This is a genomic window from Micromonospora sp. CNZ303, assembly GCF_004345505.1.
Window position 1 is genome coordinate 114,408 of record NZ_SLVT01000004.1, and the last position, 57,671, is coordinate 172,078.

The window sequence follows — 57,671 nt, forward strand, 5'->3', positions numbered from 1 at the left end:
TAGCCGTCGTGGCACAGGGTCCCGGCGTCGGCCCGGAACACGGCGCCGGTCTCGGTGGCCAGGTCGACCACCGTGCCGCCGGCGTCGAGCACCGCCGCCGCCTGGGCGCGGGCCACCCGCCGCCCCGACCAGCCGACCACGTTGCGCAGCGGCGGCGCGATGGCGCGTACGGCGCCCAGGTCGGGGCACGTGCCGACGACCACCTCCACCCGGGCCTCGCGGAGCCGGTGCACAGCCGCCCCGAGGTAGGCGGCGGCCTCCACCGGGCGACGCAGGGTGGTGGCGTCGTTCGCCCCGATCAGGATCACCGCCACGTCGGGACGCTCGCCGAGCAGCGCCCGGGCCACCTGGGTGGCCAGGTCGGTCGAGCGTGAGCCGGAGACGCCGACGCTGGACAGGTGCACCCGGCGACCGCTCGGGCCCTCGGCGAGCAGGTTGGCCAGCTGTCCGCCGATGGTCTCGTCGAGACGGCCGACGCCGACGCCGAGGGCGGACGAGTCGCCGAGCAGCACCAGGCGCAGCGGCGGCGCGTCGGCCCGCCCGACCGTGGCGCGCAGGGCGAGCGCCAGCTCCGGCTGGGCGTACCGGCGGTGCCGGGCGGCGAAGGCCTGACCGGCGAGGACGGCGGCGCCGCCGACCGTGCCGGCGATGAGGCTGAGCGTCGCCGCCCGGCCCAGTCGATTGGCGAGCCCCGAGGGGATGAAGCGCTCGCTCATGCCAGTCCCTCCAGTGTGGGTGAGTCGGCGGCGGGGCTGGGCTGCGGCGCCGCGCCGACACCGAAGAAGGCCCGTCGACGCAGTTGCGCCCACCGGCCGGCGGGGCCGCGCTCGCGCCCCCTGACCCGGGTGCCGCTGACCTCGGTGCCCGCGTGGCGGGCCGCCTCCTGGGCGGCCTGCGGCAGCGAGCGCACGCCCTCGTCCCGGACGAGGGTCGGGCGGCGTTCCTGCCCCGCACCGAGCGCGGACAGTACGGTCGGCAGCAGGGCGGCGGCGGCCATCGCGTAGCCCTCCGCCGAGGGGTGGAAACGGTCCCAGGCGAACATCCGGGTCGGCTCCGCCGTGAACCGGGGACCGAGCAGGTCGCCGAGGGAGACCGTCCAGCCACCGGCCTCGACCACGGCCACCGTCTGGGCGGCGGCGAGCTGCCGGCTCCAGTGCCGGGCCAGCCACCGCAGCGGCGGCCGGATCGGCCGGATCGCGCCCAGGTCGGGGCAGGTGCCGACGACCACCTCGCAGCCGGCCGCGCGCAGCGTGCGGACCGCGTCGACCAGGTAGCGCACCGCCAGGGCGAACGGTGCGCGGTTGGTCACGTCGTTGCCGCCGATCAGGATCACCGCGACGTCGGGCTGGCACTCCAGCGCCGCCTCCACCTGGTGTCGCAGCACCGCCGAGATGGCGCCCACCACGGCGAAGCGGTGCAGCCGGACGGGGCGTTGCAGGCGGCGGGACAGCCCGGTGGCGAGCAGGGCGCCGGGCGTCTCCCGGCGGCGGTGCACGCCGTAGCCGGCGGCCGACGAGTCGCCGAGCACGACGACGGTGACCGGCGGGCCGGGCAGCTTCGCGCCGTAGACGCCGTCGCAGCGCGGCGGGGGCGCCTCGGCCATCGGGATCGTGCGGCGGGCCTGCCGGGCCTGCCCGAGGAGCACGCCGCCGGTCGCCACCACGGCCGCGGCGGTGGCGCCCGTGCCGATCGCCGCGAGGCGGGCGACCTGCCGGGCGCGCTGCCAGCGCGGACCAACCGGGACGACGGAACCAGCGACCCCCATACAGCGACATTATCGCGCCGGCACGACACACCGCTGTCGTCGTGTCGGCTCGCGGGTGCCTGGAAGGCGACGCTCCTGGGTACCTGTACGGGTGACCGGGGGACGGTTGCGCGGGCACGCCACCCTGGCACGTGGAGAGGGGCCGAACATGGGGAAGACATTGAAGCGCACCGCGGCGTTCAGCGCGCTGGCCCGGGCACTCGCGGCCGGGTCGCGGGGCGGGCCGTCGCTCGGGGCGCGGCTGGGCGCGCTGCCGCGGATGATCCGGGCCACCACCCGGGGGGAGTACGACGGCGGCCTGCGGCTGGCCCTGATGACCGCGGCGACGGCGTACATCGTCTCGCCGGTCGACCTGATTCCCGAGATCCCGCTGGCGATCTTCGGATTGGCCGACGACGCGGTCATGGTGACCTGGCTGGCCGGCAGCGTGCTGGCCGAGACCGAGCGGTTCCTGGAGTGGGAGGCCCGGCGCAGCTCGGTGATCCCCGGGCACGTGGCGTCCTGAACCCACGTACCCTGGGACGTCGAGAAGACGTCTGCCCGGCCGCCGCCGGCGGCGCCGGAGGAGAAGGGCACAACGAGGTGCGGTACTACGACAACGTCGTCGAGCTGATCGGCAACACCCCGCTGGTACGGCTGCGCAACGTCACGGCCGGGATCCAGGCCACCGTGCTGGCGAAGGTGGAGTACCTCAACCCGGGCGGCTCGGTGAAGGACCGGATCGCGCTGCGGATGGTGGAGGACGCGGAGAAGGCGGGCATCCTCCAGCCGGGCGGCACGATCGTCGAGCCGACCAGCGGAAACACCGGAGTCGGGCTGGCGCTGGTGGCGCAACTGCGGGGCTACAGGTGCGTCTTCGTCTGCCCCGACAAGGTCAGTCAGGACAAGCAGGACGTGCTGCGCGCGTACGGCGCGGAGGTGGTTGTCTGCCCGACCGCCGTGGCCCCGGAGGACCCGCGCTCCTACTACAACGTCTCCGACCGGCTGGCCCGGGAGATCCCCGGCGCGTGGAAGCCCAACCAGTACAGCAACCCGGCCAACCCGCGCTCGCACTACGAGACCACCGGCCCGGAGCTGTGGGAGCAGACCGGGGGCGAGCTCACCCACTTCGTGGCGGGCGTCGGCACCGGCGGCACGATCTCCGGCATCGGGCGCTACCTGAAGGAGGCGTCGGAGGGGCGGGTCAAGGTCGTCGGCGCCGACCCGGAGGGTTCCGTCTACTCCGGCGGCACGGGCCGGCCGTACCTGGTCGAGGGCGTCGGTGAGGACTTCTGGCCGGAGACGTACGACCGGGGCGTCGCCGACGAGATCATCGAGGTCTCCGACAAGGCGTCCTTCGAGATGACCCGGCGGTTGGCGCGCGAGGAGGGGCTGCTGGTCGGCGGCTCCTGCGGGATGGCCGTCGTGGCCGCCCTCGAGGTGGCCCGCAAGGCCGGCCCGGACGACGTTGTCGTGGTGCTGCTGCCGGACAGCGGCAAGGGCTACCTGTCCAAGATCTTCAACGACACCTGGATGGCCCGGTACGGCTTCCTGGACAACTCGGGCACCGAGCCGACGGTCGCCGACGCGCTCGCCGGCAAGCCGGGCGGCCTGCCCGAGCTGGTGCACGTGCACCCGACCGAGACGGTCCGCGACGCGATCGACTACATGCGCGAGTACGGCGTCTCGCAGCTCCCGGTGCTCAAGGCCGAGCCTCCGGTGGTGACCGGCGAGGTGGCCGGCTCGATCGCCGAGAAGGACCTGCTGGACGCGCTCTTCACCGGCCAGGCGCACCTGCACGACACCATCGAGCGGCACATGGCCGAGCCGCTGCCGATGATCGGCGGCGGGCAGCCGGTGAGCGAGGCGGTCGGCCTGCTGGAGAAGTCCGACGCCGCCCTGGTGCTGGTCGACGGCAAGCCGAAGGGCGTCCTCACCCGCCAGGACCTGCTGGCCCACCTCGGCGCGCGCTGACGTGTGAGGAAGGGCCCCTTGTAAACGCATAGCGTTAACAAGGGGCCCTTCCTCACACCTGGCGGGCGTAGCGGAGCTGGGGGGTGAGCAGGCCGCCGATGTGCTCGTCGCGTTCGGTGCCGGTGGGGGTCCAGCCGCCGCGCTCGTAGAAGCGCCGGGCGTGTGCGTTGTCCCGCAGCACCCAGAGCACCGCGCGGGACCAGCCGCGGGCGCGCATGGCGTCCAGGGCATCGACCATCAGGGTGCGCCCGGTGCCCCGGCCGCGTTCGGCGGGTTCGAGGTGGATGGCGTTGAGCAGGCCGGTCGCCGGGTCGCCCTCGTCGTCCGGGCCGAGATAGCTGAAGCCGACCAGCCGGCCGGCGCGCTCGGCCACCGTCATCCGGTGCTCGTCCCGCTCCCACGTCCACCGCTCGGTCCAGTACGCGCCCATCGCCTCGGGCGTCGGGTCGGCCAGCGCGCGCGCCGGCAGGAAGGCCGCGTAGGCGGCGACCCGGGAACGCTGGTGCAGCGCGCCCACCGCCATCAGGTCGTCGACGGTGGCGGGGCGCAGGGTGACCGTCACCCGGCCGAGGCTACCCGCCGGGGCGGGACCTGCACGGTCGTCAGGTCCTCGGCGATCACCAGGTCGCCGTCGAAGTGCGCGCGGGCCTCGTCGGCGAAGCGGGCCGGGTCGGCGTACCGCTGGGAGAAGTGGGTGAGCACGAGCCGGCGTACGCCCGACTCGGCCGCCACCCGCGCGGCCTGGCCCGCCGTGAGGTGGCCGACCTCGGCGGCGAGGGCGGCCTCCGAGTCGAGGAACGTCGACTCGATGACCAGCAGGTCGGCGTGCTCGGCGAGGGCGTACACCCCGTCGCAGAGGCCGGTGTCCATGACGAAGGCGAACCGCTGCCCGGGCCGGGGCACGCTCACCTCCTCGCGGGTGACGCGGCGCCCGTCGAGGTCGAGGTGGCCGACGCGGATCAGCTCCCCGACCGCCGGCCCGGCGATGCCGTACGCGGCCAGCCGCTCCGGCAGCATCCGGCAGCCGTCGGGCTCGACGAGCCGGTAGCCGTACGTCTCGATCGGGTGCCGCAACCGGCGGGCCTCCAGTGTGCCGACGTCCAGCGTGATGCGCTGCCCGTCGGCCTCGACGGGCTCGACGCGCAGCTCGGCGGTCTCGTGGAAGCTGGCGGCGTGCCGCAGCCGGGCGAAGTAGTCGGCGCCGCCGGCCGGGAAGTGCACCGCCACCGGGTGCGGCACCCGGTCGAGGGAGAGCCGCTGGATGGTGCCGGGCAGGCCGAGGCAGTGGTCGCCGTGGAAGTGGGTGACGCAGATCCGGGTCAGGTCGGTGGCGGTGACCGTGGTGTGCAGGAGCTGCCGCTGGCTGCCCTCGCCCGGGTCGAAGAGGATCACCTCGCCGTCCCAGCGCAGCACGTAGCCGTTGTGGTTGCGCTGCCGGGTGGGGGCCTGGCTGGCCGTGCCGAGCACCACCAGCTCGCGCATCGACACGGTGACCTCCGGCTGCGTCGGCCACCCGGCCTGCGGAAAAGGGTCGACCCCCGGGGCTTCCGTGCTCGCGCACGGGCCGGCTGGACTGGGCCGGCACCCCGGGGGTCGGGTGGCTGTCGTGGTTTCGCCGCACCGCTGCCACACGGTCTCGACGATGGTGCTGTGCCCGCCTCGCGGCGGACGAGTTTACTGTCGAGGACAGCGGCTAGCGGACAGCCACCTCACGAGTCCGATTGCTATACAAGTCTGGACCACCTCCTTTCCCGTGTACCGCCACGCTATCCAGCCCGCGCGCCGCCGGCAACGGATTTCGATCACACGGCGTCGGGGAATGGCGGGCCGGCGCTCAGGTGTTCTCGGCGATGCCGATCGGGCCCTCGCGCGGGCCCTCCTCGCTGGCCGGCTGCACGGCCAGCGACGGGAAGTCGGCCAGGTCGCCCTCCGGCTCGGCGTCCCACTCGGGGAAGACCAGGTCGCTCTGGAGGTAGAGGCAGAGCAGCTGGGTGAGCTGGCGCAGGCCCTCCAGGTGGGTGCGCTCGTGCCCGTGGGTGGCGTCCACGCCGAAGCCGAGCAGCGCCACCCGGGCGTGCGCGCCGGCCTCCACCGCCGCCGCCACGTCGGAGCGGTAGTACTCGAAGACGTCCCGGACCAGGTCCACCCCGTGCTCGGCGGCGATCGAGGCCAGGTTGCGGGTCAGGTGGTAGTCGAACGGGCCGACGCCGTCGCCCATGGCCAGCGTGGCCGCGTCCTCGCGGGACTGCTGGCCGGGCGCCACCACCGCCGCGTCCACGGAGACGATCTCCGCCACGTCGGGATCGAGCCCGTGCGACGCCCCGTGCCCGATCTCCTCGGTCACGGTGACCAGCAGGTGCGCGGTGACCGCCGGGCGTACGCCGGCGTCGACCATTGCCTTGAGGGCGGTGAGGACCGCCGCCACGCCGGCCTTGTCGTCCAGGTGCCGGGACTTGACGTACCCGCTGGGCGTGATCGTCGGGTTCGGCAGGAACGCCACGAAGTCGCCCGCGTCGATGCCGAGGGCGCGCAGCCCGGCCACGTCCTCGACCGGCTCGTCGACCCGGACCTCCACGTGCTGCCAGCCGACGCCCTGGAGGTCCACGTCGTCGTTGTAGCGGTGGCCGCTGGCCTTGAGCGGCAGCACCTGGCCGGTGATCACCCGCTCCAGGTCGTCGGTGAAGATCCGTACGTGGGCGCCCTCGGCGAACCGGGCGCTGTGCGTACCGATCGTCTTCAGCTCCAGCCGGCCGTTCTCCTTCAGCCGCTTCACCATGCCGCCGATGGTGTCGGTGTGCACCACGATCGCGCGGTCGGCGCCCGTCGAGCGGGGGCCGGGCAGGCAGGCGCTGAGCGCGCCGCGCCGGGTCAGCGTGGAGGGGATGCCGAGCGCGGAGAGCCGCTCGCCGACGTACTGCTGCACGTGGTCCGTACGCCCCGACGGGCTCGGGATCTCCAGCAGCTCCACCAGCACCTGGCGCAGGTAGTCCAGGTCGATCTCCAGGGGCCTCGGGCTCACGCGGCACCTCCCGGGCCGGCCGGGGTCCAGAGCCGCTGCGGCGCCCGGGTGCCGGGGAAGAGCAGGTCCACGAAGCGCTCGGCGGTCGGCTGCGGCTCGTGGTTGGCCAGGCCGGGCCGCTCGTTGGCCTCGATGAACACGTGCTCCGGCCGGTCCGGGGCGCCGACCAGCAGGTCCAGCCCGGTGACCGGGATGTCCAGCGCCCGGCTGGCCGCCACGCACGCCTCGGCGATCGCCGGGTGCAGCTCGGCGGTGACGTCGTGGATGGTGCCGCCGGTGTGCAGGTTCGCGGTCCGGCGTACGGCCAGCACCTGCCCCTCGGGCAGCACGTCGTGCAAGTCGTGGCCAGCCTCGGCGAGCACGTCGTGGGTCATGTCGTCGAGCGGGATCCGGGACTCGCCACCGGTGGCGGCGGCCCGGCGACGGCTCTGCCGCTCGATCAGCTCGGCGATGTCGTGCACCCCGTCGCCGGTGATCGAGGCGGGTCGCCGGACCGCGGCGGCCACCACCTCGTGGTCGATGACGACGACGCGCAGGTCCTCGCCGGCGCGCATCTCCTCGATCAGCACGTCGGGACAGAACCGGGCGGCCAGCTCGACGGCGGCGGCCAGCGCCTCGGGGGTCCGTACGCCCACCGTGATGCCGTTGCCCTGCTCGCCGCGCGCCGGCTTCACCACCACCCGGCCGACCTCGGCGAGGAAGGCGGTGTCGTCCTCGTCGCCGGTGGCGGTCCGGCCGCGTGGCACGGAGAGCCCCGCCTCGGTGAGGATCCGGCGGGTGACCCGCTTGTCGTCGCAGCGGCTCATCGCCACCGCCGAGGTCAGCTCCGACAGCGACTCGCGGGTCAGCACGGTCCGCCCGCCGCTGCTCAACCGCAGCTCACCCCAGGCAGGGTCGGTGACCTCCACCCGGATGCCGCGCCGCATCGCCTCGTCGGCGACGATCCTGGCGTACGGGTTGAGCTGGTCGTACCCCTCGGGCATGGCGGGCAGGAAGAGCCGCTCGTTGATCGGGTTCTTCCGCTTCACGCAGAGCGTCGACGTGCGGTAGAAGCCGAGCCGCTCGTAGAGCCGGATCGCCCCGCCGTTCTCGGCGAGCACGGACAGGTCCACGTACGCCCGGCCCCGCTCGACCAGCCGGGCGGCCAGCGCGGTGATCAGCGCCTGGCCGGTGCCCGGCGGCGCGGTGTTGAAGTCGACGGTGAGGCACCACAGGCTGGCGCCGTTCTCCGGGTCGTCGAAGACCGCGACGTGGTCGACGCCGGTGATGGTGCCGACGATCTCGCCGGTGGCGTCCTCGGCGACCAGGTGCAGGAACCGGTCGGTGCGCGCGTTGGCGACGAGCACGTCGACCCCGGCGGTGACCATGCCGTTGCGGGCGTAGATCCGGTTGACCGCGTCCGCGTCGGCGGCGTCGGCCAGCGGGCGGATGGTCAGCCCCGGCACGTCGCCGTCGCCGGTCGGGCGGTCACCGTCGAGCGGCAGCCGGTAGGTCAGCGACGGGTCGATGAACAGCTCGTCGGGCAGCCGGGACACCAGCACGTGCGGGTCGCGCAGGTAGATGCAGATGTCCCGGGAACCGGCGGCCTCGGAGCGCAGCACGGCGGCGACGGCGGCCTGGTCGGCGAAGGTCTGCCCGAAGACGAGCCGCCCCCAGCCGCAGTCCAGCACCACGTCGGTGTGGCCCTCCCGGGTCGGCGGCTCCGCCGGCTCCGGCGCCATCGGATCGCCGCCGGGGCCCACCCGTTCCCGCCGCCGGCTGTTGCGCGACCGGTCGGTGCGGGCCGCGCCGGTCGCCAGGGTGTCGGTCACGGTGAGTCGATTCCGTGGCTCTGGAGCCACATTTCCAGGAGTCCGAGTTGCCACAGCTTGTTTCCGTTCAACGGGGTCAGTTCGGCGTTCGGGTCGGCGAGCAGGGCGTCGACGTAGTCGGCGCGGAACAGGTCGCGGCGACGGGCCTCGGGCGCGGAGAGCGCGTCGCGTACCCGGTCGAGGAGCTTGCCCTCCAGGTGGGTGAGGCCGGGTACGGGGAAGTAGCCCTTCGGCCGGTCGATGACCTCGTGCGGCAGCACCCGGCGGCCGATCTCCTTGAGCACGCCCTTGCCGCCCTGCGCCAGCTTCAGCTCCGGCGGGCAGCTCGCGGCGAGCTCGACGAACTCGTGGTCGAGGAACGGCACGCGGGCCTCCAGCCCGTGCGCCATCGTCATGTTGTCCACCCGCTTGACCGGGTCGTCGGTCAGCATGACCTGGGTGTCGATCCGCAGGCCGGCGTCGACTGCGGTCTCCGCCCCGGCCCGGCCGAGGTGCGCGGCCACGAACTCCCGCGCCGGGTCGCCGTCGGTCAGCCAGGCCGGGTTCAGCACCCGGGCCAGCCCGGCCGCGTCCCGGTCGAAGAAGGCCCCGGCGTACGTGTCGAGCGCCCGGTCCCGGCCGACCCGGGCGAGCGGCGGGTACCAGTGGTAGCCGCCGAGGATCTCGTCCGCGCCCTGGCCGGACTGGACGACCTTGACGTGCTGCGACACCACCTCGCTGAGCAGGTAGAACGCCACGCAGTCGTGGCTGACCATCGGCTCGGACATTGCGGCAACGGCCGCCTCCAGCGGCGGCACCAGGTCGGCGGCGGCCACCCGGATCTGGTGGTGGTCGGTGTCGAACGTCTTCGCGACGAGGTCGGAGTAGCGGAACTCGTCGCCCTCCCGGCCGCCGACCGCGTCGAAGCCGATGGAGAAGGTGGACAGCCCGCGCTGGCCCTCGCCCGCGAGCAGGGCGACCACCAGGCTGGAGTCCAACCCGCCGGAGAGCAGCACGCCGACCGGCACGTCCGCGACCATCCGCCGCCGTACGGCCGTGGTCAGCGACTCCAGCAGGGCGTCCTGCCAGTCCTTCTCGGACCAGCCGGCCCGCTCGGCGGAGCGGGTGAAGGCCGGGTCCCAGTAGACCCGCTCGGAGGTGCGGCCGTCCGCCTCGTAGACCCGTACGGTCGCCGGGGGCAGCTTGCTGACGCCGCGCAGGATGGTGCGCGGCGGCGGCACGATGCTGTGGAAGCTCAGGTAGTGCGCGAGCGCGACCGGGTCGATGCCGGTGTCGACGCCGCCCCCGGCCAGCAGCGCGGGCAGGGTGCTGGCGAAGCGCACCGCGCCGGGCGTCTCGGCCAGGTAGAGCGGCTTGATGCCGAGCCGGTCCCGGGCCAGCACCAGCCGGCCGGTGTCCCGCTCGCTGATCGCCACTGCGAACATGCCGATCAGGTGGTCGACGAAGTCGAGCCCCCACTCGGCGTACGCCTTGAGCACGACCTCGCTGTCGCCGGAGGAGAAGAACCGGTGGCCCTTGGCCTGGAGTTCCTCGCGCAGCTCGCGGTAGTTGTAGATGCATCCGTTGAAGACGCCGGTCAACCCCGCACCCGGGTCGACCAGCGGCTGCCCGCTCGCGGCGGAGAGGTCGATGATCTTCAGACGTCGGTGCCCGAGGGCGGTCGGGCCCTGGGCCCAGACGCCGCTGTCGTCGGGCCCCCGGTCGCTCATCGTGGCCGCCATGCGTTCCACCGCCGCCACGTCGGCGCGTGAACCGTCACGGCGGAACTCTCCCGCAAGTCCGCACATGCCAGGCAATGCTGCCAGAGGGCAGCGAGGATTGCCCGTTGAGATGATAACAGTTTCTTGAAGTTTTGCTACACTGCGCGATTCCGTCACGGCACGTGTCGGTTCCGGTGGCGGACCGCGTCAGGAGCGGCGGATGGGGTGGTATCCGCCCGGCGGCTGATGTGATCGATTGCTCAGTTCCGCAAGCGCGGAGGCCGGCGCGAGCGATGCCGCGCCGGCCTCCGTGCCGGTGCCGGTGGTTCAGCCCCGAGCGGGGTTCAGCCCGAGGTGCGGGCGACGCCGACCGGGCAGCTCAGCCCGTTCGGGCCGTGGTCGCCGTACCGACTCCCCACTCACTCGTCACCGGGTTGCGGGACGCGGCCGAACCGTCGGACCTCCTGGGGCCAGCCGCACGCCTCCGCGAGCCTGCCGGCCCACATCCGGGCCGTCTCCACGTCGGCCACGTCCACCACGGTCAGCCCGCCCAGCCACTCCTTGGTCTCGGCGTACGGCCCGTCGGTGAATACCAACGTGCCGCTCGTGGCGTCGGCACTGAAGACGGGGGTGTCCCCTTCCTCCAGGCCCCCGGCGAACACGTACGCCCCGGCCGCCTTCATCTCGTCCACGACCGCCATGGCGAGCGGCCCGCGCGCGCGGAACCACTCCTCAGTGTGGTCACCCACCCACTGCTGGTTGAAGTAGATGAGGTACTCGGCCATGTCTGCTCCCTCGTCTCGGGCGGACCTTTGTCTGCCTCCATCTCCGCGACGAACGGCGCCGGGCGGATACGACACCCGGGCAGGGGATTTCCACGTCGATGTCGGCGGGGGAGCGGTGGCGGCCGGCTCTGTCCAGGAAGCTAGTGGAGGTCGGACGGCACCCGGGCGACGCCGACCGGGCAGCTCAGCCCGTTCGGGCCGTGGTTGCAGTACCCGTTCGGGTTCTTCGTGGGCGCCAAATACTGCTGGTGCATGTCCTCGGCGAAGTAGTACTGGCCGAGCCGGTCGATCTCGGTGGTGATCTCGCCCTTGCCGGCCCGCGCCACGATCGGTGCGAACGCGTCCCGGGACGCCTGGGCGGTGGCGAGCTGCTCCTCCGTGGTCACGTAGATCGTCGACCGGTACTGGGTGCCCACGTCGTTGCCCTGGCGCATGCCCTGGGTCGGGTCGTGGTTCTCCCAGAAGACCTTCAGCAGGTCCTCGTAGCTGATCGTGGCGGGGTCGTAGACCACCTGGACCACCTCGGCGTGCCCCGTCATCCCCGAGCACACCTCCTCGTACGTCGGGTTCGGCGTGATGCCGCCCGCGTAGCCGGCGGACGTGGTGATCACACCCGGCAGCGTCCAGAACAGCCGCTCGGCGCCCCAGAAGCAGCCCATGCCGAACACGGCCACCTGTGCGCCCTCCGGGAAGGGACCCTTGAGCGGGGTGCCCAGCACCTCGTGCCGGTCCGCGATCGGCATCGCGATCAGGCGACCCGGCAGGGCCTGGTCGGAGGTGGGCAGTTCGGCCTTCATGCGGCGCAGGAACACGGTGGGACTCCTCTCGTAACTCTCCCAGCGTGCAACACCGCCGGATCCGCCTTCCTTACCCGCTCCACCCACACTCAGGCGACCGCAGCCCGGGAGAAGGTCACAGTCGTCCGCCGGGCAGCGGCGGCCAGCTCGGGCCGGTCACGTCCGCCACTCGCTTCATCACTCTCAGTGGCAAATCTCGCCGGCTGCGCCTCCCTCGTCTCACCCGCTTTGCTCTGCATCCCTATATGCAACAGTCACCCTAAGTGGTGACTAATTCTATTCTGGCGGCGCTGGCGTTTCATGTCGTGGCAGGTCAGCGACCTGGTGCGGATATGGCTGCAGAGCAAAGGGCGCGAGACGGCACCCGGAGCGCCTCGTGTGCCCGTCGCGGAGCGTGACGTTAGTTCGTTGCTACGTTGTGTGACGAAGGGTGCCGAGAGGCGCGTGGCGAAGGGGCCCTGCCGCCGCGCCGCACTCCCTGCCGTCCGCCGCGTCTGCCCCGCTCCGCGTCGGCTGTCGCGTTCGCCCCGGCCTCCGCCCGCTCCGCCGGCCTCCGGCCGCCCCGGCCGCCCCGGCCGCTCCGGCCGCCCCGGTCGCTCCGTGCGGCTGGGGCGCGTCAGAGGGCTGCGGTGATGCGGGCGGCGTAGGTCTCGGCCTCGGCGTCGTCGGCGTAGCGGGTGCGCGGCCAGAAGAAGCCGCGCAGGCCGTCGCCCTTCGTGCGCGGCACCACGTGGGTGTGCAGGTGCGGGACGGACTGGGACACCTTGTTGTTCATCGCCACGAACGTCCCACCGGCCTCCGTGCCGGTCTCCACGGCGACCGCGAGCCGCCGCACCAGGCCGAAGTACCCGGCCAGCGCCTCGGCGGGCAGGTCGGCCAGGGCGACCAGGTGCGTGCGCGGTACCACCAGCACGTGGCCCTTGAAGACCGGCCGGGTGTCCAGGAACGCCACCCCGTCGGGCTCGTCGGCGACCCGGAAGGCGGGAGTCTCGCCGCTCACGATCCCGCAGAACACGCACCCGCTCATCCGTCCAGGCTATGCCGGCCGCCCGGATGGGAGACGTCCCCGCGCCGGCCCGCCGCCGTGGGCGCGGACCCGACAGCACCGTTCCGTTCCAGCCTTCGGGACGGGGGATTAGCCTCACGGGATGAGTCACGGCTTCGACACGCTCGCCATCCACGCCGGTCAGGACCCCGAGGCCCGCACCGGCGCGGTGATCCCACCGATCTACCAGACCAGCACCTACGCCCAGGACGCCGTCGGCGCGCCCCGGCTGGGCTACGAGTACAGCCGCTCCGGCAACCCGACCCGCGACGCCCTCCAGGAGTGCCTCGCCGCGCTGGAGGGCGGCCCCGTCGGGCTCGCCTTCGCCAGCGGTCTGGCCGCCGAGGACACCCTGCTGCGTACCGTCTGCAAGCCGGGCGACCACGTGGTGATCCCCGACGACGCGTACGGCGGCACGTACCGGCTCTTCGCCCGGGTGGCCGAGCGCTGGGGGCTGGACTTCACCCCGGCGAAGGTCTCCGACCCCGACGCGATCCGGGCCGCCGTCGAGCCGGGCCGGACCCGGATCGTCTGGGTGGAGACGCCCACCAACCCGCTGCTCGGCATCGCCGACATCGCCGCGCTGGCCGGCGTCGCGCACGACGCGGGCGCCCTGCTGGTCGTCGACAACACGTTCGCCTCCCCGTACCTCCAGCAGCCGATCGCGCACGGCGCGGACGTGGTGGTGCACTCGACCACCAAGTACATCGGCGGCCACTCCGACGTGGTCGGTGGCGCGCTGGTCGCGGCCGACGCCGGGCTCGGCGAGGAACTGCGCTACCACCAGAACGCGATGGGCGCGATCAACGGGCCCTTCGACGCGTGGCTGACCCTGCGCGGCATCAAGACCCTGGGCGTACGCATGGACCGGCACTGCGACAACGCCGAGCGGATCGCGGCCTACCTGGACGGGCACGCCAAGGTCGGTCAGGTCATCTACCCGGGGCTGCCCGCGCACCCGGGCCACGAGGTGGCCGCGAAGCAGATGCGCCGCTTCGGCGGCATGATCTCGTTCCGGGCCGCCGGCGGCGAGGAGCACGCCGTCGAGATCTGCAACCGGACGAAGCTCTTCATCCTCGCCGAGTCGCTCGGCGGCGTGGAATCCCTGATCGAGCACCCGGGCCGGATGACACACGCAAGTGCTGCCGGCTCGCCGCTTGAAGTTCCCGGCGATCTCGTGCGACTGTCTGTCGGCATCGAGACGGTCGACGACCTGCTCGCCGATCTGGAGCAGGCGCTGGGCTGACCGCTGGCTGGGAGGGTGGCCGTGCAGGACATCATGCCGACCTGGGTGGGGGCGACCGCCAAGCAGATCGCCCGGGGCGTACGCCGGGGCGACGTCACGGCCACCCAGGTCGTCGCCGACCACCTGGACCACATCGCCCGGGTCGACGCCGACCTCGCCGCGTTCCGCACGGTACGCGGCGGGGAGGCGATCACCGAGGCGGAGAAGGTCGACGAGCAGGAGGACCTGGCCAACCTTCCGCTGGCCGGGGTGCCGGTGGCGGTGAAGGAGAACACCCCCGTCGCCGGGCTGCCCACCTGGAACGGGTCGGCGGCGGTGCGTACGCCGGTGGCCGAGGCCGACCACGAGGTGGTCCGGCGGCTGCGCGGTGCCGGCGCGGTGATCCTCGGGGTGACCCGGATGCCGGAGCTCGGCCTCTGGGGCCTCACCGACGACGAGACGGCCGTGACCCGCAACCCCTGGGACACCCGGCGTACCCCCGGCGGCTCGTCCGGCGGCGCGGCCGCGGCCGTGGCCGCCGGCCTGGTGCCGATCGCCCACGGCAACGACGGCCTCGGCTCGATCCGCATCCCGGCGGCCTGCTGCGGCCTGGTCGGGCTCAAGCCGGGCCGGGGCGTGGTTCCGTGCCAGCTCGGCGCGGACGACTGGTTCGGGCTGACCGAGCACGGCATGCTGACCAGCACGGTCGCCGACGCGGCCGTCGGCTTCTCGGTGCTGGCCGGCCGCCGCCCGGACAAGCTGGTGCCGCCGCAGCGGCTGCGGGTGGGCGTCTCGCTCCGGTCGCCCGTGCGGGGTGTGCACGCCGACGCGCCCAACCGGGACGCGGTCGCCGCCGCCGGGCGGCTGCTCGCGGCGGCGGGCCACGACACCGTGCCGGCCGACCCGGTCTACCCGACGGCCCTGGGCCTGCAGGGCATCGCCACCTGGTTCGCCGCGGCGGCGGCCGACGTCCGCGCCGCCGGGTTGGACCGGCGCGGCCTCCAGCGGCGCAGCCGCCGGCACGTCGCCCTCGGCGAGTGGGCGCAGCGGCGGGGGTACGTCCGGGAGGCCGACCGGGCCGCCTGGCGCGAGCGCTCGATCGGCTTCTTCGCCGACCACTCGGTCGACCTGCTGCTCACGCCCGCCCTGGCCACCGCGCCGCCGGAGGCCGGCGGCTGGTCCGGCCGGTCCTGGCGGGCCAACATGCTGGCCAACGTCAGGTACGCGCCGTTCGCCGCGCCGTGGAACATCGCCGGCCTGCCCGCGCTGGTGGTGCCGGTCGGCCGCCGCCCGGACGGGCTGCCGGTCGCGGTGCAGCTGATCGGCCCGCCCGGCAGCGAGCTGCTGCTCCTCGGCGTCGCCGGCCAGTTCGAGATGCAGGCCCCCTGGTCCCGCCACGCCCCCGGCTACCCGCGGATCCCCGCCCCCGTCTGAGAGGTGGCGTGCCGCGCGTCGGCGCGGGAGGCGGGTGGCACGATCAGGGGCATGACGGAACTGGTCGGTCTCGCCGACGTACGGGCCGCGCGGGAGCTTCTCGCCAACGTCGTCCGCACCACCCCGCTGGAGCCCTCCCGGCCGCTCAGCGCGGCGCTGGGCGGGCCGACGTGGCTCAAGTGCGAGAACCTGCAACGCGCCGGCTCGTACAAGGTGCGCGGCGCGTACGTGCGGATTTCCCGGCTGTCGGCGGCGGAGCGGGCCGACGGGGTGGTCGCGGCGAGTGCCGGCAACCACGCCCAGGGCGTCGCGCTCGCCGCCGGCCTGGTCGGTACGCACGCCACGGTCTTCATGCCGGTGAACGCGCCCCTGCCGAAGGTCGCCGCCACCAAGGGGTACGGCGCCCAGGTCGAGCTGGTCGGCAACACCGTCGACGAGTCCCTGGTCGCGGCGCAGACCTACGCCGAGCGGACGGGCGCGACGCTGATCCACCCGTTCGACCACCGGGACGTGATCGCCGGCCAGGGCACGGTGGCCCTGGAGATCCTCGAACAGTGCCCCGAGGTCAGGACGATCATCACGGGGGTGGGCGGCGGCGGGCTGGTCTCCGGCATGGCGGTGGCGGCCAAGGCGCTGCGGCCCGACGTGCGGATCATCGGGGTGCAGGCCGCCGGCGCCGCTGCCTTCCCGCCCTCCCTGGTGGCCGGCGAGCCGGTACGCCTTCCGGCGTTCGGCACCATCGCGGACGGCATCGCCGTCGGCCGGCCGGGGGAGCTCACCTTCACCCACGTCCGCAAGCTGGTGGACGAGATCGTCACGGTCTCCGAGGAGGACATCTCCAGGGCGCTGCTGATGCTGCTGGAGCGGGGCAAGCAGGTGGTCGAGCCGGCCGGCGCGGTGGGCGTGGCCGCGCTGCTGGCGGGCGTCGTCGAGGTGCAGGCGCCGGTGGTGGCGGTGCTCTCCGGCGGCAACATCGACCCGCTGCTGATGCTGCGGGTGATCGAGCACGGCCTCGCCGCCGCCGGGCGCTACCTGCGGGTGACGGTGCGCTGCTCGGACCGCCCCGGCCAGCTCGCGTCGCTGCTCGGTGAGATCGCCGAGCACCGGGCGAACGTGGTGGACGTGGAGCACCAGCGGGCCAATCCGCACCTGCGCCTGGGTGAGGTGGAGGTGGCCCTGTCGGTGGAGACCCGGGGGGTCGAGCACTCCGACACGCTGATCAGCGCGTTGCGGGCCAGCGGCTACCAGGTGGTCTTCGCCGGCGAGGCGTGACACCGGGAGCGGTGCCACGCCTCGCCAGGTTGCTCGTCGTCGCCGCCCGGCCGGATCGGCGCCCCGGGCGGCCGTGTCTCGCCAGCCCGGGCCGTTCCGGCCCGACGGCGGGAACTCAGCCGGAGAACGGCTCGAAGCTGACCACGGTCACCTTGATGTCGGCCCCGCTGGGGGCGGTGTAGGTGCAGGTCTGGCCGGCCCGGCCGCCCAGGATCGCCTGGCCCAGCGCCGACTCCGGGCTGTAGACCGTCAGCTCGGTGGTCGACGCGATCTCCCGGGAGCCGAGCAGGAAGGTCTCGGTGTCGTCCTTGTCGTCGTCGAAGTAGATCGTCACGACCATGCCGGGCGACACCGCGTCGGCGGCCTGCGCCCCGCCCACCTTGGCGGTGCGGAGCAGCTCCTTGAGGTAGAGGATGCGCCCCTCGGCCTTGCCCTGCTCCTCGCGGGCGGCGTGGTAGCCACCGTTCTCCCGCAGGTCGCCCTCCTCGCGGCGGGCGTTGATCTCGGCGGCGATGACCGGCCGGTTGGCGATCAGCTCGTCGAGCTCGCCCTGGAGCCGGTCGAACGCGTCCTGGGACAGCCAGGTGGCGGGCGCCTCGTTGCCAGTGGACACAGGCGTTCTCCTCGTTCGTGCGTGCTGGCTGACAGGTGAACTTCCAAGTTACCAGTGCGGTACGACACAGGGCGCGCTCGAACACCGGCGGTACCCCCGGTGCCCGGGCCGCCGAGGCTGTCCGGGCCGGGCGCCCGAGCCCGCGCCGTGGCCGCTCAGCCCGCGGGCCGGCAGCGCAGCACCTCGCCGACGAAGGGTCGGGCGGTGGTGGCCAGCCGGTGCTGCGCGGTCACCTGCCGCTGCTCGGGCCGGGCGGTCACCGTCACCTCTTCCCGGCCCACCTCGGCGCCGTCGCGGTCCCGGGCGCGCAGCAGGCAGACCGCCGAGCCGCCCTTCGGCACGGTGACCCGGAAGTCGACCAGCACCTGGCTGTCGGTGATCCCCGTGTAGGTGATCACCTCGGCGTCGTAGTTCGGGTCGCCGTACTGCCGGTAGAGCCGCACCGAGACCAGGGTCATGACCGCGACCAGGGCGACCACCAGCAGCGCCACCAGCAGCGGCCGGCGCCGCCCGGGCTCCCGGCGGCGGCCGTACCGGCCGGGCGGGAAGGCCGGCGCGCCCGGCGGAAGTGTGGCGTGCGTCTCGGTCACCGGCGGGTATCTCCTGGCGTCGTTGTCGGGGGCATCGGCAAGAATGGCAGAGTTCCATCTTCCCAGCCCGTCCCGTCGTCAAATATGACAGGTCGGCACCGGCAGGTCCCGGCGCGGGGGGAAGATTCCGGCAGGTCAGCCGGGCGGTCCCGCGGGGGGTCCGCCGGGGCCAGAGACGAGGAGCGCCGACGTTGGCAGAGCAACTGCGACTGATGGCCGTCCACGCACACCCCGACGACGAGTCGAGCAAGGGCGCCGCGACCATGGCGAAGTACGTCGCCGAGGGCGTGGACGTCCTGGTGGTCACGTGCACCGGCGGCGAGCGCGGCAGCGTGCTGAACCCGAAGATGGACCGGCCGGACGTCTGGGCCAACATCGCCGACGTCCGCCGGGCGGAGATGGACGCCGCGCGGGCGATCCTCGGCGTCGAGCAGGCGTGGCTCGGCTTCGTCGACTCCGGCCTGCCCGAGGGCGACCCGCTGCCGCCGCTGCCCGAGGGCTGCTTCGCCCTCCAGGACGTCGAGGTGGCGGCCGGCCCGCTGGTGCGGCTGATGCGCCAGTTCCGTCCGCACGTCGTCACGACGTACGACGAGGAGGGCGGCTACCCGCACCCCGACCACATCATGACCCACAAGGTCAGCGTGGCCGCGTTCGAGGCCGCCGGCGACCCGGAGCGCTACCCGGAGCTGGGCGAGCCGTGGCAGCCGCTCAAGCTCTACTACGACATCGGCTTCTCCAAGGGCAAGATCATGGCGCTGCACGAGACGCTGCTCGCCGCCGACCTGACGTCGCCCTACGAGGAGTGGATCAAGCGCTGGGAGGACCGCCCCGACAAGGGCCCCCGGATCACGACCCGGGTCGAGTGCGCCGACTACTTCCCGGTCCGCGACGACGCGCTGCGCGCCCACGCCACCCAGATCGACCCGGACGGCTTCTGGTTCCAGGTGCCGATGGAGCTGCAACGGCGGGCGTGGCCGACGGAGGACTTCGAGCTGGTGCGCTCGCTGGTCGACAGCCCGCTGCCCGAGTCGGACCTCTTCGCCGGGGTGCGCGAGACGGCCCATGCCCGCTGATCCGGGCCGGGGCTACCCTGGTCACCAACCGCACACCGGAGGAACGCCATGCTGACCGCCGCAGAGGTGCTCGCCCAGAACAACTTCGGGGACACCCGCACGGGTGGCCTGGCCGGCCCGATGGGCCTCTTCCTCATCCTCGTTCTGGCCACCGCCACCGTCCTGCTGATCCGCAACATGAACTCCCGGCTGCGTAGGCTGCCCGACCGGTTCCCCCAGCAGGGCCCGCCAGCGACCCCCGACCAGGCGGACGCGGCAGTCGTCGATCCGACAGATGGTGCGCTGACGCAGGATTCATCCTCCGCCGCTCCCACCGGGCGTCAGCAGCGTCGCAACGGCTAGTCCGCCCATGATTCACGTCGAACCCGGTCGTCGCCCCCTGTTGCGGCCACCGGGTTTGCCTTAGCCTCTCGCCGGGGGACCAAGAGTTCCCGAGCCGTGCGCGGGAGGGGGCGCCGATGACCACCACACCAGCGGTCGCCCGTCGTACCGGCGAGCGGCGCGCGGGCGGAGCGGCCCGGTGACCTCCGGCAGGGCCGGCGAGTCGACCGACCGGATCGAAGCCCGCGGCACCCCCGCGCGGCTGCTCCTGCTCACCGCCGCCGTCGCGCTGACCGCGCTGGTCGCCGCCGGGCTGGGGTGGACCGCCCCGACCCACCTTCCCGCCGACGACCCGCTCGGCGGGCCGGCCCGCTTCGGCCTCGCCGTCGCCGTGTTCGCCGTCGCCCAGCTGGCGCGGCTGCGCTTCCGCACCGCCGCCGGGATGGTGAGCATCACCTGGGGCGAGGCCGCGCTGATCATCTGCCTCTACCTGACGCCCACCGGCTGGCTCCCCTCCGCCGCGCTCCTCGGCGCCGCGCTCGCCTGGTCGGCCATGTCGCTGCTCGGCGACCGGCGGCCGGTGCTGGAGGTCGTCCGGATCACGGCGTCGCTGACCGCCGCCACCGCCCTGGCCGTCTCCGTCACCACCGTGCTCGGCGAGCCGCTGCTGGCGACGCCGACCCCGGCGCTCGCCCTGGCCGTGCTCGCGGGCTCGGTCACCTACCTTCTCGCCACCGCCTGGCTCGGCGGCGCCACCCTGGCGCTGCGGCACGGCATCCCCGTCGCGCCGCCGCTGCTCGCCGCGCTGCGGGGCAAGCTGCTGATGTTCGTCGGGAACGTGGCCGTCGGCCTGGTCGTGGTGGCGCTGCTGGAACTCGACGCGCGCTGGCTGCTGCTGCTCCCGCCGCCGCTCTGGCTGCTCCAGCAGACCTACCGGCACCGGCTCCGCGCCGACCAGGAGCGGCGCACCTGGCGGGCCTTCGCCGAGGCCACCGCCGCGCTCAACCAGCTCGACGAGCGGGGCGTCGCCACGGCCGCCGTGACCGGCGCGCTGACCCTGTTCAACGCCGAACTCGTCGACGTCGACGTGGCCCGGAGCGACGGCCGGTGGCGGCGCTACCGGGGTGACCCGGGCGGCCAACTGGTCGACCGGGAGGTCGCACCGCCCGACCGGACCGAGCCGGAGGACCACGAGCTGGTGCGTACCCTCTCCGTGGGTGCGGCCCGGGTGGGCGAGCTGCGGGTCCGGTTCCCGCGCTGCGCGCCCCCCAACGCGCGGGAACGCGACGCCGTGGCCGCGTTCGGCGACGCGCTCGCCGCCGCGCTGCACGACGCCGCGACCCACCGCGAGCTGCGCCTGGTCACCGCCCGCTCGTCGTACGAGGCGGTGCACGACCAGCTCACCGGGCTGGTGAACCGGTCGGCCCTGCTCAGCAAGGGTGACCAGGCGCTGCGCCAGCTCGCCCACGACCACCCGGTGGCGCTGCTGCTGCTCGACATCGACCAGTTCAAGGAGGTCAACGACACCCTCGGGCACGCGGCCGGCGACCAGCTGCTGCGGTTGACCGCCAACCGGCTGGGCGCCCTCGCCCGCCCCGGGGACCTGCTCGCCCGCCTCGGCGGCGACGAGTTCGCGCTGCTGCTGACGTCGGTCCCGGTGATCGGCGACCGGGCCGCCCCGATGGCGTACGCGCTGCGGCAGGCCCGCGAGATCGCCGAGCGGCTCGCCGCGCCGACCGAGGTGGCCGGGGTGCGGATGTCCGTCGAGGTCTCCGTCGGGGTGGTGGTCGCCGATGCCGGCACCGCCGACCTGACCGAGCTGCTGCGCCGGGCCGACATCGCCATGTACCAGGCCAAGGAGGGCGGCGGCAGCGTCGCCGCGTACGACTCCGCCCGGGACGCCGCCAGCACCGACCAGCTGGCCCTGCTGGCCGAGCTGCGCGAGGCGCTGAAGACCGACGACCAGCTCGTGCTGGCGTTGCAGCCGGCGGTCGACCTGACCACCGGCGCCCCGACGGGGGTGGAGGCGCTGATCCGCTGGCGGCACCCGCGCCGGGGCTGGCTCGGGCCGCACGACTTCATCCGCCCGGTGGAGAACAGCGAGCAGCTCGGCACCTTCACCCGCTACGTGTTGGACAAGGCGCTCGCCGTCGCCGCCGGCTGGGCCCGCGACGGGCTCGACGTGCCGATCTCGGTCAACCTGTCGGCGCGCAGCCTGCTCGATCCCCGCCTGCCCACCGAGATCGCCGACGCCCTGCGCCGGCACCAGGTGCCGCCGGACCGGCTGGTCCTGGAGATCACCGAGACGGTGGTGATGAGCGAGCTGGAGGTCATCGACGAGGTGCTCGCCACCCTGCGGTCGATGGGCGTGCAGCTCGCCGTCGACGACTTCGGCACGGGCTTCTCCTCGCTGACGTTCCTCACCCGGATCGCGGTGGACGAGCTGAAGGTGGACCGTTCCTTCGTGATCCGGATGGCCGACTCCCCGGAGGCGGCGGCGATCGTACGGACCACCGTCGGGCTCGCCCACGAGCTGGGGCTGCGGGTGGTCGCCGAGGGCGTGGAGACCGCCGAGCAGCGCCTCGCGCTGGCCGAGCTGGGCTGCACGGCCGCCCAGGGCTACCACTTCTTCAAGCCGATGCCGGCCGACAAGATCGGCGCGGTCCTCGGCACCCTGCTCGACGAGGCCCGCCCCAACGTCTTCCCGCTGCGCGCCGACGGCGCCTCCTGACCCCACCCGCCGTACGGCCGGTCCACGTCGGAGCGCGGGCGGGCGCGTCACCGGGTGGTTATGGTCGTCGGGTGAACCGACTCGCTGACGCCACGAGCCCGTACCTGCTCCAGCACGCCGACAACCCGGTCGACTGGTGGCCGTGGTGCGAGGAGGCGTTCGCCGAGGCGAAGCGCCGGGACGTGCCGGTGCTCATCTCGGTCGGCTACGCCGCCTGCCACTGGTGCCACGTGATGGCCCACGAGTCGTTCGAGAACGAGCAGGTCGGCGCCCTGATGAACGACGACTTCGTCTGCGTCAAGGTGGACCGCGAGGAACGCCCCGACGTCGACGCGATCTACATGACCGCCACCCAGGCGATGACCGGGCAGGGCGGGTGGCCGATGACCGTCTTCGCCACGCCCGACGGCACCCCGTTCTTCTGCGGCACCTACTTTCCCCGGGCGAACTTCGTTCGGCTGCTCCAGTCGGTCGCCGCGGCCTGGCGGGACCAGCGCGACGCCGTCGTCCAGCAGGGCGCCGCCGTGGTCGAGGCGATCGGCGGCGCGCAGGCCGTGGGCGGGCCCACCGCGCCGCTGGACGCCGCGCTGCTCGACGCCGCGGCCGACCGGCTCGCCAAGGAGCACGACGAGGTGAACGGCGGTTTCGGCGGTGCGCCGAAGTTCCCGCCGCACATGAACCTGCTCTTCCTGCTGCGGCACCACCAGCGCACCGGCTCGCCGCGCAGCCTGGAGATCGCCCGGCACACCTGCGAGGCGATGGCCCGGGGTGGCATCTACGACCAGCTGGCCGGCGGCTTCGCCCGCTACTCGGTCGACGGGCACTGGACGGTGCCGCACTTCGAGAAGATGCTCTACGACAACGCGCTGCTGCTGCGGGCGTACACCCAGCTCTGGCGGCTGACCGGCGATCCCCTCGCCGCCCGGGTCGCCGCCGAGACCGCCGCGTTCATGATCGACGACCTGGGCACCCCCGAGGGCGGCCTGGCCTCCGCCCTGGACGCCGACACCGAGGGCGTCGAGGGGCTCACCTACTCCTGGACGCCGGCCCAGCTCGTCGAGGTGCTGGGGGAGGACGACGGCCGCTTCGCCGCCGACCTGTTCGCGGTCACCGACGAGGGCACGTTCGAGCACGGCACGAGCGTGCTGCGGCTGGCCCGGGACGTCGACGACGTCGCGCCCGAGGTGGCCGCGCGGTGGGAGCGGATCCGGGCCCGGCTGCGCGAGGTCCGCGACGCCCGGCCCCAGCCGGCCCGCGACGACAAGGTGGTCGCCGCCTGGAACGGGCTCGCGGTCACCGCGCTGGTCGAGCACGCCGCGCTCACCGGGGATCCCGTCACCGCCGCCGCGGCGGTCCGCATCGGCGAGGTGCTGGCCGACCGTCACCTCGTGGCCGGGCGGCTGCGCCGCGTCTCGCGCGGCGGGGTCGTCGGCGAGCCGGCCGGCGTGCTGGAGGACCACGGCTGCGTGGCCGAGGCGTTCTGCGCCCTGCACCAGCTCACCGGGGAGGGCCGCTGGCTGACCCTGGCCGGTGGACTGCTCGACGTCGCGCTGGAGCGGTTCGCCGCGCCGGGCGGCGCCTTCTACGACACGGCCGACGACGCCGAACGGCTGGTCAGCCGCCCCGCCGACCCCACCGACAACGCCACCCCGTCCGGGCGCTCGGCGATCGTCGCGGCGCTGGTCGCGTACGCGGCGCTGACCGGGGAGACCCGCTACCGGGAGGCCGCCGAGGCCGCCCTGTCGACCGTGGCGCCCATCGTCGGCCGGCACGCCCGGTTCACCGGTTACGCGGCCACCGTCGGCGAGGCGCTGCTCTCCGGGCCGTACGAGGTCGCGGTGGTCACCGACGAGCCGACCGGGGACCCGCTGGTCGCGGCGGCACACCGGCACGCCCCGCCGGGCGCGGTGATCGTGGCGGGCCGGTCCGGCCAGCCCGGGGTGCCGCTGCTCGCCGACCGGCCGATGGTCGACGGGCGGCCCACCGCGTACGCCTGCCGGGGTTTCGTCTGCGAGCGCCCGGTGACGACGGTGGACGACCTGGTCGGCCAGCTCACCCGGCGCTGACGGCTCCGGCCGGCGCTGACGTTGCCGGCCGGCGCATGCTCCCGGCTGCGTGCAGCGCGCCCGTGGTCGGGGCCGATGCGCCATCCGGCGGCGCAGGTGGCGGGGCGTCCCGATAGGCTGGCGCCGCTATGGATTCCCGTACCGGTCTGCCCGTTGTCGGCATGGTGGGCGGCGGCCAGTTGGCCCGGATGACCCACCAGTCCGCGATCGCCCTCGGCCAGTCGCTGCGCGTGCTCGCGCTGGCCCCCGACGACGGCGCCGCGCTGGTCGCCGCCGACGTCCAGTACGGCGACCACACCGACCTCGCCGCGCTGCGCACCTTCGCCAAGGCCTGCGACGTGGTCACCTTCGACCACGAGCACGTCCCCACCGAGCACATCCGCACGCTGGCCGCCGAGGGCGTGAAGCTCTTCCCGCCGGCCGACGCGCTGCTGCACGCCCAGGACAAGCGGGTCATGCGGGAGCGGCTCGGCGAGCTGGGCGCGCCGAACCCGGCGTGGCGAGGAGTCGCCGAGCCCGCCGACCTGGTGGCGTTCGGCGACGAGATCGGCTGGCCGGTCGTGCTCAAGGCGGCCCGTGGCGGGTACGACGGCCGGGGCGTGTGGATGGTCGACGACGCGGGGCAGGCCGAGGAGCTGGCCACTACCCTGCTGGCCGGTGGCACCCGGCTGATCGTCGAGGAGCGGGTACCGCTGCGCCGGGAACTCGCCGTGCAGGTGGCGCGCTCGCCGTTCGGGCAGGTCGCCGCGTACCCGGTGGTCGAGACGGTGCAGCGCGACGGGATCTGCGTCGAGGTGCTCGCCCCCGCACCGGGCCTGCCGGAGGAGCTGGCGGTCGCCGCCCAGCAGCTCGCCATCGACCTGGCCACCGCGCTCGGCGTGGTCGGCCTGCTCGCCGTGGAGCTGTTCGAGGTCGCCGACCGGGCCGCGCCCGGGGGCAGCCGGATCGTGGTGAACGAGCTGGCGATGCGGCCGCACAACTCGGGGCACTGGACCATCGAGGGCGCACGTACGTCGCAGTTCGAGCAGCACCTGCGGGCCGTGCTCGACTACCCGATGGGCGACACCTCGCTGGCCGCTCCCGTGGTGGTGATGGCGAACGTGCTCGGTGGCGAGCCGGGTGGGATGTCGATCGACGAGCGGCTGCACCACCTCTTCGCGGCCGAGCCGGGCGCCAAGGTGCACCTCTACGGCAAGCAGGTGCGACCCGGCCGCAAGATCGGGCACGTCACGGTGCTCGGTGACGACCTGGACGACGTACGGGCGCGGGCCGCGCGAGCCGCCCGCTGGCTACGGGAGGGTCAGGCGTGAGCTTGCGGGCCCCGCAGTCGCGAGTGAGAGGCAGGCACGCGTGAGCACCGTTGGACTGATCATGGGCAGCGACTCGGACTGGCCGACGATGAAGGCCGCCGCCGAGGTGCTGGACGAGTTCGAGGTGCCGTACGAGGTCGAGGTCGTCTCGGCGCACCGTACGCCGATCAAGATGATCGACTACGGGCGCGCCGCAGCCGACCGGGGCCTGAAGGTCATCATCGCCGGGGCGGGTGGCGCCGCCGCCCTGCCCGGGATGGTCGCCTCGGTCACCCCGTTGCCGGTGATCGGGGTCCCGGTGCCGTTGAAGCACCTCGACGGGATGGACTCGCTGCTCTCCATCGTGCAGATGCCGGCCGGCGTGCCGGTGGCCACCGTGTCGATCGGCAACGCCCGCAACGCCGGGCTGCTCGCCGTCCGTATCCTGGCCGCCGCCGACCGCGCCCTGCTCGACCGGATGTCGGCCTACCAGGCCGACCTGGAGCAGTTGGTCGCCGAGAAGGACGCGGCCCTGCGCGCCTCCCTCGCCTGACATTCCCGTGCCCGGACGGACCCTGGGACTCGTCGCTGTCGGTGACGAGTGCTGGGGTTGCGCAGGGTTACGGTGACGGCTCGGGGCGCCAACCCCTCCTCCGCCCCTTTGCTCTGCATACCTCCGCGCACCAGCGTACTGAGCTGGGGTTTTCGTAAAGCCGCAGTGGTTGACGCCTCAAGCATTCGTCACGCGCGGTGACTGTTGCATCCATGGGTGCAGAGCAAAGGGGAGACGGGGCGTGCGCCCGGTCGAGCCGAGGAGTCACGCTACGTGTTCTCCGGACCGGTGATCCAACGGCCGGCCTCCCGACGGGGCCAACCAGCAGTGGCAACTGATCGCGGGGGGACGGGCCCCGCCGGTCTCATCGCATGCCGCGCAGGGCCGTCTGGAGGCGTTCCTGGGCCCGGCGCCGGCGCTCGTTGCTCGCGCCGAGCGCCAGCAGCAGGATGCCGACGGGGATCAGGGCCAGCCACGGTCCCAGGCTGAACAGGGCGTGCACCGCCGCGATCGCCGTCACGGCGGCGCCCACGATCACCGGCGCCTGCTGCTGGCTCATCGACCCGAAGACGAGGACGGCCACGGCGCCGAGCAGCAGCAGCACCTGGCGCAGCGTGCTGGAGTCGGTGGCCAGCACGATCGCCAGGGTCGGCACGAACGCGGCGACCAGCGCGGGCCCGTACGCGACCCAGCTGCTCAGGTCGGGCCGGTGCCGCAACTCGAGCACGCCGACGAGCAGGGCGAGTGCCGCGAAGGGCAGCGTGTAGGCCTCCGGCAGCGCCACGTCGGCCACCCGCATCAGGATCCACCAGGCGGCGATCTCGCAGACCACCACCGCCCAGAACAGGATGCGGCGCTCCACCGGCCGACGGCCCGGTCGGGTCGCCGCGACGCCCAGCACCGCACCCCAGCCGGCCAGCAGCGCCGCGATGTGCCGGGGCGAGTCGAAGGCCAACGCCAGGGCGATCAGGGCGGCGGCGTACCCGCTCCACTCGACGGTGGCCGCCTCCCGCTGGGCCTCGGGGCGACGCAGCCGGGGCAGGGTCGCGGCGAACACCTGGAGGGCCGCGCCGACCGCCAGTACGCCGAACGCGGACCAGACGGCCGCGAGGCCGGCCACCAGGCCGGCGGTGAGCACGAAGAGCTGCGCCATCAGCGAGGCGAACAGCCAGCCGAGGATGCGCGCCCGCTGGGTGGTGCCGAAGATCGCGGCCACCGCGCCGACGCCGACCGCGCCGCCCAGGGTGAACAGGGTCAGCTCCCGCGTCGCCAGGCCGCCGACCAGGCCCGCGCTCCCGGCGGCCAGGCCGATGGCGAAGACGAGCACCCGGGCCAGCCGCAGCGAGCGGGCCCGCTCGGCCAGCGGCGGGGGCGGGGTGAGCGCCAGGCCCAGCATCGAGATGGTGAACACGGACAGCGCCGCCAGGGTGCTCGCCGGCCAGCCGTTGCCGAGCGAGACCGGGGTGATCAGCAGGGTGACGGCGGCGCCGGGCAGCACCACCGGCACGGCCCGGGAACGTCGCCCGCCGCTGAAGCCGGTGGCGGCCAGCGCGGCGGTCGCGGTGAGCAGCAGCGCGGTCAGCACGTGGGTCGCGTCGACCGCGTCGGGTGGCGGGGTAAGCAGCTCCGGCGGCGGCCCCTGCCAGACCCGGCCGAGACTGCGGTGCGGGTCGACCAGGGCGACGACCAGGGACGGCGCGATCGACACCAGCGCCAGGGCGGTGGGCAGCGCGGCGGCGGCGAGCGCACCGGCGGCGGGGCTGACCCGCCAGCGGCGCCGCGTGCCGTCATCCGGCAGTCGCCGCAGCGCGCCGTCCAGCAGCACCGACCAGCGCCGGACCGGCTGGGCCGCGCCGACCGGCGGTTCCGTCGCGCCCCGCACCAGCTCGGCGAGCACCCCGAGCAGGGCCGCCGCAGCGGCGTAGACGCCGACGGGCATGCCGGCGGGGACGGCGGCCAGGGCGCTCACCGTGGCGCCGCCGACCACCGCCGCGCTCGCCCAGGGCAGGTATTGCGGGATCCGTCGCCGGACGGCGGCCACCGCCGCCAGACCCAGGCTCGACGCGGCCAACGCGGCGGTGAGCACCACCTCCGGCGCGCGCCCGAACTCGGCCGCCAGCGCCGCGACGGCGCCCGGGAACGCGAGCAGCGCGGCACCGGCCGCGGCGCCCCCGATCTGGGCGAGGTGCGGCGGCATCCCCTCGGTCTCGATGTCCTCCACCAGCGGTACGGCCAGCGACCGGGCCAGCGCCGCCACCACTATGCCGATCAGCGCGATGCTGCCCAGCGCCAGCGCGGTGGTCCACGGCCGGACCAGTCCCGCCCCGGCGGCGTGCAGGGCGACGACACCGGCCACGACCGCCCGGGACAGGCCGGCGCGGGGGTCGACCGCGGCCACGGCGGCGGCCCCGAAGACGGTGGCGACCATGCCGCCGACCAGGACGGGCGACCACCACGGCAGGTCGAACGCGGCCGGAGCGCCGATCGTGGCGAGCACGGCCGCCGCGCCCGACACGTCGTACTTCCAGGGTGGCGGCAGCAGGACGGCGGCGGCGACGCCGAGCAGGGCCAGCGCGACCGGGGCCTGCCACGCCGACCCACCGGTCGGCCCGGCCGGCCAACCGGTCAGGTCACCGGCCCAGATCGGGCCCGGGGTGGCGAGCACCCCCAGCCCGCCCCGCAGCGCGCTCCAGCCGGCCAGCAGCCCGATGAGCACGCCGCCGACGGCGAGGCCGACGATCGGCCCCCGTCGCCACTCCTCCGGCATGGCCCGGGCGGCCACGGCCACCACCAGCACCAGCGCGGCGGCGACGGCGAGCTGCCCGCCGGGGGCGAGAACGGCCGCGATCCGGGCCAGGGTGGCGATCAGGGCGGCGGTCACGGCCGCGGCGGCCAGGTCGGAGCCGTCCAGGGTGAGGTCGGAGCGCCGGCCGGCGTCGATGGGACCGGCGAACACCACCATCGCGGCGGCGACGAGCAGCAGGCCGCCGACCCAGGCGTCGGCGGCGGTGGCGCCCGGGGCCCCGAACGCGGCGGCGGTGACCGTGACCGCGCCGAGGGCGGTACCCACCGCCAGCGGCGTCGGGATGCGACGCTGGGAGACCTGCACGATGGCGGCGTGCCCGAGGGTGACGCAGACCGCCAGGAAGCTGGCCGCGAGCACCGGGACGGTGACCTCGCGCAGGCTCGCCGGGGTGGGCGTCGGATCGACCGGCACGGTCGCGGCGACGAAGGCGGCCACCGCGCCCGGCAGCGCGAACGCCGCGCCCCCGGCCGCCCAGGCCGAGACGGTGTCGGCCGCCGCCGGAGCGAGCCGCATCCGGGGCGCCACGGCGACCAGGACCCCGGCGGCGAACAGGGTGAGCAGGACCGCGGTGGTCAGCGCCGGTCGGGCCAGTCCCGCGCCCGCGCCGAACAGGCCGACGCCGGCGGCGGTCGCCGCGTGCGCCAGCGCCGCGCGTTCGGTGCGGGCGGAGAGCCCGACCACCCCGATGCCGACCGCCGTCAGCACCATCGGCCAGGGCGCCACCGCCCAGCCCAGACCGAACGACGCCGGTACGGCGAGCGCGGTCAGCGCCGCGCCGACCACGGCGAACTCCCGGCGGATCTCGGGCGGCAGGGCCAGCACCGCGGCGACGGTCAGCAGGAAGGCGCTCGCGGCGAGCTGCCAGGCCGCCGGTCCCACGGCCGCCGACAGCTCGGCCGGGTAGCGGTCCAGATCGGCCGCCCAGGCCGGCAGCGCGGCCCGGACGGGGGCGACCCCGGCGCGCAGCGCGCCCCCGGCGACCACCACCCCGCTGACCGTGAGCGCCACCGCCGAGGCGAGCTGCGGCCCGCGTCGGGCCGCCTCCGGCACCGCCCGCACGGCCAGCCCGGTCAGCGTGATGACCGCCGCGATCAGCAGCAGCGCCCGCCCGGGGAACGCCACGGAGGCGATCCGGCTCAGCGCGCCGATCACGGCGAGGGTGAAGATCCCGGCGCCGAGGTCGGGCAGCGGCGGCCGGCGCAGCACCAGGGTCCCGGCCAGCCCCACCGCGGCGGCCAGCAGCAGCACCACGCCGGCCCCGGTGGCGGCCGGCACGGTGTTCGCGCGGAGCAGGGCGGAGACGGCGTACGCGAGGGCGACGGCGACCGCCACCCCGTGCAGCGCCCAGGTCAGCTCGCGCAGCGCCGGCACCGGGCGGGCGGCCGGGACCCGGTCCTGCGCCGGCGGCCCGCCGTCGAGCACCTCGCCGGCCTCCTCGGGCGCCCCCTCCGGCCGGCTGTCGGCGCTGCGCTGCCGGGGCGTGGCCGGGGACCCGGCGGGTGCCGCCGAGGGCCCGGGCAGGTCCCGGCGGACCGGCCGCTCCACGGTGACCGCGGACCGCGCCAGCCAGAGGTCGAGCAGGGCCACCGCGGTCAGCACGAGTGCCCAGCCGGCCGGGCCGGTGATCCGGTCGGACGCCAGCAGCGGCAGCACCGGCTGCGCGGCCAGCACCGTGGCGAACCGGGGCGCGCGCAGCCCCGTCCAGCCCGCGTAGCCGAAGGAGACGCCGGCGGTGACGGCGAAGATGACGCCGGCGAAGACCGCGCCCGAGGCGCCGCCGTTGCCGATCCGGTCCACCGCCCACAGCGCGTAGCCGGCGAGCGGCACCAGGAGCAGGCCGACCGCGGAGATGGTCTCGGCGGTCGAGGTGAGCCCGCGCCGGGCCAGCACCGGCGGGGCGAGCAGCATCAGCACGGTCGCGAGCAGCAGGATGCCCAGCCGGGCCAGCGCGTCCATCGAGCTGGTGGCCACCGCGGCGAAGACCACGGCGGCGACCCCGAGCAGCAGCGCGCCGAGCCCGAGGGGGATGTTCTGGACCTCGCGGGAGGACGCCTCCGGGGGATGCTCCGGGTCGTCGGCGTCGAGCCAGGTGGCGGTCGACGGCGGGGGCGGCGGCGGGTCCTCGGGGCCGCCGGGGGTGCCCTGCCGGGGGACCCGGGGCGGGGCGCCGGTGGCGGCCGTGGGCGGCCGGCGGCCCGGCCTGCGGCGCAGCACCCGACGGGGGCGGGTGGCCTGCTTGAGACGTTCCTCACCGGCGTGGGCGAGGATGTCCCGCTGGAAGAGCGCGGCCTGCATCTTGGCGGCGATCTGCCGCTGCTCGCTGGCGATGGCGGCCTCGCGGGCCTTCATCTCCGCGATCGAGCGCTCGATCTCCGCCAGGTGCTCGACCCACTGTGGCTGGTGCGCACCGCAGTGCGGGCAGCTGGCGGCCGGTTTGATCTCCCGGCCGCACGAGGAGCACTGAAAGCTCGCCACGACACCCCTCCACCCGCACTGTGGACTCCCACCTTGGCAGCATGCCCAATGTGGGCGCGGATTTCGACAGTTGTCGGCGGGTCCGGGGCAAAGATCGTCCACGCGTACGGCGAACGGCCGGTCGCGGAGCGTGCTCCGCGACCGGCCGTCGGTCGTCGATCGTCAGGGGCGGCCCATGCCGCGGTACTCCCAGCCGGCCTGCGTCCACAGTGCCGAATCCAGGCAGTTGCGGCCGTCGACCACCTTGCGTCCGGCGGCCAGCTCGCCGAGGGCCACCGGGTCGGCGTTGCGGAAGTCGGCCCACTCGGTGAGTACGCAGACCAGGTCCGCCCCGGTCACGGCCTCGTTGATGCCGGGCTCGTAGACCAGCTCAGGTGCCACGGCGCGCGCCCGCTCCATGCCCTGCGGGTCGTAGACGTGCACGTCGGCGCCCGCCTTGCGCAGCAGCGAGGCGACGGAGAGCGCCGGCGCGTCGCGTACGTCGTCGGTGTTGGGCTTGAAGGTCGCGCCGAGCACGGCCACGCGCGTGCCGGAGAGATCCGGTCCGGCGGGCCCGGAGCGGCGGCCGAGCAGCTCGGCGGCGAGCTGGACGACCCGGGTCCGGCGGCGCAGGTTGATCAGGTCGACCTCGTGCAGGAAGCGCAGCGCCTCCCCGGCGCCCAGTTCCTGGGCGCGGGCCTGGAACGCGCGGATGTCCTTGGGCAGGCAGGCGCCGCCGAAGCCGAGCCCGGCCTGGAGGAACCGGTTGCCGATGCGCGGGTCGAAGCCGATGGCCCGGGCGAGGTGGGTGACGTCGCCGCCGGAGGCCTCGCAGACCTCGGCCATCGCGTTGATGAAGGAGATCTTGGTGGCGAGGAAGGCGTTCGCGGCGACCTTGACCAGCTCGGCGGTGGCGAAGTCGGTGACCACCAGGGGCACCTCGCGGTCCTCGGTGGCAGCCAGGTCGAAGACGCCCTTGTGGGCGGCGTAGAGCATGCCGTTGGCCCACTCGCTCTTGACGCCGACGACGATCCGGTTGGGCCGCAGCACGTCGTCGACGGCGAAGCCCTCCTGGAGGAACTCCGGGCTCCACGCCACCTCGACGCCCAGGTCGGCGGGGCTGTGCTTGCTGACCAGCTGTTCCACCCACTCGGCGGTGCCGACCGGCACGGTCGACTTGCCGACGATCAGCGCCTTGCGGGTCAGGTGCTGGGCCAGGCTGGTGACCGACGCCTCGACGTACGACAGGTCGGCGCCCATCCCGTCGGCGCGCTGCGGCGTGCCGACGCAGATGAAGTGCACGTCACCGAAGTCGGCGACCTCGGCGATGTCCGTGCTGAACCGCAGCCGCCCGGCCGCCAGGTTGCGCTTGAGCAGCTCGTCGAGCCCGGGCTCGTGGATCGGCACCTCGCCGGCGTTGAGCATGGCGATCTTGTCGGCGTCGACGTCGAAGCCGAGGACGTCGTACCCGAGTTCCGCGTAGCAGATGGCGTAGGTCGCGCCGAGATAGCCGGTGCCCAGGAAGGTCACCCGCGGTCGCTGCGCGCCGGAGGGGGGCGTCACCGCAGCGATGGCGGGCATCGGCTGGGTGTTGGGGTACGGGATCGTCACGCCTGTCTTCTCCGCTCGCGCTGGCGTCGCGTCGTCGCGTCGCGTTCTGCTGCGGCGCCTGGGCGGGCACCGGAGGGACTCTAACGTCTGCCTGTTCCATCGTCGCCGGGCGGCGTCGGCGCTCCGCCACGTCCAAGCTACGCGGCGGTAACATGACCCCGGACCGGGTCGCTATCCTTCAGTCTGCGCCGTCGGCGGTCAGGAGACGCTACAGACAGCGCATGATAGCGGTGAAGGGGAGGGGCCGACATGGCCGCAGAGCAGTCGTTCGACGTCTACCGGTTGCCCGAGGAGCACGAGGCGATCCGGGAGGCGGTCCGTGAGGTCTGTGCGGCCAAGGTGGCGCCGCACGCCGCCGAGGCGGACGAGACCGGCGAGTTCCCGAAGGCGTCCTACGACGCGCTGCGGGCCGCCGACTTCCACGCCCCGCACGTCCCCGTCGAGTACGGCGGCGCGGGCGCGGACGCCCTGGCCACGGCCATCGTGATCGAGGAGGTGGCGCGGGCCTGCGCCTCGTCCTCGCTGATCCCGGCGGTCAACAAGCTCGGCACGATGCCGCTGCTGCTGGCCGGTTCCGAGGAGCTCAAGCGGCGCTACCTGACCCCGGTGGCGGCGGGCGAGGCGATGTTCTCGTACTGCCTCTCCGAGCCGGAGGCCGGCAGCGACGCGGCGTCGATGACCACCCGCGCGGTGCGTGACGGCGATCACTGGGTGCTCAACGGCGTGAAGCGCTGGATCACCAACGCCGGGGTGTCGGAGTTCTACACCGTCTTCGCGGTCACCGACCCGTCCGCCCGGTCCCGGGGCATCTCCGCCTTCGTGGTCGAGAAGTCCGACGCCGGGGTCAGCTTCGGCGCCCCGGAGAAGAAGCTCGGCGTCAAGGGCTCGCCGACCCGCGAGGTCTACCTGGACAACGTCCGGATCCCCGCCGACCGCATGATCGGCGCCGAGGGCACCGGCTTCGGCACCGCGATGAAGACCCTGGACCACACCCGGGTCACCATCGCCGCGCAGGCCATCGGCATCGCCCAGGGCGCGCTCGACTACGCCAAGGGGTACGTCCAGGAGCGCAAGCAGTTCGGCAAGGCGGTCGCCGAGTTCCAGGGCGTGCAGTTCATGCTCGCCGACATGGGCATGAAGCTGGAGGCGGCCCGGCAGTTGACGTACGCCGCGGCCGGCAAGTCCGAGCGGGGCGACGCCGACCTGACCTACTTCGGCGCGGCGGCCAAGTGCTTCGCCTCGGACGCGGCCATGGAGATCACCACCGACGCCGTGCAGCTGCTGGGCGGCTACGGCTACACCCGGGACTACCCGGTCGAGCGGATGATGCGGGACGCCAAGATCACGCAGATCTACGAGGGCACCAACCAGGTCCAGCGCATCGTGATGGCCCGCCAGCTCCTGAAGGGCTGAGCCGGTCGGCGGGCGGGCCGCTCGTCCGGCCCGCCCGCATCCTCACCCGGCTCCCGGCCCGGCCGTCTCCCGGCCTGGGCGTCACTTGATCTCGGTCGTCGTGTCCTCTTCCGGCCGGTTGCCGGTGCGCGGCGGCGCCGACCACGGCGACCCCCCGCCGGTGCGGCGCGGCAGCGGCTCCGTCGGCGTCGGGTCCGGGTAGCCGAGGCTCGGCGGGGCGGTGTCCCGGTCGGTCGACTCGGCCGGCGGCCAGTCGGTCAGCGTGAAGTCGTTGCGCTCCGGCCCATCGGCGGGCGCCGGCGTCGGCTCGACCGCCGGTCGGGGCCACCGCCGCCAGCGCTGCCCGCTGAAGGTGGCCACGACCAGCAGCAGGCCGATCAGGAAGAGCGTGCCGTTCTCCACCGGCAGGTGCAGCGGCAGGGGGTCGCCGAAGACCTTCCAGCCGTCCGGGATGCGGTTCCGCACCTCGAAGGGCGCGACGAACATCGCCACGTACGGGGTGGCGAGCAGCAGCCCGGCCACGAGCGGGCCGAGCGGTGACGTGCGCAGCGTGCCGAGCAGGCCGAGCAGGACCCCACCGACGGCGAGGTAGACGGCGGGCTCGATGAGATTGGCCGAGTTCGACGTGCCGATCTCGACCCAACGGTCGACGGTGCCCGCCGACCCGTCCTGCCCGAGGGTGACCAGCACCCACGTGACGGGCGCCACCACCAACCCCGCGAGGAAGCTCCAGAGATGTCGCATCCGCGCACCGTACCGTTTCCGACATGACCGAGCACCCCTCCACCGCGCCGGCCGGCAAGCCGACCTCCTACTCCCGGGTCACCCTGAGCCGGATCATGACCGCGGTCGACGTCAACCTCTACGGCACCGTGCACGGCGGGGTGCTGATGAAGTTCATCGACGACGTGGCGGGGGCCGCCGCGGCCCGGCACAGCGGCGGCACGGCGGTCACCGCGGCCATCGACGAGATCGTCTTCACCGAGGCGGTCCGCGTCGGTGACCTGCTGCACGCGCACGCCCAGGTGAACTGGACGGGGCAGACCTCGATGGAGGTCGGCGTCCGGGTGGTGGCCGAGCGGTGGGACTCGGCCGAGGACGAGCCGGTGCGGGTGGCCACGGCGTACCTGGTCTTCGTGGGCGTCGACCTCGGCGGCGCGCCGCGGGCGGTCCGGCCGGTGCTGCCGGAGGGCCCGGAGGACGAGCGCCGGTTCCGGGAGGCGGAGATCCGCCGCGCCCACCGGCTGGCCCGCCGTCGCGCCATCCAGGCCCACCGCGCCGGCTGACCGGGTGTTAGGAAGGGCACCTTCCTCTACAAAAGCGTTAGGAAGGTGCCCTTCCTGACGCGGCACACACCGCAGGGCGGCAGGGCATGTGGGTTCGGCACGTGCGCCGACGGAGGTCGGGTACGGAGAATGGCGCTCTGAGGTAGGGCAAGATGGCGCCACGGCCCATTTCACAGTGTCGTGCGGGGCCAGGGGAGGGTGGAGCAGTGGGTGACGTGCTGTGGACGCCGCCGGCGGACGTACGCGAGCGGTCCCGGATCGGAAGCTACCTGCGCTGGCTGCGCGAGCACCGGGGGCTGGACTTCGCCGACTACGACGAGCTGTGGCGCTGGTCGGTCACGGACCTCGACGCGTTCTGGCGGTCGGTCTGGGACCACTTCGAGGTGGTCGCGCACACCCCGCCGACCGCCACGCTGAGCGGCCGGGGGATGCCCGGGACCAGGTGGTTCCCCGGCGCCACCCTCAACTACGCCGAGAACGTGCTGCGGATGCCGGGCCTGGCCGACGACGACCCGGTGGTCATCGCGCACGGCCAGACCCGGGCGCCGGTCACCCTCACCGCCGCCGAGCTGCGCGAGCAGGTCCGCCGGGTGGCCGCCGGGCTGCGCCGGCTCGGCGTCACCGCCGGCGACCGGGTCGCCGCCTACGCGCCCAACATCCCCGAGACGTACGTGCTGCTGCTCGCGACCAGCAGCCTGGGCGCGATCTTCTCCTCCTGCGCGCCGGAGTTCGGCACCCGCAGCGTCACCGACCGGTGGCAGCAGATCGAGCCGAAGGTCCTCGTCGCGGTGGACGGCTACCGCTACGGCGACAAGCCGGTCGACCGGCGCGGCGAGGTGGCCGCGATCCGGGCCGCCCTGCCGTCGGTGAAGCACACCGTCGGCATCGCCTACCTCGACCCGGCCGGGGATCCGGCCACCGCGCCGTCCGGCGGCGCTCCGGACCGGCCGGCGGGCGCGTTCGAGGGAGCACTGGCCTGGTCGGAGCTGGCCGCCGACACCGACGAGCCGTTGACCTTCACGCCGGTCCCCTTCGACCACCCGCTCTACGTGCTCTACTCCTCCGGCACCACGGGGCTGCCGAAGCCGATCGTGCACGGCCACGGCGGCATCCTGCTGGAGCACCTGAAGATGCTCGCCCTGCACCACGACCTGGGCCCGGCGGACCGGTTCTTCTGGTTCACCACCACCGGCTGGATGATGTGGAACTTCCTGGTCTCCGGGCCGGCGGTGGGCGCGGCGATCGTGCTCTTCGACGGCAACCCGGGCCACCCCGACCTGGGCGCCCTGTGGCGGCTGGCCGGGGAGACCGGCACCACGTACTTCGGCACGTCCGCGCCGTTCCTGCTGGCCTGCCGCAAGGCCGGGCTCGTACCGAAGGAGGTTGCCGACCTCTCCGCGCTGCGTGGGGTCGGCTCGACCGGCGCGCCGCTGCCCGCCGAGGGCTTCACCTGGGTGTACGAGACGGTCGGCGACGACCTCCAACTCCAGTCGCTCTCCGGCGGCACGGACGTCTGCACCGGCTTCGTCGGCGGCGTACCGCTGCTCGCGGTGCACGCCGGTGAGATCACCTGCCGGGCGCTCGGCGCCAAGGTGGAGGCCCGTTCGGCCGACGGTACGCCGGTCGTCGGCGAGCTGGGCGAGCTGGTGATCACCGAGCCGATGCCGAGCATGCCGGTCGGCTTCTGGAACGACACGGACGGCACCCGCTACCGGGAGGCGTACTTCGACCTCTACCCGGGCGTCTGGCGGCACGGCGACTGGATCACCATCAACGACCGGGGCGGCTGCGTGATCACGGGCCGCTCCGACGCCACCCTCAACCGGGGCGGCGTGCGGCTCGGCACCGCCGAGTTCTACTCGGTGGTCGAGGGGCTCGACGAGGTCGTCGACTCGGTGGTCGTGCACCTGGAGGACGACGAGGGCGGCGCCGGCGAGCTGCTGCTGTTCGTGGTGCTCGCCGAGGGCCTGGAGCTGGACGACGCGATGCGGAAGAAGATCTGCCGCGAGCTGCGTACGGCCCTGTCGCCCCGGCACGTTCCGGACGAGATCCACCAGGTGCGGGCCGTGCCGCGCACCCTGTCGGCGAAGAAGCTGGAGGTGCCGGTGAAGAAGATCCTCACGGGCACCCCGGTGGACTCGGCGGCGGCCAGGGGCGCCCTGGCCAACCCGGAGTCCCTCACGGCCTTCGCCACCCTCGCCCAGACCCGCACCCCCCGCCCCTGACCCACACCTCCCGCCGCCCCGCCCTGCTCCCTCCGCCCCCGACCCGGCCGAGCGTCGCCGCGCCGGCGCGCGTCGCTGCCCCGGCCCGTGCGTCGCCGCGCTGGCGCGCGTCGATCATGCAGTTGTGGCGCCTCGCAAAGGGGGCTTAATGGCGTCTTCCGCCCACCACAACTGCATGATCGACGCCGAGGCGGGGCGGGCGGGGCGGCGGGGCCGGGAGGGGTGGGCGTCAGGGGAGGGGGTGGGTTACTCGTTCCGTGGTGGTGCGGGTGGGGAGGGTGGACGGGTCGAGGTTGGCGCAGAGGACCGTGGTGGCGGTGGCCGTCAGCGGGGCGAGCAGCCAGTCGACCGGATCGGGATACCTCCCCGTGTCGATCAGGACCCGGTCGCCGGAGGCGATGCCCAGTTCCGTGGCGCGGGCGGTCGCGCGGTCCAGCAGCGCCGCCTCGCCCGGGCCGCCTGGGGCGTACGGGCTGAAGTGGTCGCCGTGGGCGCGCACCTCCGACACGTAGTCGGCGAAGCCGGACGGCACCTGGCGCATCGGCAGGGCGAACGGGTGGAGGGCGAGGACGTACCGCTCGCCCGCCGACCAGGCGTCCGCCTCGGCCACCCGGGTCGCGGCGGTGAAGAGCACGTCCACGTCGCCCGGCGTGTCGTCTGCTGCTGCTCCCCGCCACCCGGGAAGAGCGACGGTCAGCCCGGCCGACCAGCAGCCGAGCAGCACCGCGGCGGTCTGCCAGTGCGGGGGTAGCAACACGCCGGCGACGTCGCCGGGGCCCACGCCCACCTCGTCGACGAGCAGGTTGGCCGTCTTGGCCACCCAGTTCGCCAGCGTGGCCCCGGAGAGCTCGGTCCGTTCACCTGTGGCGTCGTCGTACCAGGTCAGCAGCGGTCGGGTCGGGTCGGTCGCGATCGCGTCGGCGAAGACCCGGGCAATGTTGTCGGCCATCGGCGCGAACGATACGCCCCCGGCGGCCGTACTCGATGACAGCGAGAAGTCGGCGTACCGTCGGGTCGCAGTCAGCGTCGGCGCCGGGCTCCGGCGTAGGCTTGCCGGAGTGTTGTTCCCCACAGTTCCGTCAGTTCAAGGAGTCGCCCCGTGACCGCCGGCCGCCCGCCCCGCGTGCTCATCGACGCCACGAGTGTCCCCGTCGACCGTGGTGGTGTCGGTCGATACGTCGACGGCCTGCTCGGCGCCCTCGGCAAGGTGTGCGGATCGGGGGTGGACCTGGCCGTCGTCTGTCTGCGTACGGACCTGGAGCGCTACACCCGGATGCTGCCGGGTGCGGAGATCGTCCCGGCCCCGGCGGCCGTCGCGCACCGTCCCGCCCGGCTCGCCTGGGAGCAGACCGGCCTGCCGCTGCTCGCCCAGCAGGTGGGCGCGCAGGTGCTGCACTCGCCCTTCTACACCTGTCCGCTGCGCGCCGGCTGTCCCGTCACGGTGACCGTGCACGACGCCACGTTCTTCACCGAGCCGGAGCACTACGACAAGTCGCGGCGCACCTTCTTCCGCAGCGCGATCAAGACGTCGCTGCGCCGCGCCAACCGGGTGATCGTGCCGAGCAAGGCCACCCGGGACGAGCTGATCCGGCTGCTCGACGCGGACCCCACCCGGATCGACGTGGCCTACCACGGCGTCGACCACGCGGCCTTCCACGCGCCCAGCGACGAGGAGAAGGCCCGGGTCCGGGCCCGGCTGGGGCTCGGCGGCACCAACTACGTGGCCTTCCTCGGTGCCAAGGAGCCCCGCAAGAACGTGCCGAACCTGATCCGCGGCTGGGCCCGCGCGGTGGTCGACCGGGCGGATCCGCCGGCCCTGGTGATCGCCGGCGGTCAGGGGCACGACGACGACATCGACCGTGCGGTGGCGGAGGTCCCGTCGCACCTGCGGCTGCTCCGCCCCGGCTATCTCCGCTACGCGGACCTGCCCGGCTTCCTCGGCGGGGCGCTGGTGGCCGCCTACCCGTCCTACGGGGAGGGTTTCGGCCTGCCGATCCTGGAGGCGATGGCGTGCGCCGCCCCGGTGCTCACCACGCCCCGGCTGTCGCTGCCGGAGGTGGGCGGCGACGCGGTCGCGTACACCAGCGAGGCGCCCGACCAGATCGCCACGGACCTGGCCGCGCTGCTCGACGACGAGCAGCGGCGGTTGTCCCTGGCGAAGGCCGGTTTCGACCGGGCCAAGGAGTTCACCTGGGAGTCCAGCGCCGAGGTGCACATCGCCGCCTGGAGCCGGGCCCGGGCATGACCGCCGTGGCCGGCGGCGCGAGAAGGCGTCCCCGGTCAGGCGAATCGGGCATGATGTGCGGGTGATCTACGCCGTGATCCCGGCGGGTGGCAGTGGCACGAGATTGTGGCCACTGTCCCGCGCCGGCCATCCCAAGTTCCTCCACCCGCTGACCGGCTCCGCCGCCTCGCTGCTCCAGGCGACGGTGGACCGGCTGGGTCCGCTGACCACCGCCGAACGCACCCTGGTGGTCACCGGAACCGCGCACGTGACGGCGGTGGCGCGTCAGCTCGCCGGGCTGCCGGAGGAGAACATCCTGGTCGAGCCCTCGCCCCGGGACTCGTGCGCGGCGATCGCCCTGGCCGCCGCGGTCATCGCGCGGCGCGACCCGGAGGCGGTGATGGGTTCCTTCGCCGCGGACCACCTGATCGGTGACCCGGAGCGCTGGCGGGAGGTCGTCCGGGAGGCGGTACGCGGCGCCGAGCAGGGCCTGCTCATGACGGTCGGCATCACCCCGACCCGGGCCGAGACCGGCTACGGCTACCTCCAGACCGGCGACCCGGTCGACGGTGGCCCACTGCGGCCGGTGGCCGAGTTCAAGGAGAAGCCGAGCGCCGAGGTGGCCGAGGCGTACCTGCGCTCCGGGCGGCACCTCTGGAACGCCAGCATGTTCGTCTGGCGGGTCGACGTGTTCCTCGCCGAGCTGGCCCGCCAGCAGCCCGCCCTGCACGCCGGGATCGTCGCGATCGCCGAGGCATGGGGCACCGAGGAGCAGGACGACGTGCTCGGCACGGTCTGGCCGACGCTGCCGAAGATCTCCGTCGACTACGCGGTGATGGAGGGGGCGGCGACCGCCGGCCGGGTGGCGACCGTGCCGGGCGACTTCGGCTGGAACGACGTCGGCGACTTCCACACCCTTGGCGAGGTGCTGCCCGCCGACGCGGACGGCAACGTGGTGCTCGGCGCCGACGCCAAGCCGGGGGTGCTGCTGCGGGACAGCACCGGACTGGTGGTGGTGCCCCACTCCGGACGGCTGGTGGCCGCCGTCGGCGTGCGCGACCTGGTCATCGTCGACACCCCGGACGCGCTGCTGGTCTGCCCCCGCGACCGGGCACAGGACGTGAAGAAGGTCGTCGACGAGCTCAAGGAACGGGGCGAAGAGGGGCTCGTCTGAGCGTCGCCAGGGCCGGGGCGACCAGGTGCGCCGTCCCGCCGGCCAGCGGCTCCGGCAGCCGGTCCGGCGGGAACCAGCCCAGCGCCTCGGACTCCTCGCTGACCCGCTCCACGGCCCCGGGAGGGGCGAGCACGGCGAAGCGCACGTCGTGGTGCAGCGAGCCGCCCTGGCAGCTCACCGGGTGGATGTCGACGTCGATCGGGACGGGGTCGATCAGCAGGCCGGCGATGCCGGACTCCTCGCCGGCCTCGCGCAGGGCGGCGGCGGCGAGGGTCCGGTCGGCCGGCTCGCAGTGGCCGCCGAGCTGCACCCACCGCCGGAACTTGCCGTGCAGGCAGAGCAGCACCCGCGACCCGGTGGCGTCGAGCACCAGCGCGCTCGCCGTGACGTGCCCCGGCCGGTGCGCCCGGCTCATCGCCACCGGCCCGGCGGCCAGCAGCGCGACCGTCCGGTCGCGGGCCTCGGCGGCGGCCGGGCCGGTCGGCTCCCACCGGCTCAGCGTCGCGACGGCGTCGGCGTGCAGCGCCGCGTACACCTCGGCGTGCCGCGCCTCGTCCGTCTCGGCGGGCGCGGCCGCGCGCGGCTCCGCGCCCGACGGTCGGGAGGCGGCGGTGGGGAAGTCGGCCATGTCGACACTGTACGAGCCGACGCTTCGTACCCTGGCCCGGTGACCCTGCGACTGTTGGAGTTCGTCGTGGCCGGCAACGAGGCCAGCGACCTGCTGCCGGTGCGCTCCGTGCCGCTGCTGCGGGCGCACGGTGCCCGGCGGGGCTTCTGGACCGTGCTCGACGAGGGGCCGGTGGAGCACTGCCTGGCCCTGCTGCTGGAGCTGGACGACGGCCGCTGGGTCGCCCACCACGTGGCCGCCGACGCCGGGGCCGAGAACGGTCGCACGGAGGACGGCGAGGCGCTCGCCCACCACGACGGCTGGGTGTACGTCTTCGGGTCCCACTTCGGTTCGAAGGCGGGACCGCTGCGCCCGCGACGCGCCTTCGTGGCCCGGTTCCGCGAGGACGACGCGGCGGCGGGCCCCCTGCCGGTGCAGGTGGTGCGCAACCGGTTCCGGCTGCACCGGGCGGTCAACGACGCCCTGCTGAAGGCGGCGTTCACCCCGCTGCCGCCGGGCGAGCGGGTGCGGGCCCGGTTCATCGGGGAGACCGTCGCCCGGGGCACCGCCCGGTCGAAGGGCTGGGTCGACCGGCTCGTCCCCGACGACCTGCCGCTGAACGTGGAGGCGGCGGCCTTCACGCCGGCCGGCGGGGTCCTGCTCGGGCTGCGGTTCCCGGTCACCGCCGACGGCGAGCCGATCCTGGTCGAGCTGACCGGTGTGCCGGAGATGTTCGATTCGGCGCCGAGCTGGCCGCGGGCGGCGGGAGCGTACGTCCTGACGGGGGTGACGCCGCCCGGCGCGCTGGCCGGCTTCCGGGCGATCACGCCCACGGACGACGGCGGCTACGCGGCGATCGTCGGGTCGATCGACGCGTTGGGCAAGGGTTCGGTGCTGCTCGACGACCATCCGGCCGGCGGCGAGGTCACCTCCCGGCACGTGCGGTTTCGCGCACCCGGCGACAAGCATCTGGTCCCCGGCGAGCTGGTGGCGGACCTGGCGCCGTTCCACCACGTGGAGGGAGTGGCCGAGTGGGACGGGCAGAGCTTCTACGTCACCGACGAGGACCATCGGGTGGCGCTCTGGGTCGCCTGAGCTGTGGTGGACCGGCGGCCGGACGACACCTCCGCGGAACACGGCCGCAGACCCTCGTGGTGCCGCCCGGTCGCCGGTCTCTCCCCGTCCCCCGGGTGCCCGTTTCCAGGCGCGTCGGGTGACGTGCCCGCCCCCGTGTACGGGCAGTGAGAGCATGCCGAACGGCCCCCGGAGGCGTCGAGGTCTTTCAGTCCACGCTTAAAGACGGAGATAAGTGCCGGCCAGGTACAGTGCAAACGGTTGCCAGGCATCCCCTCTGCCGGGCGACGCGGGAGCCGTCCATGCTGAAGATCTACTTTTCCGCCGAGGACATCCTCCGGACCCGGGTGGCTCCGGCGGCGGATCCGGTGTGGGAGCTGGTTCTCAGCCTGCACCTGCTGCCCGGTCGTGGCCGGGATCCGCTGCTGGCGGGCTGGCGGCGTAGCGTCACGCGCGGGCTGCGCGAGGTCAGCGACTCGGCGGGACTGCGCCTGTTGTTGACGCTCAACCCGCCCCGCGGCTACTTCCCCGACTTCCTCACCCCGTACGACAGCGTGTCGGGGTTCGACGCCGGCATGGAGGCGGTCCGCAGCACCCCCACGGCCCTGCTGCAACGCGACCTGGCGCTGCTCGCCGCCAACAGTGCCCTGCCCGTCGGCGCCGGGGCGCTGGCCCGGGGGGAGCCGGACATCCTGCGCGGTCTGACCGGCGCGATGGAGCGCTACCGGGGCCTGGCGATCGACCCGTACTGGACCCGGATCCAGGCCGCGGTGGAGGCCGACCGGGCCAGGCGGGCCCGCGCCCTGCTCGACGGCGGGGTGGAGGGGCTGCTGGCCAGCATGCGGCCCGCCATGCGCTGGGAGGCCGGCATGCTGGAGATCCGCGACTACCCGCACAGCCGGGAGCTGCACCTGGGCGGGCGCGGCCTGCTGCTGGTGCCGTCGTTCTTCTGCGCGGCCACGCCGGTCGCCCTGCTCGATCCGGCTCTGCCCCCGGTCCTCGTCTATCCGGTGGACCGGCTCGGCGGCCTGCTGCCGGCCCCCGGCGAGGGCGGCGGACCCGGTGCGTCGGATCCGGGGCGGGAGGCGCTGGCGGCGCTGCTCGGCCGGACCCGGGCCGCCGTGCTGGCCGCCAGCGACGACGGCTGCACCACCGGCGAGGTGGCCCGCCGGCTCAACATCTCGGCCGCCGCCGCGAGCCAGCACACCACCGTGCTGCGCAACGCCGGCCTGCTGGTCAGCCAGCGCGACCGCAACACCGTCCTGCACACCCTGACCCCGTTGGGGCGGGCGATGCTCAACTCCTGAGCGCGCCCGGTGCCGTCAGCCGGTCCCGGGCGGGGGCGGCTGGTGACGGTGCCCCTGCCCACCCGGGTGCCGTCAGCCGGTCCCGGGCGGGGGCGGCTGGTGACTCCGCCCGGGTGCCGTCAGAGGGCGAGCGCGGCGCTGGCGGTGGTGCCCGGGGGCGGGGGGAGCAGCAGGGAGGCGACACCCTCGGCCGCCAGGGCGGCGCGGAGGCGTTGCAGGTCGGCGCCGAAGCGGACCAGGTCGACCGGGCTGGCCGGGGTGGCCGGGGATCCCAGCACCAGCGTCGTCGCCTCCGCCGGCCAGCCGGGCACCCGGGAGGTCAGCCCGGCGCGGGCCTCCTCGTCGGAGACCAGGCTGAAGACCGTGCCGGGCGCGATCACGCCCGCGACCGTGCCGATCGCCCGGCGTACGGCCTCCGGGTCGGGCGGGGTCGGGCCGGGGCCGTCCGGCAGGGTGGCGGCGGCGGCCAGCCCGGCGGCCCTCGCCTCGGCGGTGCCCAGCGAGAAGAGGTCCATCGACGCGTCCCGGACCAGCGCCGACGCGCCGACACCGTCGTCGGGCCGGGGCGCGGCGAGGTAGCCGCGCACCACCGCGACGGGCATCTGGTCACACTTGCCCTTGATCAGCTCGCCGGCGCCGGCCAGCTCGTCCACCACCGCCATCTGGGTGAGCTGGAGCTCGTTGCCGTACGGGTCGACCTCGCCCCGGTGGTCGCGGATCGCGTCCATCCCGGCGACGCCGAGAGCCACGTCGGTGAGCCCGTTGCGCCAGGGCCGGCCCATCGTGTCGCTGACGATCACCGCGACGTCCACGCCGTGGCGCTCGCGCAGGGCGGCGCGCAGCGCCCGGGCGGAGGCGTCCGGGTCCTCGGGGAGCAGCACCAGCCGGGTCTTGTCGACGTTCGAGGCGTCGATGCCGGCCGACGCCATCACGAAGCCGTGGTGGGTCTGCACGATCCGGGTCGCGCCCCGGGTGGCCACCACCCGCGCCGTCTCGGCGGCCAGCACCTCGTCCCGCGCGGTGAGCCGCTCGGGCCCGTCCGCCGGGACGTCGACGAGGCGCCCCTCCGCCTTCGAGACGATCTTGCTGGTCACGACCAGCACGTCGCCGTCGCGCAACCAGGGCGCGGCGGTGGCGATCAGCGCCGCCAGGTCGTCGCCCTCGGACACGTGGCCGATGCCCGGCACCGGCAGGATCTCAAGCCTCACGTCAGCTCCAGCGCGGCGCGGACCATGGCCGCCGTCGCCGCCTCGTCGGTCATCCGCAGCGGTGCCGCGCGGACCGTCACCTCCGGCACCACCGTGTCGGCGTCCTCCTCGGCGACCAGCCAGCCGTCGAGCAGCCCGCCGGCCGACCGGCCGCCGTAGAGCCGGCCCACGCCGGCCGCGCTGCACTCCACCCCGAGCACCGCCAGGCAGCGGTCGGCCATGCCGCGCACCGGCGCGCCGCCGATGATCGGCGACACGCCGACCACCGGCGCGGGGCCGTCGGCGACCGCCTCGCGCAGCCCGGGCACGGCCAGGATCGGGGCGACGCTCACGACCGGGTTGCTCGGCGCGATCAGCACCACGTCGGCCCCGGCGACGGCCTCCAGCACGCCGGGTGCCGGCCGGGCGGCCTCCGCGCCGACGAAGACGAACCGGTGGGTGGGGACGTCACCGCGGTGGCGTACCCACCACTCCTGGAAGTGGATCGCCCGCTGGCCGCCGTCGAGCTCCACCACCACGTGCGTCTCCAGCCGGTCGTCGGTCGCCGGCAGCATGCGTACGCCGGGCTGCCAGCGGGCGGCGAGCGCCTCGGTGACGGCGTGCAGCGGGTAGCCGGCGTTGACCATCGTGGTCCGCACCAGGTGGGTGGCGATGTCCTTGTCGCCGAGCCCGAACCAGCTCGGCTCGGCGCCGTACGCGGCCAGTTCCTGCTTGACCGTCCAGCTCTCGCCGACGCGCCCCCAGCCCCGCTCCGGATCCGCGCCGCCACCCAGCGTGTACATCACGCTGTCCAGGTCGGGGCAGACCTTGAGCCCGTGCAGGAGCAGATCGTCGCCGACGTTGACCACGGCGGTCACCTCGGCGCCGGCCTCACGGGCGTACGCCCGCACGCCGACCAGGAAGCGAGCACCTCCGATGCCGCCCGTCAGAACCACGATGCGCATGTCGCCCATCCTCGCGTACGGGCCGCCTCCGGTCCGCGTGTGGGCCGGGAGACTAGGCTCACGTCGGCAACTGTCCGCATTCGCCCCGAGGGGGATCCCGTGACCAGCCCCGCCGAGCCCGCGTCCACCGACGCGACGCAGGCCAGCCAACTGACCAAGCCGCTGCGTGAGCTCGCCGCCTTCGTGCTCCTCGGCGCGAACGCCGTGTTCCTCTTCGTCGGCCTGATCCGGCTGGTGACGCCCACCGAGTACAGCACGATCGGCGGCCGGGCGGGCAGCGCCTTCTTCGCCTTCGTCGGCGTGGAGTCGGTGTTCCTGCCGCTGCTGGCCGTGCTGCTCGCCACGCACGTGAAGCCCCCGGTGCCGAAGGCGAAGCTGATCACCCAGGTCGCCCTGGGCGAGTACGCCGTCAGCGCGCTGTTCGGCGGGCTGACCTTCCTCTTCTGGACGGTCGACCGGCTGGCCGAGGGCGAGATCCTCGACGCCTTCCTGGGCCTGCTGAGCCGCGTGGCCTGGCTGGCGCTGTTCGCCGTCGCCGCGTACGTCGTGTTCAAGGTCTGGCGCACCCTCTACTACGTGCCGAAGCCGAAGCCGCAGCCGGGCGTGTACGGCCAGCCCCAGCCCGGCTGGCCCCAGCAGCAGGGCGGCTACCCCGCCCCGGGCCAGCAGGTCCCGGGCCAGCAGGTCCCGGGCCAGCAGGTCCCCGGTCAGCAGGTCCCCGGTCAGCAGGTTCCCGGTCAGCAGGGCGGCTGGCAGGCGCCGGGCCCCTACGGCGCTCCGTACGGTCAGCAGCCCGCGCCGTACGCCGGCGGCCCGCAGCCGGGCTCGCCGTTCGCCCCGGCCCCGCAGTCGGCGCCCCCCGCCGCTCCCACCCCGCAGTCCGCGCCCCCGTTCGGCCAGCCGCAGAGCGCCCCGCCGTTCGGCCAGCCGCCCTCGGCCGACCCGACCCAGGCGATTCCGCGCCAGCCCGTCGAGCCGGCGGAGCCCACCCAGGCGATTCCGCGTCCCGCCGCCGACGAGACCGACCGGACCCAGCGCATCAACCCCGGCGAGAGCCCCGACGCCCCGCGCTGACCGCGACCCAGCCCCACCCGAGCGCCCCACCCGAGCGCCCCACCCGAGCGCCCCACCCGAGCGCCCCGCACGGCTCCCCGTGCGGGGCGCTCGCCGTCCCACCCCCACTGCCCTGCCCACCCAACTGCCCCTGCCCCACCCCGCCCCCAGGCCGCGTTGATCAAGAGGTTTTGGCCTGCAAAAGGTGCCCGCTGAGGCCAGAACCTCTTGATCAACGCCCGGGAGCTGCCGGGGAGCTGCCGGGGAGCCGCCCCGGGAGCTGCCCAGCCACCTCCGAGTCGCCCGATGGCCGCCCGGCAGCCGCCCGCAGGCCGCCCGGCAGCCGCCCGCAGGCCGCTCGGTAGCCGCCTCGGAGGCGCGCCCGGTAGTCGCCTCCGGGGCGCGGTGGGGAGCGGGTGCCGGGGGTCGGCGGCGGGGTGGGCGCGGGGAGGGGAGCGGGGGTGGGGTGCGCTGGGTCACGGTGTGGGCCGGGTGGGTGAGGTGGGACGGGGCGGATGAGCGCCTAGGCTGGGCGGATGGTTGATCGCACCGTGCCCGGCCCGACCGATGCGAGCGTGCGGCGGGCACTGCACCGGGCCGCGAGCGGGCGGGCGCTCGACGTCGACGAGGCCACCGCGCTGCTGGCCGCCCGGGGCGGGGCGCTGGACGAACTGCTCGACGTGGCGGGCGCCGTGCGCGACGCCGGGCTGCGCGAGGCCGGGCGGCCGGGCGTGGTCACGTACTCGAAGAAGGTTTTCATTCCCCTCACCCGGCTGTGCCGGGACCGGTGCCACTACTGCACCTTCGCGACCGTGCCGCACCGGCTGCCGGCGGCCTTCCTCGACCGGGACGAGGTGCTCGCCATCGCGCGGGCGGGCGCGGCGCAGGGCTGCAAGGAGGCCCTGTTCACGCTCGGCGACCGGCCGGAGGAGCGCTGGCCGGCGGCCCGGCAGTGGCTGGACGAGCGCGGCTACGACTCCACGCTCGACTACCTGCGCGCCTGCGCGGTGGCGGTGCTGGAGGAGACCGGGCTGCTGCCGCACCTCAACCCGGGCGTGCTCTCCTGGTCGGAGTTGCAGCGGCTCAAGCCCGTCGCGCCCAGCATGGGGATGATGCTGGAGACCACGGCGACGCGGCTGTGGTCGGAGCCGGGCGGTCCGCACTTCGGCTCGCCGGACAAGGAGCCGGCGGTACGGCTGCGGGTGCTCGACGACGCGGGCCGGGTCGGGGTGCCGTTCACCACGGGCATCCTGATCGGCATCGGTGAGACCCCGGCCGAGCGGGTCGACGCGATCTTCGCGATCCGCCGGGCGCACCGCGAGTACGGCCACCTCCAGGAGGTGATCGTGCAGAACTTCCGCGCGAAGCCGGACACGGCGATGCGCGGGATGCCCGACGCGGAGCTGCACGACCTGGCCGCCACGGTGGCGGTGGCCCGGGTGCTGCTCGGGCCGAAGGCCCGGATCCAGGCCCCGCCGAACCTCATCGCGGGCGAGTACGACCTGCTGCTGCGCGCCGGCATCGACGACTGGGGCGGGGTGTCCCCGCTGACGCCGGACCACGTCAACCCGGAGCGCCCCTGGCCGCAGATCGACGAGCTGGCCCGGCACACGGAGAAGTCCGGCTTCACGCTGCGCGAGCGGCTGACGATTTACCCCGAGTACGTGCGGGCCGGCGACCCGTGGCTGGACCCGCGCCTGCTGCCGCACGTCGGCGCGCTGGCCGACCCGGCGACCGGGCTGGCCGTGGAGGCGGCCCGACCGGTGGGCCGGCCCTGGCAGGAGCCCGACGAGACGTACGGCGGCCGGACCGACCTGCACGCGACCATCGACACCACCGGGCGCACCGGCGACCGGCGCGGCGACTTCGACCACGTCTACGGCGACTGGTCGGAGGTGGCCGGCAAGGTCACCGCCGGGGCGGGGAGCGGCACCGACGGCGACCTGCGGGCGGGGTTGCGGCTGGCGGCCGACGACCCGGCGGCGCTGCTGGAGCCCCGGCACGCCGACGCCGCGCTGGCGCTGTTCGCCGCCGACGGGCCGGCGCTCGACGAGCTGTGCCGGCTCGCCGACGACGTCCGCCGGGCGGCGGTCGGCGACGACGTGACGTACGTGGTCAACCGCAACATCAACTTCAGCAACGTCTGCTATGTCGGCTGCCGGTTCTGCGCCTTCGCCCAGCGGGAGCGCGACGCCGACGCGTACCGGCTCTCGGTGGACCAGGTCGCCGACCGGGCCGAGGAGGCGTGGGCGGCCGGTGCCAGCGAGGTCTGTCTCCAGGGCGGGATCGACCCGAAGCTGCCGGTGACCGTCTACGCCGACCTGGTCCGGGCGATCAAGGCGCGGGTGCCGGGGATGCACGTGCACGCGTTCTCGCCGATGGAGATCGTCACCGCCGCCGCGAAGGCCGGCGTGCCGGTGCGGGAGTGGCTGACCGGGCTGCGCGAGGCCGGCCTGGACACCATCCCGGGCACCGCCGCCGAGATCCTCGACGACGACGTGCGCTGGGTGCTCACCAAGGGCAAACTGCCGGCCGCCGCCTGGGTCGACGTGGTCGGCACGGCCCACGAGCTGGGCATCCGGTCCAGCTCCACCATGATGTACGGCCACGTGGACCACCCCGCACAGTGGCTCGCGCACTTCCGGGTGCTGGCCGGGTTGCAGGACCGTACGGGCGGGTTCACCGAGTTCGTGGCGCTGCCGTTCGTACACACGAACGCGCCGATCTACCTGGCCGGCATCGCCCGCCCGGGGCCGACGTGGCGCGAGAACCGGGTCGTGCACGCGATGGCCCGGCTGCTGCTGCACGGCCGGATCGACAACATCCAGTGCTCGTGGGTGAAGCTCGGCGACGAGGGCACGGCGGCGATGCTGCGGGGCGGCTGCAACGACCTGGGCGGCACGCTGATGGAGGAGACGATCTCCCGGATGGCCGGCTCCGGCAACGGCTCGGCCCGTACGGAGGAGCAGTTGATCGCCATCGCGACGGCCGCCGGACGACCGGCCCGCAAACGCACGACCGCGTACGGCAGCCCTCGTCCCTAGCATCGACGGGTCGCCTGACCGTCCACAAAGGACACCGCGCTGCACGCCGCCGGCCGGGCCGGTCGCGTGAGCCGCGTCCGTACCGCCTGATGGGACGAGCGCCGGCCGGTCTTGAGGATTTCTGTCGCAAGTGGAGGGACGGCCGGATCCGTCCGGCCCAGCAGCGTGTCGGCGGCTCGCCGCGATCCGGGGGACGCCGTCGTGCCGCCGCGCCGCGTCCACATCGTGGGCGCAGCGCCGTCGGCGTCTCCGGCTCGACGGGCGGTCCGCGCCAACTCGGGTTAACCTGTGCCCCACCAAGATCAACGGATCGTGGTGGGTGACTTCCGAGGGTCCTCATCGGCCTTCCCCGTCGGGTCGGCGGGGAGGCGCCACGGGAGAAAACTCGGGCAACTCGCCGGAGAGGGCGTTACTCGGCCGGGGTCTGAATCGATAGGGCAGGTTGCGAGGCCGGGTGGCCGGGTGGCCGTCCGGAGTGTTGTCGGGAGGGCGACTCCATTATCAAGTTCAGCTTGACGGCGCACGCATTACACGCGTGTAATTTGAATGGGGTTGTTCGCGCGGAACGCAACAAATCGGGACCGTACGGACAAGCACGCCTTCCGCGTGGGGGGTTGCAGCGGCGATGACGCCGGTGCGCGACAAGGAGGCATCTGATGGACGGCCAGCTTGAGGTGGCCGACCTGCTCGGAAACGCGCCGGAGTGGCAGGAGCGGGCGCTCTGCTCCCAGACCGATCCGGAGGCGTTCTTTCCCGAGAAGGGCGGCTCGACCCGCGAGGCGAAGCGGATCTGCTCGCGCTGCGAGGTGAAGACGGAATGCCTCGAATACGCTCTCGGCCACGACGAGCGGTTCGGGATCTGGGGCGGGCTCTCCGAGCGGGAGCGGCGCAAGCTCAAGCGGCGGGTCGCCTGAGCCTTGCCGGGCCGGGGCGGTGGGGGCCGCCCGGCTCAGGCCAACTCGTCGGGGTCCACCCCGAGCAGATTGGCCACCTGTTCGATGATCACGTCGTGCACGAGATCCGCGAGGTCCTCGCGGTCCATCGCACGGAACTCCAACGGCCGGCGGTAGAGCACGATCCGCGGGGGCACCTCCTGCCGGCCGGGGCGACCCGGCAGCAGCCGGGCGAGCGGCACCTCGCCGTCCTCCAGCACATCGGAGTCGTAGACGTTGAGGTCCGGCGGCACGTCCTCCACAGCGAACTCGACCCCGGCCAGTTCCTTGGCGAACCGCCGTTCGAGGGTCTCGACCGTGTCCAGCACCAGGTCGTCGAAGATCTCCGCCTTCGTGCGCGCCAACGGCACCGTCGCCGGCACCAGCCGCCCGCGCAGGCCGCGCCCGTGCCGGTCGCGGTGGGCGCGCCGGCCGGGGCCGGGGCGGCGGTGTTCCGGGCTCGTCATGAGGAAAGGTTAGCGCCCGCACCGACCTGGCCTGCGGCAGCGCCGCTGGCGCGGCGCGGCGCGGTCGGCATCCGCGGGTTGGCGCTCGCCCGCCCGGTGGCCGGCCGGCGCGCAACCGGCCGAATTGTGATCACCGTGACGGGCGTGTCGCAACGCGAAGCAGTGCGCCGGACCCGGTAATGGAGATACCCTGCCGCCGTGAGGTCACCACGGCGCTGCTCCCGTAACGGCTGCCCCCGGCAAGCGGTCGCCACGCTGACCTATGTCTACAACGAGTCGACAGCGGTGGTCGGCCCCCTGGCGGCGTTCGCCGAGCCGCACACGTACGACCTCTGTGAACCGCACGCCCGGAGCCTGACGGCGCCGCGCGGCTGGGACGTGGTCCGGCACGAGGGCGAGTTCGAGCCCCCGCCGCCCACCACCGACGATCTGGTCGCCCTCGCCGAGGCCGTCCGTGAGGCCGCCCGCCCGGTGGCGCCGCGCCCGCCCGAGGACGACCAGACCGTCAACTCGACCCCCCAGACGGGCCGCCGGGGTCACCTCCGCGTCATCCCCCCGAACCACTGATCCGCCGCCCCCGCGGCGCCCGTCCCACCGCCGCCTCGGCGCGTCCCGGCCGCAGCCGATGGTCGCGGCGGGAGTCACGGGCGCCGGGGAGGAAGTCCGCGCGGGCGCGGTGGCCTGCCTGCGGCCGGACGGGCGCGATGGCCTGCCTGCGGCCGGATGGGCACGCCGGGCACTGTCGAGCTGAATCGTCTACGACATCGCGGCGCGCCGCCGAGGGCTGAGTCGTCTGCGACATCAGCTCGACAGCGCGGATGAGGTGGGTCGGGCGTGGCCGGCGCGCGGCCCCTTCGCGGGTGCGATCCCCTCGTTCCGATGTCTGGCCCCGACGCAGCCGCGCAGGCATGTCCAGGGCCTTTACCGGGCGGTCGTCGGCCACCTCGGATGCGCGAAACAGATCCCGCCGCGACACGCCGGCGGCGCCACGACAAGGGCACGCTGCGTGGCTACCGTGCGCCCCAGTGTGATCGCGGGCGCGGGAGGTCGGATGGTGAACGAGGTACTTCGGGTGGCGATGGCCGAGAAGGGCGAGACCGCCGAGTCGCTGGCGGAGAAGGTGGGCGTCGACCCGAAGACGGCGGGGCGGTGGCTCGCCTCGGGGCGGATCCCGCACCCCAGGACCCGGCTCGCCGTCGCCGAGGTCCTCGGGCGCGACGCCGCCGAGCTGTGGCCCGAGCCGTTCCGCCGCCGCGACCTGCCGTGGTTCCGGCCGTGGGCCGAGCTGGAGCAGGACGCCGTCTCGATCAGGTCCTATCAGCCATCGCTGGTGCCGGGCCTGCTCCAGACCGAGGGGTACGCCCGCGCGGTGCTGGCGACGGGCGGTCTGCTCCCGGCGGCCGAGGTGGACGAGATCGTGGGCGGCCGGCTGGCCCGGCAGGCGATCCTGGCCCGGGACGCCCCGCCCCAGCTCGTCGCCGTGATCGACGAGGTGGTGCTGCGCCGGCGGGTGGGGGACCGGGCGGTGATGGCCGGGCAGCTGGCCCACCTGCTGGCGGTCGCCGCGCAGGAGCACGTGCAGGTGCGGGTGATCCCCGCCGGGACGCCGTGGCACACCGGGCTCGCCGGGCCGTTCGTGCTGATCCGCCTGCCCGACGGCGCCGAGACGGCCTATGTGGACAACCAGCTTCGCGGTCAGGTGGTGACCGAGAGTGCCGACGTTGCTAGCCTGGGCGCGAGATGGGAGAGCGTCGCGGGCGAGGCGCTGCCGCGACGGCAGTCGATCGAGCTGATCGGGGAAGTGGCGACGACATGGACATGACCGACGCCCGCTGGCGCACCGCGACCCGCAGCAGCAACAACGGTGGCGACTGCGTCGAGGTGGCCGACAACCTGCCCGGTCGGGTGCTCGTGCGGGACAGCAAGGACCGCGCCGGGGGCGTGCTCACCTTCGCGCCGGACGCCTGGCGGGCGTTCGTCGGGTCGGCCGGCCGGCACGGGCGCGCCGGCTGATCGGGGCGGCGCCCCAGGCGTACGCCTGCCGGCGCAGCGTGCGGCGGACGAACGCCGCACCGGCGGGACAGGGCCGCTCCCGCGACGGTCCGCACCGCTCCTGCGGCGATCCGCACCGCTCCTGCGGTCGAGCGGGATGTGGTCGCGTCATCGCCCTTCGCGCACGCTGACACCCGCCGTCCGTCGTCGCCGTCAGCCCATGCCAATATCTGTCGTTCACCGCACCTGACGTCCCGTCGGCGCGCCACTCCCACCTGCCCGCCGACGATGACCCAGAGGAGTCGTCACATGCGAACTCCCCTCCGGCCCCTCACCCGGCGTGGGCTGCTGACCGGCGCCCTCGGCTCGGCGGCACTGCTGGCGGCGGGCGGCTCCCTGGCCGGCTGCGGCACCAGGGCCGCCACCCAGACGGAGGCCGGCTGCGTCAGCGAGGACCTGTCCGGCACCGAGAAGACGCTGACGTTCTCCAACTGGCCGCAGTACATGGACGTGGACGACGCCGACACCGCCAAGCGGCCCACCCTGGACGCGTTCGTCGCGAAGAGCGGCATCCGGGTCACCTACACCGAGGACATCAACGACAACAGGGAGTTCTTCGGCAAGGTGCAGCACCAGCTCGCGGGGTGCCAGCCCACCGGGCGGGACATCATGGTCCTCAGCGACTGGCTGGCGGCGCGGATGATCCGGCTCGGCTGGATCCAGAAGCTGGACAAGTCGAAGCTGCCCAACGTCCAGGCCAACCTGCTGCCCTCGCTGCGCAACCGGTCCTTCGACCCCTCGGACCACCTCGCCGTCCCGTGGCAGTCCGGCCTGGCCGGTCTCGCCTACAACGGCCGGGTCGCCAAGGAGATCCGGACGGTCGACGAGCTGCTCACCCGCCCCGACCTCCGGGGCAGGGTGACCGCGCTGGCCGAGATGAGCGACACCATGGGCCTGCTGCTCCAGTCGAACGGCCACGATCCGGCGTACTTCAGCGACGCCCAGTTCGACGAAGCGCTCGCCAAGCTGAAGAAGGCCGTCGACTCGGGCCAGATCCGCCGGTTCACCGGCAACGACTACGCGCCGGCACTCGCCAAGGGCGACATCGCCGCCTGCATCGGCTGGTCCGGCGACGCCATCCAGCTCGGCTTCGAAGACGACAAGATCAAATTCGTGGTGCCCGAGTCCGGGGCGATGCTCTGGTCGGACAACATGCTGGTGCCGAACAGAGCCACCCACAAGGGCAACGCCGAGCAGCTCGTCGACTACTACTACCAACCGGCGGTCGCCGCCCGGCTCGCGGCGTACGTCAACTACATCTGCCCCGTCCAGGGTGCGCAGGCCGAGATGGAGAAGATCGACCCGGAGCTGGCCGCCCACCCGCTCATCTTCCCCGACGCCGCCATGCTCGCCAGGACGGCGGTCTTCATGGCGCTCGACGAGAAGCAGGAACGCGAGTACGAGAGCAAGTTCCAGCGGGTCATCGGGGCGTGAGCGGGATGGGTGCCACGACTGCGGGACGCGGGACCCCGGCCGGCGACCTGCGGCTGGCGCACCTCACCAAGCGGTTCGGCGGCGTCACCGCAGTGGACGACCTCAGCCTGACCGTCCCGCAGGGCTCGTTCTTCGCCCTGCTCGGCCCGTCCGGCTGCGGCAAGACCACCACGCTGCGGATGATCGCCGGCCTGGAGGAGCCGACCGGCGGGCAGGTGCTGCTGGGCGAACGGGACGTCACCCGGCTGCGCCCGTACAAGCGGCCCGTGAACACCGTCTTCCAGAGTTACGCGCTCTTCCCGCACCTGGACGTCTTCGAGAACGTGGCGTTCGGCCTGCGCCGGCGGGGCATCCGCTCCGTCGACGACGAGGTCATGGGCATGCTCGCGCTGGTGCAGCTCGACGACCACGGCCACCGCCGGCCCGCCGAGCTCTCCGGCGGGCAGCAGCAGCGGGTCGCGCTGGCCCGCGCCCTCGTCAACCGCCCGCAGGTGCTGCTGCTGGACGAGCCGCTCGGCGCGCTCGACCTGAAGCTGCGCCGGCGGATGCAGCTCGAACTCAAGCGGATCCAGACCGAGGTCGGCATCACGTTCGTGCACGTCACCCACGACCAGGAGGAGGCCATGACGATGGCCGACACCGTCGCGGTGCTGAACGCCGGGCGGATCGAGCAGCTCGGCACCCCCGCCGACCTCTACGAATACCCGGCCACGGTGTTCGTGGCGAACTTCCTCGGCCAGTCCAACCTGCTCGCCGGCGAGGCGGCCGGCGCGGCCGGGGACGAGGTGGCGGTGTCGGCGCACGGCCGTCGCTTCTCGGTGCCCGCCGGCCGGGCCCGGGCCGACCGGGGGCCGGTCCACCTGGGCGTACGCCCGGAGAAGCTGCACCTGGTCGACTCCGTCGACCAGGTCCCCGCCGGATGCCAGCACGTCACCGGGATCGTCACCGACGCCTCCTACGTGGGGGTGAGCACCCAGTACCTGCTGCGCACCGGCTGGGGCGGCGAGCTGACCGCGTTCGTGGCCAACAGCGGCACGGCCCGTCCACTGCCCGTGGGGGTGGAGGCGGCGGCGTACTGGGAGCCACGGCACGCCTTCCTGCTGCCCCGGGAAGCCGGCGGGCAGGAGCGGGCCGCTCCGGCACGGGACGAGCCGGTCGGCACACTCTCGTGAGCGCCCCCGCGCGCCTGCCCACCCCTACCGCCCAGCCGTCGGCACCCGGGCCGCCCCGCCCGCCCGGGCGGCACCGGCTCCTGCCGTACCTGCTGCTGCTGCCGGCGGCGGCGTGGCTGCTCGTCTTCTTCGCGGTGCCGCTGCTCCAACTCGCCGCCGCCAGCCTCTACGACCCCGCCGGCTCGCTCGCCACCGGGTACGCCATGACGTGGGCCTTCGGCAACTACCCGGACGCGCTCGCCGCGTACTGGCCGCAGTTCGGGCGGTCCTTCGGCTACGCGGGTGCCGCGCTGGTGCTGGCGCTGCTGGCCGGCTACCCGCTCGCGTACGCCATCGCGCGCAAGGCCGGCCGGTGGAAGAACCTGCTGCTGGTCTGCGTGGTCGCGCCGATGTTCACCAGCTTCCTGGTGCGCACGCTCGCGTGGAAGACCATCCTGTCGGACAACGGCTGGCTCGTCGGACTGCTGCGCGACGTGCACCTGCTCGCCCCCGACGGTCGGCTGCTGGCCACCCCCGTCGCGGTGGTGCTCGGCCTGACGTACAACTTCCTGCCCTTCCTGGTGCTGCCCCTGTACGCGAGCCTGGAGCGGCTGGACCCCCGGCTGCTGGAGGCGGCCGGCGACCTCTACGCGGGCCCGCTGCGGACCTTCCGCCGGGTCACCCTGCCGCTGTCCATGCCCGGCCTGGTCGCCGGCACGCTGCTGTTCTTCATCCCGGCCAGCGGCGACTACATCAACGCCGAACTGCTCGGCACCCCCAACGAGTACATGATCGGCAACGTCATCGACTCGGCGTTCCTGGTCCGGCTGGACTACCCGCAGGGCGCGGCGCTGTCGTTCCTGCTGATGGCGGCGATCCTCGCGGTGGTCTTCGGCTACCTGCGCCGGACGCGCCCGGAGAAGGTCCTGTGAGTGCGCGGGTCTTCCGCTGGCTGGCCGATCGTTGGGTGGCGGGCCTGGCGCTGCTGGTGCTCGGCTACCTGCTCCTGCCGGTCGCCGTGGTCGCCGCGCTCTCCTTCAACCGCCCCTCCAGCCGCCTGTCGTACGACTTCGACGAGTTCACCCTCGACAACTGGCGCAACCCGTGCGCCACCTCCGACATGTGCGACGCGGTGGTGCGCAGCGTCCAGATCGGCTTCATCG

At 74.1% G+C, this 57,671-nt stretch carries 46 protein-coding genes and 3 pseudogenes (2 of these 49 cut by a window edge); 29 read left to right on the forward strand and 20 right to left on the reverse strand.

Annotated features, from left to right (window positions below; translation table 11 throughout):
- Positions 1-716, reverse strand: the 5' portion of a protein-coding gene (locus EV374_RS08905; RefSeq protein ID WP_132233462.1) for an SGNH/GDSL hydrolase family protein. Its footprint begins 88 nt before the window's first position; only the first 716 of its 804 coding nucleotides appear in the window; its start codon is at positions 714-716; its stop codon lies beyond the left edge, outside the window.
- A pseudogene (locus tag EV374_RS08910) lies at positions 705-1,765 on the reverse strand (SGNH/GDSL hydrolase family protein); the annotation flags it as partial. The pseudogene EV374_RS08910 and the gene EV374_RS08905, both read right to left, overlap by 12 nt.
- Before the next feature lie 148 nt (positions 1,766-1,913).
- Here EV374_RS08910 and EV374_RS08915 point away from each other — a divergent pair.
- Both EV374_RS08915 and EV374_RS08920 read left to right on the forward strand, forming a co-directional pair.
- Positions 1,914-2,270, forward strand: coding sequence for a YkvA family protein (locus EV374_RS08915; protein WP_132233466.1), 357 nt, complete (start codon positions 1,914-1,916; stop codon positions 2,268-2,270).
- Between the two features lie 77 nt (positions 2,271-2,347).
- Positions 2,348-3,718: a cystathionine beta-synthase gene (locus EV374_RS08920; RefSeq protein WP_132233468.1), complete on the forward strand. Its 1,371-nt coding sequence runs from the start codon at positions 2,348-2,350 to the stop codon at positions 3,716-3,718.
- A 52-nt stretch (positions 3,719-3,770) separates the two neighbouring features.
- On the opposite strand, the gene EV374_RS08925 is transcribed toward EV374_RS08920, so the two are convergent.
- The 8 genes from EV374_RS08925 to EV374_RS08960 all read right to left on the reverse strand — a co-directional run bounded on the left by EV374_RS08925 (position 3,771) and on the right by EV374_RS08960 (position 12,857).
- A complete protein-coding gene (locus EV374_RS08925) occupies positions 3,771-4,280 on the reverse strand; it encodes a GNAT family N-acetyltransferase (RefSeq protein WP_132233470.1) in 510 nt (169 codons plus the stop codon).
- Positions 4,277-5,206: a ribonuclease Z gene (locus EV374_RS08930; RefSeq protein ID WP_132233472.1), complete on the reverse strand. Its 930-nt coding sequence runs from the start codon at positions 5,204-5,206 to the stop codon at positions 4,277-4,279. Before EV374_RS08930 ends, EV374_RS08925 begins: the two co-directional genes overlap by 4 nt.
- A 346-nt stretch (positions 5,207-5,552) precedes the next feature.
- Complete coding sequence (locus EV374_RS08935) at positions 5,553-6,737, reverse strand: osmoprotectant NAGGN system M42 family peptidase (RefSeq protein ID WP_132233474.1); 1,185 nt, start codon at positions 6,735-6,737, stop codon at positions 5,553-5,555.
- Positions 6,734-8,548 carry an N-acetylglutaminylglutamine synthetase gene (ngg, locus tag EV374_RS08940; protein ID WP_132233476.1) on the reverse strand — a complete coding sequence of 605 codons (1,815 nt, stop codon included), beginning with the start codon at positions 8,546-8,548 and terminating at the stop codon, positions 6,734-6,736. The genes EV374_RS08935 and ngg overlap by 4 nt, the downstream gene beginning before the upstream one ends.
- Positions 8,545-10,335, reverse strand: coding sequence for an N-acetylglutaminylglutamine amidotransferase (locus tag EV374_RS08945; protein WP_132233478.1), 1,791 nt, complete (start codon positions 10,333-10,335; stop codon positions 8,545-8,547). The genes ngg and EV374_RS08945 overlap by 4 nt, the downstream gene beginning before the upstream one ends.
- A 332-nt stretch (positions 10,336-10,667) precedes the next feature.
- Positions 10,668-11,033, reverse strand: coding sequence for a YciI family protein (locus tag EV374_RS08950; RefSeq protein WP_132233480.1), 366 nt, complete (start codon positions 11,031-11,033; stop codon positions 10,668-10,670).
- Between the two features lie 140 nt (positions 11,034-11,173).
- Positions 11,174-11,845, reverse strand: coding sequence for a peptide-methionine (S)-S-oxide reductase MsrA (gene msrA / locus EV374_RS08955; protein ID WP_132233482.1), 672 nt, complete (start codon positions 11,843-11,845; stop codon positions 11,174-11,176).
- 601 nt (positions 11,846-12,446) lie between these two features.
- Entirely contained in the window at positions 12,447-12,857 is a 411-nt protein-coding gene (locus EV374_RS08960; protein ID WP_132233484.1) for an HIT family protein, read from the reverse strand.
- Positions 12,858-12,978: 121 nt separating this feature from the next.
- Between EV374_RS08960 and EV374_RS08965 the strand changes: the two genes are divergently transcribed.
- From EV374_RS08965 to ilvA, 3 genes are read left to right on the forward strand one after another with little or no spacing between them, the layout of a single operon-like run.
- Entirely contained in the window at positions 12,979-14,121 is a 1,143-nt protein-coding gene (locus tag EV374_RS08965) for a cystathionine gamma-synthase (RefSeq protein ID WP_121396518.1), read from the forward strand.
- A 15-nt stretch (positions 14,122-14,136) separates the two neighbouring features.
- Entirely contained in the window at positions 14,137-15,534 is a 1,398-nt protein-coding gene (locus EV374_RS08970) for an amidase family protein (protein ID WP_132233486.1), read from the forward strand.
- 51 nt (positions 15,535-15,585) lie between these two features.
- The gene (gene ilvA, locus EV374_RS08975; RefSeq protein WP_132233488.1) at positions 15,586-16,806 is read left to right on the forward strand and encodes a threonine ammonia-lyase; all 1,221 of its coding nucleotides are present in this window, start codon (positions 15,586-15,588) and stop codon (positions 16,804-16,806) included.
- 115 nt (positions 16,807-16,921) lie between these two features.
- On the opposite strand, the gene greA is transcribed toward ilvA, so the two are convergent.
- Complete coding sequence (gene greA, locus EV374_RS08980; RefSeq protein WP_132233490.1) at positions 16,922-17,419, reverse strand: transcription elongation factor GreA; 498 nt, start codon at positions 17,417-17,419, stop codon at positions 16,922-16,924.
- Between the two features lie 155 nt (positions 17,420-17,574).
- Positions 17,575-18,009, reverse strand: a complete 435-nt coding sequence (locus tag EV374_RS08985; RefSeq protein WP_132233492.1) for a DUF4307 domain-containing protein — start codon at positions 18,007-18,009, stop codon at positions 17,575-17,577.
- 191 nt (positions 18,010-18,200) lie between these two features.
- Here EV374_RS08985 and mca point away from each other — a divergent pair, with 191 nt between their 5' ends.
- The 7 genes and pseudogenes from mca to purE all read left to right on the forward strand — a co-directional run bounded on the left by mca (position 18,201) and on the right by purE (position 26,042).
- The gene (gene mca, locus EV374_RS08990; RefSeq protein ID WP_132233494.1) at positions 18,201-19,082 is read left to right on the forward strand and encodes a mycothiol conjugate amidase Mca; all 882 of its coding nucleotides are present in this window, start codon (positions 18,201-18,203) and stop codon (positions 19,080-19,082) included.
- A gap of 48 nt (positions 19,083-19,130) precedes the next feature.
- Positions 19,131-19,424 (forward strand): hypothetical protein, encoded by a 294-nt coding sequence (locus EV374_RS08995; protein WP_132233496.1) that lies wholly within the window; start codon positions 19,131-19,133, stop codon positions 19,422-19,424.
- A gap of 214 nt (positions 19,425-19,638) precedes the next feature.
- Positions 19,639-22,134 (forward strand): putative bifunctional diguanylate cyclase/phosphodiesterase, encoded by a 2,496-nt coding sequence (locus EV374_RS09000; protein WP_486485676.1) that lies wholly within the window; start codon positions 19,639-19,641, stop codon positions 22,132-22,134.
- Positions 22,135-22,205: 71 nt separating this feature from the next.
- A pseudogene (locus EV374_RS33295) lies at positions 22,206-23,436 on the forward strand (thioredoxin domain-containing protein); the annotation flags it as partial.
- A gap of 59 nt (positions 23,437-23,495) precedes the next feature.
- Positions 23,496-24,200 (forward strand): annotated as a pseudogene (locus EV374_RS33300) (hypothetical protein); the annotation flags it as partial.
- Positions 24,201-24,328: 128 nt separating this feature from the next.
- Complete coding sequence (locus EV374_RS09010) at positions 24,329-25,510, forward strand: 5-(carboxyamino)imidazole ribonucleotide synthase (RefSeq protein ID WP_132233502.1); 1,182 nt, start codon at positions 24,329-24,331, stop codon at positions 25,508-25,510.
- Between the two features lie 40 nt (positions 25,511-25,550).
- Positions 25,551-26,042 carry a 5-(carboxyamino)imidazole ribonucleotide mutase gene (gene purE / locus EV374_RS09015; RefSeq protein WP_132233504.1) on the forward strand — a complete coding sequence of 164 codons (492 nt, stop codon included), beginning with the start codon at positions 25,551-25,553 and terminating at the stop codon, positions 26,040-26,042.
- A gap of 364 nt (positions 26,043-26,406) precedes the next feature.
- On the opposite strand, the gene EV374_RS09020 is transcribed toward purE, so the two are convergent.
- Together EV374_RS09020 and EV374_RS09025 are read right to left on the reverse strand one after the other, a co-directional pair.
- Positions 26,407-31,323, reverse strand: coding sequence for an SCO7613 C-terminal domain-containing membrane protein (locus EV374_RS09020; RefSeq protein WP_132233506.1), 4,917 nt, complete (start codon positions 31,321-31,323; stop codon positions 26,407-26,409).
- Between the two features lie 162 nt (positions 31,324-31,485).
- On the reverse strand, positions 31,486-32,913 hold the full coding sequence (locus EV374_RS09025) for a UDP-glucose dehydrogenase family protein (protein WP_132233508.1): 1,428 nt from the start codon (positions 32,911-32,913) through the stop codon (positions 31,486-31,488).
- A 249-nt stretch (positions 32,914-33,162) separates the two neighbouring features.
- Here EV374_RS09025 and EV374_RS09030 point away from each other — a divergent pair, with 249 nt between their 5' ends.
- On the forward strand, positions 33,163-34,326 hold the full coding sequence (locus tag EV374_RS09030; RefSeq protein ID WP_132233510.1) for an acyl-CoA dehydrogenase family protein: 1,164 nt from the start codon (positions 33,163-33,165) through the stop codon (positions 34,324-34,326).
- Between the two features lie 81 nt (positions 34,327-34,407).
- Here EV374_RS09030 and EV374_RS09035 read toward each other — a convergent pair whose 3' ends face one another.
- Complete coding sequence (locus EV374_RS09035; protein WP_132233512.1) at positions 34,408-35,070, reverse strand: hypothetical protein; 663 nt, start codon at positions 35,068-35,070, stop codon at positions 34,408-34,410.
- A 23-nt stretch (positions 35,071-35,093) separates the two neighbouring features.
- Between EV374_RS09035 and EV374_RS09040 the strand changes: the two genes are divergently transcribed.
- Positions 35,094-35,612 carry an acyl-CoA thioesterase gene (locus tag EV374_RS09040; protein ID WP_132233514.1) on the forward strand — a complete coding sequence of 173 codons (519 nt, stop codon included), beginning with the start codon at positions 35,094-35,096 and terminating at the stop codon, positions 35,610-35,612.
- A gap of 206 nt (positions 35,613-35,818) precedes the next feature.
- Entirely contained in the window at positions 35,819-37,837 is a 2,019-nt protein-coding gene (locus EV374_RS09045) for an acetoacetate--CoA ligase (protein WP_132233516.1), read from the forward strand.
- Between the two features lie 229 nt (positions 37,838-38,066).
- On the opposite strand, the gene EV374_RS09050 is transcribed toward EV374_RS09045, so the two are convergent.
- A complete protein-coding gene (locus EV374_RS09050) occupies positions 38,067-38,786 on the reverse strand; it encodes a TIGR03089 family protein (protein ID WP_132233518.1) in 720 nt (239 codons plus the stop codon).
- Between the two features lie 150 nt (positions 38,787-38,936).
- On the opposite strand from EV374_RS09050, the gene EV374_RS09055 reads away from it, so the two are divergent.
- Both EV374_RS09055 and EV374_RS09060 read left to right on the forward strand, forming a co-directional pair.
- Entirely contained in the window at positions 38,937-40,082 is a 1,146-nt protein-coding gene (locus EV374_RS09055; protein WP_132233520.1) for a glycosyltransferase family 4 protein, read from the forward strand.
- 61 nt (positions 40,083-40,143) lie between these two features.
- Positions 40,144-41,235: a sugar phosphate nucleotidyltransferase gene (locus EV374_RS09060; RefSeq protein ID WP_132233522.1), complete on the forward strand. Its 1,092-nt coding sequence runs from the start codon at positions 40,144-40,146 to the stop codon at positions 41,233-41,235.
- On the opposite strand, the gene EV374_RS09065 is transcribed toward EV374_RS09060, so the two are convergent.
- Positions 41,204-41,863: an NUDIX domain-containing protein gene (locus EV374_RS09065; RefSeq protein ID WP_132233524.1), complete on the reverse strand. Its 660-nt coding sequence runs from the start codon at positions 41,861-41,863 to the stop codon at positions 41,204-41,206. The genes EV374_RS09060 and EV374_RS09065 overlap by 32 nt on opposite strands.
- Before the next feature lie 39 nt (positions 41,864-41,902).
- Between EV374_RS09065 and EV374_RS09070 the strand changes: the two genes are divergently transcribed.
- Positions 41,903-42,937: a glycoside hydrolase family 183 protein gene (locus tag EV374_RS09070; protein ID WP_132233526.1), complete on the forward strand. Its 1,035-nt coding sequence runs from the start codon at positions 41,903-41,905 to the stop codon at positions 42,935-42,937.
- 281 nt (positions 42,938-43,218) lie between these two features.
- Positions 43,219-44,223 (forward strand): winged helix-turn-helix domain-containing protein, encoded by a 1,005-nt coding sequence (locus tag EV374_RS09075; protein ID WP_132233528.1) that lies wholly within the window; start codon positions 43,219-43,221, stop codon positions 44,221-44,223.
- A 119-nt stretch (positions 44,224-44,342) separates the two neighbouring features.
- On the opposite strand, the gene EV374_RS09080 is transcribed toward EV374_RS09075, so the two are convergent.
- Positions 44,343-45,431 (reverse strand): coenzyme F420-0:L-glutamate ligase, encoded by a 1,089-nt coding sequence (locus tag EV374_RS09080; RefSeq protein WP_132233530.1) that lies wholly within the window; start codon positions 45,429-45,431, stop codon positions 44,343-44,345.
- Positions 45,428-46,375 carry a 2-phospho-L-lactate transferase gene (gene cofD, locus EV374_RS09085; protein WP_132233532.1) on the reverse strand — a complete coding sequence of 316 codons (948 nt, stop codon included), beginning with the start codon at positions 46,373-46,375 and terminating at the stop codon, positions 45,428-45,430. The genes EV374_RS09080 and cofD overlap by 4 nt, the downstream gene beginning before the upstream one ends.
- Before the next feature lie 99 nt (positions 46,376-46,474).
- Between cofD and EV374_RS09090 the strand changes: the two genes are divergently transcribed.
- The 3 genes from EV374_RS09090 (at position 46,475) to EV374_RS09100 (ending at position 51,386) form a co-directional block, all read left to right on the forward strand.
- Positions 46,475-47,449, forward strand: a complete 975-nt coding sequence (locus tag EV374_RS09090; protein ID WP_132233534.1) for a hypothetical protein — start codon at positions 46,475-46,477, stop codon at positions 47,447-47,449.
- A 515-nt stretch (positions 47,450-47,964) separates the two neighbouring features.
- A complete protein-coding gene (locus tag EV374_RS09095) occupies positions 47,965-50,472 on the forward strand; it encodes a bifunctional FO biosynthesis protein CofGH (RefSeq protein ID WP_132233536.1) in 2,508 nt (835 codons plus the stop codon).
- Positions 50,473-51,128: 656 nt separating this feature from the next.
- A complete protein-coding gene (locus EV374_RS09100; RefSeq protein WP_088980572.1) occupies positions 51,129-51,386 on the forward strand; it encodes a WhiB family transcriptional regulator in 258 nt (85 codons plus the stop codon).
- Positions 51,387-51,421: 35 nt separating this feature from the next.
- Here the strand turns inward: EV374_RS09100 and EV374_RS09105 are convergent, their stop codons facing one another.
- On the reverse strand, positions 51,422-51,871 hold the full coding sequence (locus EV374_RS09105; protein ID WP_089001916.1) for a metallopeptidase family protein: 450 nt from the start codon (positions 51,869-51,871) through the stop codon (positions 51,422-51,424).
- 198 nt (positions 51,872-52,069) lie between these two features.
- On the opposite strand from EV374_RS09105, the gene EV374_RS09110 reads away from it, so the two are divergent.
- The 7 genes from EV374_RS09110 to EV374_RS09140 form a co-directional block, all read left to right on the forward strand.
- On the forward strand, positions 52,070-52,438 hold the full coding sequence (locus tag EV374_RS09110; protein ID WP_132233538.1) for a DUF3499 domain-containing protein: 369 nt from the start codon (positions 52,070-52,072) through the stop codon (positions 52,436-52,438).
- A 487-nt stretch (positions 52,439-52,925) separates the two neighbouring features.
- The gene (locus tag EV374_RS09115) at positions 52,926-53,693 is read left to right on the forward strand and encodes a Scr1 family TA system antitoxin-like transcriptional regulator (RefSeq protein WP_132233540.1); all 768 of its coding nucleotides are present in this window, start codon (positions 52,926-52,928) and stop codon (positions 53,691-53,693) included.
- Entirely contained in the window at positions 53,684-53,884 is a 201-nt protein-coding gene (locus EV374_RS09120) for a DUF397 domain-containing protein (RefSeq protein ID WP_132233542.1), read from the forward strand. Before EV374_RS09115 ends, EV374_RS09120 begins: the two co-directional genes overlap by 10 nt.
- Before the next feature lie 288 nt (positions 53,885-54,172).
- The gene (locus EV374_RS09125) at positions 54,173-55,357 is read left to right on the forward strand and encodes a polyamine ABC transporter substrate-binding protein (protein WP_132233544.1); all 1,185 of its coding nucleotides are present in this window, start codon (positions 54,173-54,175) and stop codon (positions 55,355-55,357) included.
- A 5-nt stretch (positions 55,358-55,362) separates the two neighbouring features.
- The gene (locus EV374_RS09130) at positions 55,363-56,529 is read left to right on the forward strand and encodes an ABC transporter ATP-binding protein (protein WP_132233546.1); all 1,167 of its coding nucleotides are present in this window, start codon (positions 55,363-55,365) and stop codon (positions 56,527-56,529) included.
- On the forward strand, positions 56,526-57,440 hold the full coding sequence (locus EV374_RS09135) for an ABC transporter permease (protein WP_132233548.1): 915 nt from the start codon (positions 56,526-56,528) through the stop codon (positions 57,438-57,440). Before EV374_RS09130 ends, EV374_RS09135 begins: the two co-directional genes overlap by 4 nt.
- On the forward strand, positions 57,437-57,671 hold the start of the coding sequence (locus EV374_RS09140; RefSeq protein ID WP_132233550.1) for an ABC transporter permease. It continues 569 nt past the right edge of the window; the window shows 235 of its 804 coding nt (coding positions 1-235); the start codon lies at positions 57,437-57,439; the stop codon falls past the right edge of the window. Before EV374_RS09135 ends, EV374_RS09140 begins: the two co-directional genes overlap by 4 nt.

Coding starts and splice junctions, on each gene's coding strand:
- EV374_RS08960 (WP_132233484.1), bottom strand. CDS start 12,857: ATGAGCGGGTGCGTGTTCTGCGGGATCGTGAGCGGCGAGACTCCCGCC.
- EV374_RS09075 (WP_132233528.1), top strand. CDS start 43,219: ATGCTGAAGATCTACTTTTCCGCCGAGGACATCCTCCGGACCCGGGTG.
- EV374_RS08965 (WP_121396518.1), top strand. CDS start 12,979: ATGAGTCACGGCTTCGACACGCTCGCCATCCACGCCGGTCAGGACCCC.
- EV374_RS09105 (WP_089001916.1), bottom strand. CDS start 51,871: ATGACGAGCCCGGAACACCGCCGCCCCGGCCCCGGCCGGCGCGCCCAC.
- EV374_RS08945 (WP_132233478.1), bottom strand. CDS start 10,335: ATGTGCGGACTTGCGGGAGAGTTCCGCCGTGACGGTTCACGCGCCGAC.
- EV374_RS09125 (WP_132233544.1), top strand. CDS start 54,173: ATGCGAACTCCCCTCCGGCCCCTCACCCGGCGTGGGCTGCTGACCGGC.
- EV374_RS08915 (WP_132233466.1), top strand. CDS start 1,914: ATGGGGAAGACATTGAAGCGCACCGCGGCGTTCAGCGCGCTGGCCCGG.
- ilvA (WP_132233488.1), top strand. CDS start 15,586: ATGACGGAACTGGTCGGTCTCGCCGACGTACGGGCCGCGCGGGAGCTT.
- EV374_RS09120 (WP_132233542.1), top strand. CDS start 53,684: ATGGACATGACCGACGCCCGCTGGCGCACCGCGACCCGCAGCAGCAAC.
- EV374_RS08995 (WP_132233496.1), top strand. CDS start 19,131: ATGCTGACCGCCGCAGAGGTGCTCGCCCAGAACAACTTCGGGGACACC.
- EV374_RS09050 (WP_132233518.1), bottom strand. CDS start 38,786: ATGGCCGACAACATTGCCCGGGTCTTCGCCGACGCGATCGCGACCGAC.
- EV374_RS09040 (WP_132233514.1), top strand. CDS start 35,094: ATGACCGAGCACCCCTCCACCGCGCCGGCCGGCAAGCCGACCTCCTAC.
- EV374_RS09100 (WP_088980572.1), top strand. CDS start 51,129: ATGGACGGCCAGCTTGAGGTGGCCGACCTGCTCGGAAACGCGCCGGAG.
- EV374_RS09010 (WP_132233502.1), top strand. CDS start 24,329: ATGGATTCCCGTACCGGTCTGCCCGTTGTCGGCATGGTGGGCGGCGGC.
- EV374_RS09030 (WP_132233510.1), top strand. CDS start 33,163: ATGGCCGCAGAGCAGTCGTTCGACGTCTACCGGTTGCCCGAGGAGCAC.
- EV374_RS09065 (WP_132233524.1), bottom strand. CDS start 41,863: ATGGCCGACTTCCCCACCGCCGCCTCCCGACCGTCGGGCGCGGAGCCG.
- EV374_RS09095 (WP_132233536.1), top strand. CDS start 47,965: ATGGTTGATCGCACCGTGCCCGGCCCGACCGATGCGAGCGTGCGGCGG.
- EV374_RS09130 (WP_132233546.1), top strand. CDS start 55,363: ATGGGTGCCACGACTGCGGGACGCGGGACCCCGGCCGGCGACCTGCGG.
- cofD (WP_132233532.1), bottom strand. CDS start 46,375: ATGCGCATCGTGGTTCTGACGGGCGGCATCGGAGGTGCTCGCTTCCTG.
- EV374_RS08950 (WP_132233480.1), bottom strand. CDS start 11,033: ATGGCCGAGTACCTCATCTACTTCAACCAGCAGTGGGTGGGTGACCAC.
- EV374_RS09035 (WP_132233512.1), bottom strand. CDS start 35,070: ATGCGACATCTCTGGAGCTTCCTCGCGGGGTTGGTGGTGGCGCCCGTC.